Here is a 57,671-nt window from a genome sequence, read left to right on the forward strand (position 1 = left end):
GGCCGTGGGCGTTGTGACAGGAACAGCGATCTCGCTGCAGCTCGCACTAATTTGGCCCCATTTTATGAAGCTGGCGGGGAATGTCATTGCACTTCCGTTATTTTTGGAGGTGTTCGCGTTCTTCTTTGAAGCGATCTTCCTCGGAATCTATCTGTATACGTGGGACCGATTCAAAAATCCCTATATTCATTGGCTGCTAACGATTCCGATCGTCATAGGAGCAGGCATGTCTGCTGTTTTTATCACGACAGTGAACGGCTTCATGAACCAGCCCGCAGGCTTTGCGATGGAAGCTGGACAATTTACGGCAGTCGATCCGATCCAAGCGATGCTGAATACAGCAACGTTCTCCAAGGTGTTCCACGTACTCAGCTCGGCCTATTTAACAGGAGCTGCTCTATTAGCTGGAATTGCGGCCTTTACGATGCTGCGAAAGGGAGTATCCCCGTACCATAAAAAAGCCTTGAACCTCATGATGGCCGTGGTGCTGCTGTTCGGTATGCTGAACACTTTGGCTGGGGACCTGTCCGCCAAGTTTTTGGCAGAGCACCAGCCAGAGAAGCTTGCAGCAGCCGAGTGGCATTTTGAGACGGAGAGTGGGGCAGATTTGATTTTGCTAGGCTGGCTGAATGCAGAGCGTGAAATATTTGGGGCCATCCACCTGCCGAAGGTACTGAGCTTTCTGGCCTTTGGAGACTTTAATGCCGAGGTAACGGGTCTGGAGGAATTCCCGGTAAATGAGTGGCCGCCGCTGCTTGTACATTATCTGTTTGATCTTATGGCTGGTATCGGGTTCGCGTTGTTGGCTATTTCGCTCCTGTACTTCCTATTTGTGATCTGGAAAAAGCGCAATGCCCTGAACAAGTGGCTGCTTCGCTTGATTGCACTGGGAGCACCGCTCGCATTTATGGGTGTGGAGCTAGGCTGGTTCTATGCAGAGCTGGGACGTCAGCCATGGATTATTCGTGGATATATGCGTGTGGAGGAAGCAGCTACTTCATCACCGAGTGTAAGAGTGTTGTTCTTCCTCTTCCTGCTTCTGTATATTCTGCTGGGTGCGATGTGTGTCGTTGTACTTCGGCGTTTGTTCAGAAATAACCCAGCTGAAGCGGAGATCGAAAATTGGGCGTTAGCGAAGCCCAAGGAATCTGAGGGGAAAGGTGAATCCATATGATGAGCTACGAATTAATAGGTATCACGGTACTATGGCTATTCTTGTACGGCTATCTAATTGTAGCTTCCATTGATTTTGGTGCAGGCTTCTTCGCCTTTTATGCTCGATTAACGAAGCAGGATCACCTGATCAATCGTCTGATCTCTCGTTATCTATCCCCTGTATGGGAGATTACCAATGTGTTTTTTGTCTTCTTCTATATTGGCATCGTCGGCTTCTTTCCTGATACAGCCTATTATTATGGCTCTGCGCTGCTGGTGCCGGGCAGTATTGCGGTTATTCTGCTTGCCATCCGGGGTTCGTTTTATGCCTTTGAGAACTACGGCTCGAAGAAGAATATAGTCTATCTGTTTTTATACGGCGCATCAGGCCTGCTGATCCCGGCTTCGCTGTCCGTAGCGCTAACACTGTCGGAAGGGGGCTTTATCGTCAAGCAAGGCGAGGTGGTAGCTCTGGATTATTGGGTTCTGCTTACCAGCCCATTGTCATGGAGCATCGTTGGCTTGGCGATCGTCTCGGTGCTGTTCATCAGCGCATCATTCTTGGCCTTTTACGCTTCCCGTGCTGAGGATCATGCTGCTCTGCAGTTGATCCGGACCTATGCACTCTTTTGGAGTACACCAACGATTGTCATAGCCCTAACAGCTTTTATATATATCGGACAGCACAATGCACGACATTTCCAGAACATGATGGATCTATGGTGGCTGCTCGCTCTTTCTGTCGCCTTCTTCATGATCGCCATGTGGCTCTTGTACAATGGACGCCGCTATGGACTAGCTTTTATATGTGTCATGCTGCAATTTTTCTGTGCCTTCTTTGCATACGGGATTGGGCAGTATCCTTACATTCTCGATCCGTACATTACCATTCAGAGCGGTGCAACTTCACCTGCAATGGGTATTGCACTTGTTATTGTGTTTATTGGCGGGCTATGCCTCCTCATTCCGTCTCTCATTCTGGTATTCAGACTGTTCTTGTTTGATGCGGATTATGTGAAAGGAAGAAAGTAAGTGGATGTAGTGATAACGATAAGGTCATTTCTTGGCAAATATCTGTGTAAAGGAGGAAGGCTTGGGTGAACAGGAAAGCCGGTCTCTTGTCTCAGGAGCTATCGAAGCAAAGGAAGCATCTCATTCTCCTTGCGATCATTTCACTCATGCTTGGCATAGCCATTATTGCTCAATCTGCGCTACTTGCCGAAGCAGTCCAGAAGATTTTTGTGGAAGGTGCTTCATTATCCTCCGTTATGATCTTACTTGGTATATTGCTGGCTGTTATGACGTTGCGTGTACTGTTGTCATACGGCAACGGCAAAGTAGGCCTCTATATGGCTGGTCATGCGAAGACAAATATGCGGGCAAAGGTGCTGCAGCGTCTCACGCATGCCACCATGACTTCAACGCTTCGTGGTCAGACAGGAGGCAGGGTCAGCCTTGCACTCGATGCAGTGGATGAGGGGGATAGTTATTTCAGCCAGTACATGCCTCGTATGCTGGAGGCTGCCATCATTCCGATTCTGATTTTGGTGGTTGTCTTTACGCAGCATGCGAATTCCGGCTTCATTATGCTATTCACGGCTCCTTTTATACCGCTGTTCATGATTCTGGTGGGGTTGAAGACGAGAAATAAATCAGAGGAAAAGTTCGCGCAGCTGGCCGAATTCTCCGGCACATTCCTGGATTCCCTTCAAGGGCTGGTAACGTTGAAATTATACGGTCGCGCTCATCGTCAGACGGCGGAGATTGAGCGCAGTAGCCTGAATTATCGTGACGCGACAATGGGTATCTTGCGAATCGCATTTACGAACACATTCATGCTCGAATCCATTGTTATGCTAAGTATAGGTATTGTCGCGCTTGAGCTTGCCATACAGCTACTCGTGTTCAAAGCGCTTAACTTCCACACAGCCTTCTTCATCCTGTTGCTGGTTCCCGAATTCTACAGCCTGCTGAAGAATACAGGAACTGCTTTCCACAGTGGGCGGACCAGCATGGGGGCGATTCGTAAAGTAGAGGAGCTGCTTGTGGAGACAAGCAATGAACGTGCAGCAGTAGATTCTAAGGAGGAAACAGGCAGCAGGGCAGAGGGGAGCAACCACGCAGAGCAACCGACACAGGCCAATAAGCAGATTAGAAAGTTAGATGAAGCACTGCTGGCCACGTCACCCTCCATCGAATTGGACCATGTTCAATTTGACTATGGTACGGGTTCATTCCAGCTTGTAACAGGCTCCGTGTCGTTGGCTCCAGGAGAGCATATTGCTATTGTTGGAAAGAGTGGCTCAGGCAAAACAACTCTACTTCATCTCATTGCAGGATTGCTGAAGCCGACAGCAGGGGCAATTCTGGTCAATGGAAGTCCCTTGCAGCAATACGACGAGTCAGATTGGTATAAGGGTATAAGCTACATCACCCAGCATCCGTATATTTTCGCCGGCACGCTGGCTGATAATATTGCGATCGGTGCTGGTCCGAACGTGTCCAGGGAAGAGATCAAGGCAGCGGCTATAGCGGCTGGCCTTGCTTCTGTTGTTGATAATTTGCAGCAGGGATACGATACCTATGTCGGTGAAGGGGGCAGAGGGCTGTCAGGTGGTGAGAAGCAGCGGCTGGCCCTGGCACGGGCTTTTTTGAAGCGGCCTAGTATCATCTTGTTTGATGAACCTACAGTAGGACTAGACCTCTACACGGAACGTATCTTGCAGCAGTCTATAGCTACATTGTCTCAATCAGCGACGACCATTACGGTTGCGCATCGACTATACACCATTCAACATGCGGATCAGATTCTGTTCATGGATAATGGCAAGATCGTGGATTCTGGTCGTCATGAGGAGCTTTTGGAGCGATTGTCTCCATATGCCGAGCTGGTGAGTGCACAACGAGGAGGGGATGGACATGAATGATCTAGCTATGTTAGCCAAAGCAATGGTTCAGGAACGCAAGGACATCCTCTTGTCCATCCTGGGTGGATTTGTAGCAGGCATCGCAGGTGTGGCGCTGTTCTCGGCAAGTGGTTATTTGATCTCCCAGACGGTGTTCGCGCCGCCGCTCTACACGTTGATTGTACTGACATCGGTAATCAAATTGCTCGGTTTGCTTCGGGCTGCGACCCGTTACGGTGAACGCCTGTATTCCCATCGTGCGACCTTTTCCATACTTAGCCGCTTGCGTACATCTTTTTTTGCGAGGCTGATTCCACTAACTCCCCGTCTATTGAATACAAAACGGAGTGGGGATCTGCTTGCCCGAATTGTGGGGGATGTGGAAAGCTTACAGCATTATTTCCTGCGTGTGGCATATCCGCCCATCATTGTAGTCGTCGTCTTTTTGTCTACCGTACTGTTTACATTAGCATTTTCAGTATGGATTGCCGGTGTGCTCGTATTAGGGATGCTGGCTACTGCTGTGATCGTTCCAGGCATTGTCTTGCTGGGACAGAGAAGCATACAGGAGCGTGTTCGCCAGCAACGTGCCGCATTATCAACTGAGGTGACCGAGATGCTATATGGATTCCGTGATCTGAAGGTACACGGTCAGCTTACAGAGCGTGAGCATAAGCTCCAGCATGCATCCGCTACATTAGGTACGGAGCAGGAACGAGCAGCGGGTCATTTGCTAATGGGACAGTCCCTGCACGCTTTGGTCACGTTTTTTGTCTCATGGAGTGTGCTCGCACTAGGTGCTTATCTCATTCAGGAGGGAGAGCTGGCAGGCGTATTTCTTGCCATGCTTGTCATGACCTCGCTCACCGTATTTGAGGAAGCGGCGGCTATGGCGACATTGCCCGTCTACAAGCAGGATAGCGAGCATGCAGCCAGAAGACTGTCAGAGACGGTGCAGACCGAACAATTTCAGATATCCCAGTCAAGCGGCACCCTATCTGCCCATCAAGCAATCTCTATCGAACTATCACATGTTACATTTCAGCATGAGGGGGAGTGGCGACCAGCACTTAGAGATGTATCCTTTCATATCACACCAGGCTCGAAGACAGCGATCGTTGGGCCAAGCGGGTCAGGTAAATCCACTATTATGGAGCTTCTACTCAAGCTTCACATGCCCACAGAAGGCAAGATTCGGTTGAATAATACAGCAATTCAGGAACTGGATGAAGCGGGCATATGGCAGAGGTCTAATGTTGTTCTGCAGAAGAGCCATTTCTTCCGTGGAACGATTCGGGATAACCTGTTACTGGATCATGGGGAGTATACGGATGAAGAATTACTGGATACGCTAAATAAAGTGCAATTACCGAATAGAGCGCTGACGGATCTAGTGTATGAGAAAGGAGAGAACCTATCGGATGGTGAGATGCAGCGACTGGCTTTGGCACGTGCACTGCTGCGCAAAGGAAGACTATGGCTTCTGGATGAGCCTACGTCCTCGCTAGATTATGTAACCGAGGCACGAGTGTTGAAGCATCTGTATGAGAAGGCTGCGGATGACACGATAATTCTGATCTGTCACCGACTGATTGGACTGGAGGACATGGATCAGATTATTGTGCTGGACCAGGGAAGGGTAATAGAATCCGGTTCGTATGCAGAGCTGATGCACAGACAAGGATATTTCTATGAAATGAAGCAAATTGAGAGGGATATCATTGGTGAAGCTGGAGGGAGAGATTGAACATTTCACCGATAAGAAACCTCATCCAGTCACAATGGGTGGCAAATTCAATGCGAGGTGTATGTACCTACAAGGATACTAATCCTCAAGAAGGCTCAAAAAGAACCTGAATCGTTACGATTCAGGTTCTTTGATATTGCATATAAACGAGCATAATGTTATGATCAATCCACGCATATTACATGTCATATAGTCAAAGTTAACGCATCTTATATTTTTAATTTACCATGCCGCTGGATGGTTGTCAAATGTTTTTTTCTCACATCAAGGGTTAGGAGAGATTTGAATGGATGCAATGGTTCTTGGATTCAAGGAAATGGACACAGCACAGCTATCGCTCGTCGGGGGAAAAGGGCTGCACTTGGGTGAATTGTCAAAAATTCAAGGAATACAAGTGCCAGAAGGCTTTTGCGTTACAACGCTGGGCTATAAATTGGCGATCGAGCGCAACCCAACACTTCAGGCATTACTGGAGCAATTGGCACTGCTAACGGTTGCGGAGCAAGAGCGCATTAGCGACATCAGCCGGAAGATCCGTCATACCATCATGGAAGCAGAAATTCCTTCTGATGTGGTAGAGGCTGTTGCCCACCACCTCTCCCAGCTTGGAGATCAACACGCTTATGCAGTGCGATCTAGCGCGACGGCTGAGGACTTGCCGCATGCTTCTTTTGCTGGCCAACATGACACGTATTTGAATGTTATCGGAAAAAAGGCTATTTTGCAGCATATCAGCCAATGCTGGGCTTCTCTATTTACCGATCGTGCTGTGATCTACCGTATGCAAAACGGCTTTAACCATGACCAAGTGTATTTATCCGTGGTTGTGCAGAGAATGGTTCTCCCTCAAGCTTCAGGCATCATGTTCACAGCAGATCCGATGACCTCGAACCGCAAGCTGCTATCCATTGATGCGAGCTTCGGGCTTGGGGAAGCCTTGGTCTCTGGATTCGTATCTGCCGATGGCTATAAGGTGCAGAATGAGAGGATCATCGATAAGCGGATCGCGAGCAAGAAGCTCGCCATCTATGCACGACCAGAAGGCGGGACACAGACCCGTGAGCTCGATTCTGTACAGCAGCAGGCACAGACACTTACGGATGAAGAGATTGTACAGCTAGCACGCATAGGCAGACAGATCGAAGCTTATTTTGGCAGCCCTCAGGATATTGAATGGTGCCTAGCAGATAACAGCTTTTACATTGTGCAGAGCCGGCCAATCACTACATTATATCCGATCCCTGAGGTGGATGATCAAGACAAGCACGTATACGTGTCAGTTGGACATCAGCAAATGATGACCGATGCCATGACACCATTGGGATTGTCCTTTTTTCTGTTAATTACTCCTGCACCTATGCGCACAGCGGGTGGGCGGTTATTTGTTGACATTGCGTCTAGGCTGAATACGTCTGCCGGTAGAGAGGCGCTATTAAGTGCTCTGGGTTCCGATCCACTTATAAAAGGGGCACTTACGACCCTCATAGAGCGAGATTTTATACCTTTGTTATCCAGTGATCCAACAACACCGACGAATCAGGTCGCTGATTCAAACCAATCCATACCAAGCGAAAAACATACAGAGGTGCATGCCCCCTTTGAGAACAATCCATCAATCGTTACGGAGCTGATTCAGCGTAGTCAAACTTCAATTGAAGAGCTACAGCAACACATTCAGGGGAAATCGGGAGTGGATGTGTGTGATTTCATTCTGGAGGATATCCAGCAATTAAAGAAGATCTTATTTGACCCTCAAAGTACAGCAGTATTCATGGCTGCCATCCATGCTACATCATGGATCAATGAGAAGATGAACGAGTGGTTAGGTGAAAAAAATGCTGCAGATCCGCTCTCGCAATCTGTACCCAACAACATTACTTCGGAAATGGGTCTGGCACTATTGGATGTCGCGGATGTGATTCGCCCTTATCCAGAGGTGATTGAATATTTGCAGCATACAAAAGAAGATAACTTTCTGGATGAGCTGATTAAGCTTGACGGGGGAAGGGAAAGCCAGATCGCGATCTATGATTATCTCAGCAAATACGGAATGCGATGTGCCGGTGAGATTGATATTACGAGAACTCGCTGGAGTGAGAAGCCACTTACACTTGTTCCCTTGATTTTGAATAACATCAAGAATTTCGAGCCTAATGCTGGCAAGAGAAGGTTCGAGCAAGGCCGTCAGGAAGCTTTGGAAAAAGAACAAGAGTTACTCGATCGATTGCTGCAATTACCGGATGGTGAACAGAAAGCCAAAGAAACCAAGCGAATGATCGACCTCATTCGGAATTTTATTGGCTACCGGGAATATCCAAAATACGGCATCGTAAGTCGCTACTTCGTATATAAGCAAGCCTTACTGAAGGAGGCCGAACGACTCGTTCAAGCTGGAGTGTTCCATGAAGCAGCAGATATCTATTATCTTAGCTTCGATGAGCTTCATGAAGTCGTGCGCACCCATGAACTCAACTACCAGCTCATTAATCAACGTAAAAGCGACTATAAATTATTCGAAAAGCTGACCCCGCCTCGTGTGCTCACATCCGATGGCGAGATCGTTGTAGGGAAGTATGAGCGAGCGCATCTCCCGGCCGATGCTATAGCAGGACTAGCCGTATCCTCCGGCGTTATCGAGGGTCGCGCACGCGTAATCCTGCACATGGAGGATGCTGTTCTGGAGGATGGGGATATATTAGTCACCTTTTTTACGGACCCTGGCTGGACACCATTATTTGTATCCATAAAGGGCCTAGTCACCGAGGTGGGTGGACTGATGACCCATGGAGCAGTGATCGCACGAGAATATGGCTTGCCAGCTGTCGTCGGAGTAGAGAATGCTACCAAGCTGATCAAGGATGGGCAACGAATTCGCGTGCATGGAACAGAAGGGTACATCGAGCTCCTGTAGCTCTATTCATAATAAATTGTATCACATGGAAACTCCAATTCCTTCATTCGATATTCCTTTCCTTTGGTGTTAATGACATATAGTCTCGAAATGCTTTTCCGAAGTAGCTGGGGCTTTCAAAGCCGCATTTTTGACCTAACTCGTGAATAGGTAATTCCGTAGTACGAAGCAAAGCGAGCGCGGCCTCAACCCTCCTGTCTTTGACGTAGGCAAGGGGGGAGGTCTGCTCGGATTTTTGAAATAATCTGCACAAATAGTGCTTATTGATACCGCAATAAGCTACCAATACTCACCTATTACAGGCGAATCTTCGTTTCTTTGAAGTACTGCTCCTTCCTGCTGTGTAACCAGCTCCCAGATCCTGCTGGCCTTAGCACCACGAATGTTCAGCCAGATGATTTCTCAAGGCTTAAGCATGTACTGAAAAATAACATGACCACAGTCGGGTCTATCTTCACTTGAGAAGCTATAATTCTCATCAACGATTCGCTGCCATCCTATGGAATCGAGTGTCAATATTGATTGATCCTCATTTCGAAATACATAGGAAGAGGGCGTCATCAGAAGGTCAACTCCGTTATACCGGCTTGCTGGTCAGCCCCTGGTGCAACGACTAAAGGATAAAGGCCATGAATGGTAGTTTCCGGTTCAGTAACAGGAAGAAACCCGTTACGCCGTAAAACAGTAGGATGTCTTCCTCGTTCTTCAACAATCACTCCCGATTGTCGAACCTGTTACTGAAACAGGTCAAATAAAATATCAGCTATGTAAGTCTCCAAAAATGCAGCTACAATAATCATTGGTAATATTAATACTCCATAAATTTTTATTGTGCCTAAAATTTCCTTAACAAGAGGAACCTGATCTTTACCTTTCTTGAATACACTTCTAACTTTTACTCTAATGACTCGATTTAATTCAAATAGAGCTGCTGCAAATAAACAAAATGTAAAAATTTCAACAAAATAATGAGGGATGGTAGATGCAATTATCTCAATGCCTTTTATAAAGTCCAACTGCAAAACAACACCAAAAAGGATACCAGGGATAAGAGCAGTTGATATTACATTTATGAGATAAAGAAACTGTATAGGAATTAAAGCCAATACAAACATTTGCAAAGGTACCAAGAATCCATTATTCACAATGTACGCCCATACTTTTTTAATCCCAATAGATTCTTTCAATTGATCCGAAGAACTATCCCCGAAGGATTCCATTATTCCTTTTAAATCAGGATTGACAAAGTAAGTTATCGCTGTTCCCAATACAGTCACTATCATTGCTGTGACAAAGAAAACTACAGCCCTTCTAAAAGCAGTTTTATTTACTATATTAAAAATTATCATCACCTCACGTAATCACATAGTTATTCAACCCAATATGCCAGTACACCATGACATCAGCGCCTTGTACCACTCGCTTTTTAACAATTGGAGCAAGTTTCTACCTCTAGGATGTCTAGCAAATGTCGTGGGTTTTCATTCTATTTAATTCCCTACTTCTCTTCTTATTGAGTGATTTTCTTCCTGCACTCCACTCTGCAATAAGGAAAAGCAATCCTAAGCATAAATAAAGGATAAAACCAAATATGCTCTCAAAACGTTCCAGAACAAACATCCATGTACAGAGAATAATATAAATTACTGGTACAATTGCTCCCCAATAAACCTTGTTCCTGGTTGAAAGTAAGTATTGAACTGCTAGAATTCCGACTATGATTAATAGTCTATAAACGTCATTCATAGATCTTATTTCTTCCTCTCTAGTTTATATTTTTCAATAATTAGTTTTGCGTCATCTATGCTTATACGGTCATCAATGGTTAAATTTTTGATTAGTTTGATGAAGTCTTCGTTATCTTCTGCTTCATTGACTTTTATTTTCTCGATCAATCTATCTAGCTTTATTCTTACTGTAGGGTATGAAACTTCATAAATTCTCGCAATTTCTTTTAATGATCCTGAATTGAGAATGAATTTTCTGATGAATTCTAGGTCTTCGCTTTCTAAGGATAAAACCCAATTAGGAACATTTTTTATATCCATAGTCTCCCTCCTTTTTATACTTATAATAAAGATAATATTAAATAATATCAAATAAAAAATAAATAATATTAAAATTATAATTTATTTTATCATTAATAAAATAAATATAATTTAAGTGTTAACTGGATATATTATAGTGATATCGACAGATATCCATTGTGCAAGGAAGCCTCTCTAGTTGGCTACACATCTAAAAGTTACGCTCCCTTAAAATCATTAGTTAGTTTTACAAAGACGGTACGATTAAAGCAGAGACTGATTCCATACTCCCGCTAAGCCAGGCTGATAAAGCTTTGGGGAATAGCGAAGCAAGATATGGAAGCGGAAGAATTTTGCTGTACATAAACTCAATCTAACAACAACATTTATGAAATTGAAGCATGGATATTAAAACACGGAAAGCAACATGAGTGCATAGGGGTCAGTCCAGATGTTACTGTGTTTCTTTTGACACGACACTAGGAAAAAAAGTCTCTTGATATTAATTAGCTAAAGATTCAGTAAACAAGCTTTAAGTCAAAGGATTTCGCTTGTACAAGCTATACTTATGCTTATGATGTGGGGTTTTAGGATCTTATTAACATCCAGTAAAGTCATGATTCACGTTTAGATCCGATCTTTACGGGTAAGGAAATCAGAAAAGGAATGATGGCAGATGAATAATAAGCAGGACGATGAGACCAGGGAGATCGCTCCGCCAAGCAGGAAGCGCCGAGGCTATCATTTTCACCGAAGGAAATCCTCACAATCGAAAAAAAGATTGAAAATTCGGAGTCGCTATGAGTCAGCACATTTGATTAGCGAGATCACGACAGCTCTGTTGTTTCTTGCAGGAAGCTTCTGTCTGTTCTATCCAGAGGTAAAGCTAATTGGCACCTACTTGTTCATTTTGGGAAGTATTCAAATGCTGGTCCGGTCGCTTATCCGTATGTCTTATATGTTTAAAATGAAAAAGTGGGGTTACCTGGATGAAAAGAATGAAGAAATACAAAATTCGGTTAAGTGAGGAATTGGCCGAACGCTGCTCGTCAGCCTTTTTCTTCCTGGTGCTTCCCTAGCCTTACTCCCTATGGCAGCAGCATCAGCTCGAAGGCACCATCATTTACGACCATTGCTGGTCATTTGACCACCAAGGGAATCAGAACGAACGGACTACCAAACTCGTTGCCTGTTCATACCGTAAGATATTCTTTTGGCTGTGATTAATGGCGCTAATGGTTTTTACGCGAATCGCCATCCAAGACAGTCAGCCACCTGGACTTATAATAATGCCTATATTAATTCGAGGCAACTTTGATATGCTCGAACGAGTGAGTCCAACGGACACGACTAGTTATTCCTGGCTATCGAGAGGTGCTGCACCCAGAACAGCGGACGGCAGCTTACCTGATGTTACGTTCATGCGGCCCGCGGCTTCATGTAATCTTAACCATTATCATTTGGGGTATCTGGCCAATCAATAGGCTCATTGCTCAGAAAAAACCGTTGATCTTCCTGAGAAGATCAGCGGTTTTTTTATCTAAGTGCCCAAAGTCCAATACTGCCCGAATCTCTTCCTGTAAATGTGGCAGATGGATGAGGGGGGAGTTATCGCTCTTACCCCGGGAGGTCTCACAGACGTGAAGTAGGAAAAAAATCCGAAAGACGAGTAAAGCTTGCTGTGAGAAGTCAGCAGACGCCATAGTACCGAACGTTTTTTTTGGGAAGGGTTGAACAAGCGTAAGTCTCAAGTACGGACTGAAAGGAGAGCCGATGCGATGGAAGCAGAATACCGAAAGGGCAACCAACAAAGAAATAGCGTGGAACGTGAAGGGAGCTACAAGGCAATTCCGATGCAGCGTAAGGAGATTCCCAAGCCAGTCTGAAGGAGTTCGATCAGGAGATGGAATGCCGAAGCGTGACGTTCATCCACTATGGAGGATGAATTGAAGCATAGTTTACTTCTAACGTCTCGGAATCATACCAGGAAGAATCGACCTAACGGTTCTAAGTCCGATCAATATCTTGGTTATGTTCATAATGGAAGAAAAAACCTTGGATAACTCTAGGGTTTTCAATCCAGAATGTTACAGAAAGGTGGTGAACGGATATGAAGAAGAATAGAATTAGGGTATTGCCTTCGCTCTTTATATTGATCATGCTCATCGGATGCCAGAGCTCGAAATCCATAGAACAGAATGTGATGCGGATAAACTCCGCCAAGGGAGATAATGCGAAGAAAGTCATCTTCCTAATGGTGGACTCTTTGATGTATCAGGCCATCGATCAAGGAATTAGCAAGCAGGAGCTTCCCACATTAAAATTCCTGATCGAGCACGGGCAATATTATAAAAACCTGGTCAGTTCTTTTCCCACAATGTCCGTTACGATCGACAGCTCATTGCTTACCGGTGCGTATCCGGATATTCACCGCGTGCCGGGTCTAACTTGGTATTCTCCGGAAAATCAGAAAATGATCATTTACGGAACCGGACCGATAGAGGTACTAAAGCATGGAGTTAATCCGGTACTGACGGATGCGCTAATCCATTTGAACGGGATTCATTTGAACAAGGATTTACCCACGATCTATGAGGACTTAGCCCGGCATGGTTTAAAGTCTGGATCGATCAACGGCCTGATCTACAGGGGGGCGTCCGCTCATAAGCTGTCGATACCTGCATGGATTCAAGGTCCTACCTCTTTACCGAAAGAGATTCATGTGAAAGGGCCGGATTTCCTGTCCCTGGGTTCATTATCTAATCCGTTTCAGGGTATTAAAAACTTGCCGGATGGGCTAACGAATCGGATGGGCATCAATAATAATTTCGCTATTAAAACCGTAGAATATTTGATTCGATCCAATACATTGCCGGATTTTTTGTTTGTCTATTTACCGGATTTAGACCGGGAGTTACATAAGAAAGGCCCTACGGCACTTCGTGGGGTCAAAGAGCTGGATCAGCAGCTTCAATCTGTATTACAAACATTCGGTTCTCCGGAAAAAGCTTTGCATGATGCCGTTTTTATCATTGCAGGCGACAGCGGAATGACCCAAATTCTTCCTGCTGGACAAAATCCGGTAATTGATTTGCCCTCTTTGCTCGGAGATGCCAGAATTTTACGTCCAGGTGAAGCTGTATCGAAGGAGACAGAAATCATTCTCGCCATCAATGAAACGATGGCCTATGTATATTCATTGAAAGAGGATCGTTCTTTGAGAGATATAGCGAACTTATTAAAAAACGATCCGCGCATCGATTTTATTTCTTGGAAAGAGAAGGAATGGATTTACGCTATTCAGGGATCAACAGCCAAACAGATCAAATTTAAAGCAGGTGGCAACCTAACCGATCCATACAACCAATCATGGACAGTCGAACAGGACGAAAAGGTACTGGATTTAAGCGTAAACATGGCCGCACATTCATTGAATTACGATCAGTATCCAGATGTTCTGAAACGGTTGTCAGGCGCGCTTCGTTCACATCAAGGAGAATTTTTGGTGGTCACGGCAAAACCGGGATATGAATTGGCGAGCAGCAGCTCACCAACGCACAAGGGCGGAGGTGGTCACGGTTCCATTCGTAAAATGGAGTCGCTTGTTCCCTTGATTATCAGCGGAACAGATCAAAAGCCTGAATCTTTGCGAATGGTCGATTTAAAAGCTTATTTGCTTAACCTTTTAACGAAAAAGGCCGCTAGAAGGCAGTAAGCGGAGAGAAGCTGCTGCAAAAGCTATCTTAGTAGCCGCAGTGATGAATAAATTTCCTGATCAGTTGGTTCAAGGCATCCGCAGCTTTAGTAGGGATCTGGTGTCTGGTGTTTGGAATAAAAACCAGTTCACTCTTGGGCAATCGTTCTTTCAGCAATTTTGCGTAAGGGTAGAATATCGTATCCTTCTCCCCGTAAACCAACAACACGGGGTGGAGGATGTTTCCCAATCGAGCTGTACAGTTATAGTGTAGACTGTATTGATAATATTGTTCGGCGTTTTTGGCGTTTGCGTTTTTAGCATCGTCTAACAATGACCGAAACAATGACAGCTTGAATCTCGCTTGACCCCAGGCAGTAGAGAGCGCAATTGCACTAATCGCGCCTATGCGAGACAAGAAACGACCGCGCGCGATTTTGTTTCTTAACTTTTTATCGTTCACTTCTGACATGCCGCCAATGACAATGCCGCCGAGTGCTCGTTCAGGATAGGTTAACAGAAAATCCAGCACTACCGCTCCGCCTGTTGAGTATCCGCACAAAAATGCTTTTTCAATCTGCAAATGATCCATCAGCTGCCTGATATCCTCGACGATTAACGGATAAGTAATTTCTTTGCTGGAAGCTTCACTTTGTCCATGGCCCCGAATATCGAAAGTGATAATCCGAAAATTCATCGACAAGGTCATCTGATACTGAAAATTGAAGCTTGTCAAAACGGGAGGATGAATGAATATGATTGCTGTTCCTTTTCCGCAATCCTTATATTGCATTTGATATCCATTTATAAGAGCGTGGGCCATTTGATCTCACCTTCCTCATTTGTAGCGTTTATGCCTTGATCATGAGACCACCGGTATGATTTTATACCGGTGGCTGTATTGCGCTTATAGATGATGTGCTTAGAACATTTTTCGAATAGGCGACGACAACATTCGACGCCAGCCAATGTTGCTTAATCTCCCGCGCCGTGTAATCCCGAGGGTGGTAAATCCAACTCCCAAAGCCAATAACGACATTAAAACCCCTCGATTATTTACTTTTCCCCGTAGGAATCTCATCCATTGCATGTCATTTCACCGCCTTATGAATGGGTTATTATTATCGCGATTAACGATCATTATTTTGCCTATGGTCCGATCTCTTCATTCATGGAAATCATGCTTCTTCTTTGTTCCGGCCCCAAGGCCCTGCAAGGTGGAATAGAAGGTGCCGAAGTCCGTGGGGCTCATAGTACTTGAAGAACAACACCTAAGGAAAAAGTTCAACAACTCCAAGAAAACTAGTTGACCCGACCATCGTGGATATCGGCTGATCTAACAAGCCATCGCCAGCAACTACAACCGTTGTTCGAGCAATGAACGGATTAGCGAGTTCCTCGGATTGGCGCTCAGAAAGAACGGAAAGGGCGTATAAGTACGCGTAACCCGTCAATCCCTGGCCAAGGTAAAGAAGAAGCTGAAAGTGTTAACATGGATATTACCAAGGGCAAAAATCTCGGCCAAAGCGAGGAAGTCGTTGTCGAATTTGTTGCGAATGCTTACGTAGGTGTCGTGGAATGGTGGCTCAAGAATGGGATGCCTTATCCGCCTCAGGAGATGGCTGAGAAGGTAGGAAGCCTGCTGGAAAGAAATCTCTAATCGTGAAGAAATGGCTGGTTGAAATTAGGGAAGAGGGCGCACCGAGTAATAAGGTGTGCCCTTTCATATGCGCAGTAATTTATTGATACTCTTTAGTCCACTTTTATTATTGCTCCGAAGTCTGGTTAATGCTCTATAGCACCTGGTGCATCTTCAAAGCTTTTCGCTGATAAAAATTGTTATAGATTAAGGCCCAAATTACCAGCAAGGTCCCGAAGAATTCACTCATGCTGACTGCATATCCTTGCATGCTTATTAGAATGAAGGTCGTTACCGGTACCAGGCTCATGAACAGAATGCCATTGATGGGAGAAAGTAATTTGACCCCAACATTCCAGCTCAGTAGAGCAATGAGCCCTGGAAAGATCACCATGAAAGACATCTGAAGCTTTATGGAGAGCAAAGTGTCCCAATCAGGTACAGGCAGTATATTGAATAAAGAGGCTGAAGTGACGACCGCAAAGGAAGCCATCGTTCCGAGCAGACAAGTCAATGTAGAGTATCTTAGAACAGACCAGTCTCGAAACCTACTTCCTCCCAGTGAATAGAGAACCCATCCCACAGCACCAATAAAGATGAAGAGTACTGGAAGAAGATGTTCTGTAGCCATTCTGAAGAAAGAGAGACTTCCATTCGTAATGACAAGCATAGACCCTGCAAGAGCGATCCATATACTGGTCAAGGTATGCTTGGCTGGTTTTATTTTCGTTCTATACCACAGGATAACAACCGTGATCATTGGCATGAGTGCCTCCATGATGGAGGCAATGATTGTACCTGAAGCCCCGAGCAGATCTTGCCCTGAGAATATCATGAAGTTATACACGGTAAATCCCATGACTCCAAAAAAGGCGATCTGGAGTCCTTTTCCTTCGAAACGAAAGGCAGATTTCCCCTCCTTGAAGTACAGCAGCATTACCAGTAGAACACTAACAAATACATAGCGAAAAAATGAAAAGTACAGCGGATCGATATATTGTAATGCATCATGCGCTACCGGAAACATCGCCCCCCAAGACATACTGGCAATCAGGCACAATAACGTACCTATACTCACATTTCTTTTGTTCATGTCCACATCTCCAAGTTCATTTTCATTCAGTCATGTATCAGAATCATAAGGGATACGACTCGGAGTGTAAAATGATTGAAAATGTCACTTATCATCATTTAAAATGATATCTATGGCATTATCTCACACTAGTAAAAGTTCTAATAAAGATTATAAGAATGAAGGAGCAGGCATGGAATTAAATGACTTGAGAATCTTCAAGACGGTAGCCGAACTAGGCAGTGTCAGCCATGCTGCACTTGCATTAGGCTATGTTCAGTCCAATGTGACCGTAAGAATCAAGCAGCTGGAAAGCAAGCTGGGGACGGAATTGTTCTTCAGGCACAAGCGAGGAATGATTCTTAATTCCGAGGGCAAACGCTTGCTGATCTATGCGGAGGAGATCTTAGCCAAGCTAGATGAAGCCAGACGTGCCTTTCAGAGCTCCAATCTGCCTTCAGGTATTCTCAATATCGGGATTGTCGAGACCATGATCAGTCTGCCTAGCATTTTATCCTCCTATGTCGGAAAGCACCCCGATGTGGATCTTTCGTTGAAGGTAGGCGTGAGCGAGCAGCTGCTTCAAGACGTGACGAACTTCCAGTTGGATGGAGCCTTTATTACAGGACCGATCAATCATCCGATGATTGAGGCGCAGCAGGTATTCCGTGAGGAGCTCATCCTTGTCACTAAGCACCCAAAGTTCTCCACTCAGGATATTAGCAGAACACCTTTGTTACTGTTCAATAAAGGCTGTAGCTACCGTGAAAGGTTAGAAAGCTGGTTGAAGGCTGAAGGGATTATCCCGAGAAAGATTATGCCATTTGGTACCTTCGAAACGATCATTGGCAGTGTCTCGGCGGGTATTGGTATGACCATTGTGCCAAAATCATCTGTTGAGCAGTTACTTATGGAAGGGAAGCTACATGGCTATTGCATCCCTAGTCCTTATCATGAAGTCTCCACGGTATTCATCCATCGAAAGGATTCGTATATTACCCACACACTCCAATCCTTTATCCGAGAACTGAGTAGTAGTATTAATACTGTAGGGTAGTCTGCAGCAATCAGCTTTTTTTTCGATAAGCTCTTGGTGATTGACCAAGTACACTTGTGAACTGGCGAGTAAAATAATTGCTGTCATTAAATCCGCTCTTAAAGGCTATGTCTGAGATCGGAAGAGAAGTGGTCTCCAGTAATCTACGTGCATGCTCCAAGCGTAGCTGCTGGAGATAGGCGAAGGGTGTTGTGTGATAGTACGACTGAAAAAGTCGATTTAAGTGTCTCACGGATACATTCGATTGGGCCGCAATTTCCTCACGGGATAAAGGCATCGTATAATGATCCTCCATATAGGAGATTGCCTTTGCCAAATGTAGGAGACTGCCACGGGTTCCTTGCTGCTCCTGATCCTCATATAGCCTTGACAATTGGATAGCCAGCTCTATGAACCGTGAACGCAAAATGGATTTATAGCCATCCAGTTGGTGGTCGTATTCCTCAATCATAAAGTCAAGGGTGGAGGATATGTAATCGAAGCTTGAGATTGGCAAGCTCATTTTACTCAAGGAATGGTCAATATTGCGATAATACGGCTCTATAACAAAAAGGGCCTGATACCCCCTTATGGTTCTTAATTCAGGACCTGCCAGCTCCAGTAGATCAGGCTTATACATGATGTTACAGATTCGAAATTCATATGGATTTTTGTAACCGTGAGAGGTAGTTCCGTTAATCACAAAAATGTCGCCCTTCTTGATGAACATTTCTTCCGTATTGACGATGTGGGTGGCATGGCCATGTAAAACGATAACAAGCTCGGAAAAATCAACATGCTGGTGAACAAACATGTCCTTCTCATGCTCCCCGTACTGTATATAGAAGTTAAAATCCTCTTCTGCTGTGAACCAATTCAGATGAATATTTCTCATGGGAATATCCTTTCACAATGAAGTTGGTGATGAAAGGCTGTCCTTATCATGCTACTTTATGACTCTACAATCAAGGCTGAAGGACAACTGACTATCTATAATGGGATTGATATCATAACAACGTGTGAAGGAGAGCTTGTCTATGAATTATCGTAATCCCGTCATTCGTGGTTTTCATCCTGATCCCAGCATTTGCAGAGTTGGCCATGACTATTATCTCGTGACGAGTTCGTTTGAGTACTTCCCAGGCGTCCCGTTATTTCATAGCACTGATCTGGTGAACTGGCATCAGATTGGTCATGTACTGACGAGAAGGGAACAGCTGAATCTTAGTAACGCCGGCAGTTCAGGCGGAATCTATGCGCCAACCATTCGTTACCATAATGGGACGTTCTACATGACAACCACCAATGTGTCGGACTGTGGTAACTTCTATGTACACACCGAGGACCCCTTTGGAAAATGGTCAGACCCTATTCTCGTAGACCAGCCAGGCATTGATCCGGATCTGTTTTTTGACGAGGATGGACAGGTCTACTTTACTACCTCTCATGATGCTATGGGTCAGGGCGCATACCAAAGCCGAATCGACATAAGAACAGGAGAACGGCTATCAGACATAACACGCATATGGAAGGGTACTGGCGGTCAATATCCTGAGGCCCCACATCTCTATCGCATTGGACATTGGTACTATTTGATAATCTCAGAAGGCGGAACAGAGTACGGTCATATGGTAACGATCGCTAGAAGCAAGAGGCCAGATGGTCCGTTTGAAAGCTGTCCCTACAACCCGATTCTATCGCATCGGAGCCTTCTCAAGCCCATTCACGCCACAGGTCATGCCGATCTGGTTCAGACTCCCGAGGGTAGCTGGTGGGCCGTATTTCTGGGAATAAGGCCGAACGGTTATCCTCCGCGCCATCATCTTGGTCGTGAGACCTTCCTCGCACCTGTCCGTTGGACGGATGATGGTTGGCCATTGATCGGTAACAACGGAACGATAGATGACATCATGTCCGCTGAGGATCTCACGCTGGTAGCACCTATTACTGCTCCCGTGAGGGATGACTTCAATAACGAGAGCCTTGCTGCTAGCTGGACATTCCTCCGTTCACCGCAGCCTGATAATTGGTCACTCAGCGCGAAGAGAGGCTGTCTTACCTTATATGGTTCTCCAATTACATTGAATGAAGCGGACTCACCAGCATTCGTAGGTAGAAGACAGCAGGATTTTCATTGCCGAGCCTCGACGCACTTATCCTTTAAGCCACAGCAAGACGGTGAAGAAGCAGGCATTACCGTGTATATGAACGAACGTTTTCATTATGACATGGCTTTAGTTCGATTGGCTGGCGACAACAAACTGATCTTTCGTAGACGATTGGGTACCTTGTGGAAGGTCGAGAGTGAGATTCCTTGGTCATCTGATCACATCCTTCTAGTCATTCAAGCAGATAAAACACACTATCAATTTGGATTTTCCGAGAGCGAAGACAAGGAACCGTTCTGGTTCGGAAAAGGTGAATCCGGACTACTTGCCACGGAAGTAGCAGGTGGTTTCACAGGAGTCTTCATAGCAATGTATGCAACTGGTAATGGAGCACGATCTATTACACCAGCTCATTTTGATTGGTTCGACTATGAGTCCTGCGACGACAACTCAGCTCCTTGAATGCGTTTGCAATGGAAGTTACACCATTGATCTCATAGGCACCGTTGCTGGCAATATGTTTTTGTCCTATTCATTTATATGAGAACGAGCCATGTACTGTCTCGGTGACATTCCAGTGAAGCTCTTGAATACTCTGCCAAAATAAGTCAGGTTGGAAAATCCGACCTGGCTGGCCACATCCTGCACGGAGTAGCGCTGAAGCTGGAGGAGTCGGCAGGCTTCGTAGACTCGCAGCATGTGAATATACTTAATTAGCGTTGTACCCGTTGTCTTCTTGAACAGTGAACAGAAGTAATTGGGCGTAACACAGCACATCCGAGCAGCTTGCTCTATTGTAATGGGTTCGTGGAAATGACTGCCTAAATGCACGAGCAACGGATGTATTCCGGTATCCAATCGGATGTGCTGGTTGCGCTTTCGTTGCTTGGTCTGTTGAAATGCCAAGCCGAGTAGACTAAGTAGCTCACCCTTGAACCGCAATTCGTAGCCTGGACTCTGTTCATGGTGTAGCATAATCAGACGCTCAAGTGATTCGCGAACCATATCGGACATGGGCAAGTCCCTATCATAGAACAATGGCAGTGAGACCTCTCCACCTAGCAGCGGTTGGATATATTGTACCTCCGTATAATCTTGTATCCCTTTCAGCAGGACCTCATTATACACAATGGCATATAGTTCACTTCCGTGTTCCACCGGATGAGCGGAATGCATTTGTCTACGGTTGACCCAGGCAGCTTCTCCTGCATGCAATTGTCTAGAGTCGGAACCAATCTGTAGCTGAAAGCTCCCCTTCGTAATATAAATCCATTCCAAATGATCATGCCAATGAGGCGGTATCAGATAACGGTCGGGAAAATGAATATGAAACACATTAACCGGAAAGGTGAATTCCGGTATTTCCGTATGCTCTTGTCTCCAGGAATATAAATTCTCGTCATGCATATCCATGAACATGCTCATCTCCATTACAAACGTAATATCGTATGAATAATACGTAGTTTTCGTAGATTCTGTTCTGGCTTTGTCCGCTATAATGGGGCTGTAATCCAATTATATGCTGAGATGGAGGTCTACTGCTATGTTTCGCTCGGAAAATGGAAGACTGATACGAGAATATGATCATGAGCGGGTATGGATCGAGGCATGGGGGGAGAATGCTGTTCGTGTTCGTGCCTCCTACAACGACATTCAGAATGATGAGTGGGCGCTGCTGCCAGCTACTTCAACCCACGCGCAGGTGATAATTGAAGAGGACAGAGCAACGATAGTGAACGGCAAAATCAAAGCTGAGATTAGCAAGCAAGGACAAATCTCCTTTTATAACCAGGATGGAAAGCTGCTACTTCATGAAACGGAAGATACCTATCAATTGAAATACGGTGGCCGAGAGCTCAAGCCTTACCCGGGTAGCAGTGATTATTCCGTCAAGCTACGATTGGAGTCCGATCCATCCGAGAAGCTGTTCGGCATGGGACAATATCAGCATTCCTTTCTTAATTTGAAGGGCTGCTCACTGGAATTGACTCACCGTAACAGTCAGATCAGCGTGCCCTTTGTGCTATCAAGCGCTGGCTACGGTTTTCTGTGGCACAACCCAGCCATTGGACAAGTCCATTTTAGTCTGAACGTCACGGAGTGGAGCGCCCCCTCCACCAAGCAGCTCGATTACTGGATCACAGCGGGTGATTCTCCTGCAGAGATTGAAGAAAGTTATGCTACCGCCACAGGCAAGGTACCGATGATGCCGGACTATGGTCTTGGCTTCTGGCAGTGCAAGCTTCGCTACCGTACTCAGGAGGAGCTACTTACAGTAGCAAGAGAATATAAGCGTAGACAATTGCCAATTGATGTAATTGTTATCGACTTCTTTCACTGGACCAATCAAGGGGATTGGAGGTTCGATCCAATCTATTGGCCTGACCCTGAAGGGATGGTCAAGGAGCTGGGGGAGATGGGCATCGAGCTGATGATCTCAGTATGGCCTACGGTCCAGACGGAGAGTGAGAACTATCGGGAGATGCTGGAAAAGGGTTACCTGCTACGCTCCGATCGCGGCGTGCGTACCCAATTTCAATTTCTCGGTCAAAATGCTATTTTTGATGCCACAAATCCCGAAGCACGTAGGTTCTTATGGGGGCTGATTAAGAAGAATTATTACGACAAAGGCATTCGGGTGTTTTGGCTGGACGAGGCGGAGCCGGAGCTAAGCGTCTATGATCATGATATTTACCGCTATCATATGGGCTCCAGTAAGCAGATCGGCAACATTTATCCAGTAAAGTATAGCCAAACGTTCTACGAAGGAATGGAAGCAGAAGGACAAGCGAATATTGTCAATCTGGTGCGCTGTGCCTGGGCGGGAAGTCAACGCTACGGTGCACTTGTCTGGTCAGGAGACATACACTCCAGCTTCAAGGTGTTGGAGATCCAAGTGAAGGCGGGCTTGAACATGGCAATTGCGGGGATTCCTTGGTGGACGACAGACATCGGTGGTTTTCATGGCGGAGATCCGGAGAACCCATCATTCCGGGAATGTATAATTCGCTGGTTTCAGTACGGTGCATTATGTCCTGTCTTTCGGCTTCATGGTGATCGTCAGCCATTTGTTCCACCCACTGGGACAGCAGGGGGCGGCATTTGTGGTAGTGGCTCGGATAATGAAGTATGGAGCTATGGGGATAAGGCATATGAGATTTTCCGGGAATTCATGTATTTGCGCGAGCGCCTGAAGCCTTATATTGCCGAATTGATGCTGGAGGCCCATGAAAAGGGAACTCCACCCATGCGCCCGCTATTCTATGATTTTGATAACGATCCGGCGGCATGGGAGGTGGAGGATCAGTATATGTTCGGCCCGGATTTACTGGTTGCTCCTGTAGTCCGAGAGGGTCAGCGAAGCCGCCAAGTCTATCTGCCTGCAGGAGTCTCGTGGAAGAATGCCTATAGCGGTGACATGCTGGAAGGGGGCTGTACCATCAAGGTAGAAGCGCCATTAGAGCATATTCCATTGTTCTTGAGGAACGGAGCCGAACTTCCTATTGTAGTCGAGAAATAATGGCGGTGGAAAGAGCGCTGCGCGAATGAATTATCCCCCTTCAATGATGGAGCCTCCGGAACTGCTTGGGGGTTAATTGTTCGTGCTTCTTGAAGACCGTGCAGAAATAGTTAGCATCCTCAAAGCCGGACATAAAAGCAATTTCTTTAATGGACCAGAGCGGTTGTTGCAGGAGCAGCTCCTTACTCTTCTTGATTCGAACCGATTGAATATATTGAAAGATTCTAATGTTCATAGTCTTCTTAAAGACCGTACACAAATGCTGCGGGGTAATTCCCGTGATCTCGGCCATGTCATCCAGAGTTAGTGGATTGCTAAAGTTCTCATCAATAAATGTGAGCAGCGGCTTCAGTCTGAGATTCGGATGGGAAATGCTGTTATGCGGATGGGTCGAAGCGTATTGAACAATGTCCGTGAGCAGGGAATAGACAAGGCTGGACCACTGGAGACCTCTTAAAGCATGATCCGATTGTTCAACCCCCATAATACTTTGTATCTTCGCCCAGAAAATGTCTGGTCTGGAGATGTGCAATACACCAGAGGTATTCATCCCTGCCGTTTTCCTCAAAAAAGGCTCCACCTGCTGGCCCTCGAATACGACCCAGTTCACAGTCCAGGTTGGACTAATTGCATAATACTCGTGAGGAAGCCCCTTCAGCAGCAGCATGGCAGACCCCTCTTTAACTCGATAGGCTTTCCCGGCAACGATCAACTCCCCTTCACCCTCCACACATTGAATCCATTGGTGCAGGTAACCCTTCGGACGAATGACATGCTCTTGAGGCCAATTGCATGCCGCATCCACTAGATAGTAGGGGAGCTCTTTGTCCGCATCTGTAATCACTGGCAGAAGCCTCTTATACATAGAATCACCTTAATATTTTAAAGTTATTTTTAATATTGTCAGATTGTACGGGTCTGGATTGGATCCTACAATATAAATATAACAAAGCTTGACATGCGACTACAATCAAAAGGATGGTGAAGGATGATGAGCCGACATGAAACGAAGCTGATGCAGGATTGGGAGTTCACATTGCAGCAACCCGATGACCATAATTTCGAACCCGTCACGCTTCCTCATGACTGGGCTATTACAGCCCCGATCTCAAGAACGATGAGTCAAGCCAAGGAGCAGGGGTTCAGGGACAGATGGGGGATTGGCTGGTATCGAAGAAAGCTTGTATTGGATCAAATGAAGAAGGACCATGTGTACAAGCTACAGTTCGATGGTGTGTATGAGAATAGTACGATATGGGTGAACGGCCAGGAAGCCGGCACTCAAAAATACGGATACTCAAGATTTGTGCTGGATATTACGGATTTGATTCATGAGGGGGACAACCTGATTCTGGTAAAGGTGGATAACACCTCATTACCAGCCGACAGGTGGTATTCGGGAGCAGGTATATACAGAACGGTTACGCTGATGGAACTGAATTATAACCACCTACAGCCAGAAGAAATTCACGTAACTACGGAAATTGATGGTGTAACAGGAATCGTGACCATCAAGACAGGGACTTCCTCCTTGGTGAAAGCATGCCTTTTCGATGACGATCTGAGCGTGACTGCTGAAGCCGATACCGGACACATTCAACTGGAGATTCCAAATGTGAAGCTGTGGAGCCCAGAAAAGCCTTATTTATATCGACTGGAGCTGTCGTTGGTGGAGGGCGGAGAGGTCATTGACAGCTATGCACTGAACGTGGGCATCAGGACAATTGAGATGATCCCCGGAAAAGGGATGTATATTAATGGAACCATGACCAAGGTGAAGGGACTCTGCATTCATCAGGATGCAGGCTGTCTCGGAACAGCTGTCACCCCGGAGATCTGGAGGGATAGACTCGTCCAGTTCAAAGAAATCGGGTGCAATGCCATCCGTACGGCGCATCATATTCCAGCGGCTGAAATTCTGGATCTGTGTGACGAGCTGGGACTTCTAGTCTACGAGGAGCCCTTTGACAAATGGACTGGTGGAGCGTACGGAAGATATTTTGAGACGGAGTGGCAGCGTGATGTGGAATGCATGGTAAGAAGGGATCGCAATCATCCCTGTATCTTCATGTGGGGCGTCGGCAACGAGGTTGAGAACCAGGGGCAGGAGTCGATGTTGAAGATTCTGAGCATGCTGAAGGAGCATCTGCTAACTATGGATAACACGAGACCGATATCGTATGCTATGAACCCGCATTTCAAATATGAAAGCCATGTGGACGTGTCACAGGTGACAGATATTCAGCAATTTGTGGATGAAGTGGACGATACCGAAATTTATGACCTGCAAGATCGGGTGGAGCGCATCCGCAGGATTGCAGAGATTGTAGATGTCATTAGCTGCAACTATCAGGAGCAATGGTATCCTGAGATTCATAAGGCCATTCCAGACAAATTGATCCTGGGGACAGAGACGTATCAATTCTTCAGGGGACATCCAGATCACCTCCAGAATTATAGCGAAAAGGTGCCATGGCTTGATGTGGAGGAAAATGATTATGTCATCGGGGGCATGCTGTGGACGGGGATTGATTATTTAGGTGAATCCATGGGATACCCGGCCAAGGGGTGGGCGGGGTCCTTGTTCTGGACAAATAATGAACGCAAGCCCATGTCCTATCTATATCAAAGCTATTGGTCAGATCAGCCTATCGTATATATGGCTGTTATGGATTATTCACTGCAGGACGAAGGAGTCAAGGAGCATTGGGATGCGCCAAGATATGCGAGTCACTGGGATTTTCCACAGTTCAATAAATCGGTAATCCCTTACATGATTGCAACCAATTGTGAAAAGGTAACGATTGAGCTGAATGACAAAGTATTTTACGTAAATTCACCTTCTTCCTATCCCAATCGAATGATCACAGGCTATCTTCCCTATCTACCAGGCAAAGTTACGGTGCGAGGCTTAATAGATGGACAAGAGGTTAGTACGTACACCTTACAGACAGCTGCTATTGCGGCTAAGCTCCGTTTTGACAAGGAGGAAGTTTTTCTGGATGCAGCCGCTGGTTATTTGAAGCTATTCACCGTTCGAGCTAAAGATGGAGCTGACATACCTGTCTTCCGAGAGAGTGCAAAAGTTGTATTCAAGGTTAGCGGGCCGGCAGAAATTGTCGCTGTAGATAACGGAGATCTCAGCTCAAGCGAATCCTACGACAGCCATTGGATGCATATGTATCACGGTTGTGTCAGTACGGTGATTCGGCTGACTGGAGAGCGAGGACGCGCTGTCTTATCAGCCTATTCCGAAGGCATGTATCCTGCTCAGCTTGTGATCAATATTGTATAGGCAGGAAGATTGCTGATCTTGTACGGATCTTGTACAGATATTACTGGGAAGAACCTGTAGGTTCAGTTACGCTCTGCATGTGAGTACCTTCTCCATAATGGGTAATAACATATCATTGAAACATTAGAGAGTGCTGAACCGTTAATGTAGTGTGATGTGTTATATCCAGAGCCACAGGAGAAGATACGAAAGGAGCGATCAGATTGAATAACAGATATCCCTTGAGAACAATTATACTGATGTTCGTCATGGTCTTCATGCTAACCGCATGTAAGGGAGGGTCAGTTCCTACGGAAACTACCGATACTACCGACACCCCAGGAGCAGCAGGTCCAGAAACCGAAGTAACCTCACCACCTTCCTCTGGGCAGGAGGCATCCGAAGTAGCAACCCGCCCGCATACTGAAAGCTTTGAGCTGTTGACAGCTGAAGGCAACCAATCCCTGGAAGCAGTCCTGCAGAAGGGGGAGGGGTTCTCCTTGTATGTCTTCGAGAAATTTGCATTTGATCCGGCTGCGGGGCGCTTATCCTTGGGCAGTAATCCAGATTATTATGTCGACATTGAGCCACTGCCAGCAGATTATGATATCGCTCAGCTTGAAGCTGCAGGAAGGGAAGAGTTAAGCCAGGCTGGTGAGGTGTCCGATTATAGCGGCGAGTTGATGGAGCACCCACTTGGCTACGCAGAACTCTATCTTCAAGCTTCCGGGGAGAAAGGGATTAGCGATTATATGGTGTGGACATCAGAAGCAGGGGATGCTTTTCTGTTCCGCCATCATAATCCGAAGGGGGAGGAGGCCTCCGATTTTGCCGGGCCTGTGCTGGTCTCTCTCTCAACCGTACAGAGGGATATGTAGCCTAAAAGCAGGTTATGTTGAAAATCATATAAAACCAAGATAATATGGGGGCAGGTGAATTAGCATTTGGTGAGTTGAAGCAAAGCAGGAGGGGTCATGGAATTAAGAGTGCTTCGATATTTTTTGACAGTAGCCCGCGTGGAGAACATTACACATGCAGCAACGATCCTGCATGTGACACAGCCTACGCTAAGTAGACAGTTGGCTGATCTGGAAAAAGACTTAGGAACTCAATTGTTTATACGCGGCAAAAGCAAAATAACACTAACGGAGTCAGGGATGCTTTTGCGTCAGCGGGCAGAGGAGATTCTTACCCTTGCAGATAAAACCGAGAAAGAGTTCAAGGATCAGAACAACCTGGTTGGAGGAACCATTTCGATTGGTAGTGTTGAATCATTAACATCCAATGTGATTCTACAATCGCTAAAAGACTTCAATGCAGAATATCCTCAGGTTAGCTATCACATTTTTAGCGGGACTGGTGATGACATCAAGGAAAGGATCGATAAGGGTTTACTTGACATTGGAATCTTGCTGGAACCGATTCATATCGAAAAGTATGATTTTATCAGGCTACCGCAAAAAGAGCGATGGGGCATTCTTACAAGAACCTCGTCGCCACTTGCAAGTAAAGACTATGTGGCTGCAAAAGATCTGACAGGAGTACCGTTGCTCATTTCGAGTCGAGTCGTTGTACAAAATGAGATTGCCAGTTGGTTCGCCGATGAGTATTCACAGCTTCACTTTGTAGCTACCTATAACCTAATATCCAATGTGGTCAATCTAGTAGAGCAGGGATTAGGAACTGCAATCTGTATTGAGGGGGCTGTGGCGATGAAGCATTCGGACAGTCTTTGCTTCATCCCATTTTATCCAGAGCTTCAATTTCCAACGGTGATTGTCTGGAAGAAGCATAAAATATTCAGTCCATCTGCAGTGCGTTTTTTGCAACATATTAAACATGCCTTTCAGGCATGATAAAGCATTAAATATAGGTATTGGCTATAGCTATTTATCTGATGATATTTTAAAGGTGCAGTGAATGTTACCTTTTTATATCACTCACAGATAAGTAGCTTTTTTATTTTGGGAGGAGTTAATTAAGGAGGTGGAAATGCTTATAAGCAGAATTTTATAAGCGCTTCCGTGTACGTTCATAGTAGTAATAGAGACACTTAGAGGGGGCACCTTGGTATGAGCAAAAAGTATGAGAACTTAGCTAAAGATATTGTAGAGCGTGTTGGTGGTCATGAAAATGTATCTACACTAACCCACTGTATGACTCGACTTAGATTTGCATTGAACGATATTAATAAAGCGAAGCGTGAGTCGATTAAGTCTTTAGATGGTGTCATTGATGCCATAGAAAGTGGCGGACAGTTTCAGGTCGTTATTGGAACACATGTTGAAGACGTTTACAACGAGGTCGTCAAGCATTTGGAACCTAAGTGGGCTTCAAATAGCGAAGCAGGTAATGGGAGAAAAGCAAGTATTGTAGGCAAATTTATTGATTTCGTATCTGGAACCTTTAGTCCAATTGTTCCTGCCATTGCTGGTGCCGGGATGATTAAAGCACTTTTAGCTCTGTTGATTTTGCTTAAATGGATCTCACGAGACTCACAGACCTTTTATGTCATTAATTTTATGTCAGACGCCATATTTTACTTCTTACCATTTTTGTTAGCCTACTCTGCTGCAAACAAACTAAAGTGTAGCCCTGTATTGGCAATTGTCCTGGCGGGAATCTTCTTGCATCCCAGTTTGATTCAATTAAAGACAGAGGGCAATGATGTCAACGTATTTGGTATCCCACTGACGCTTGTTACTTATAGTTCATCTGTGGTTCCAATCCTTCTAACGGTATGGGCGCAATCGTATATTGAGCCTTTCTTCAAGCGAATAATACATGATTCCATAAAAATTATTTTTGTGCCGATGTTAACTATCTTGGTTGTTGGAACGATTGGCCTTACCGTACTTGGTCCGTTAGGATCATTTGTCGGAACGTATTTAGCAATGGGCTTTGATTTCTTAGGTTCGCATGGTTCTTGGCTGGTTATATTCATCATCGCGACATTCTGGCCAATCCTTGTCATGTTTGGACTACATCATAACATTGTGCCTCTTTCATTAACGCAAATCACCACCTTAGGTTATGAAAATATTATAGGTCCGGGTGCTCTGGTATCTAATATAACGCAAGGTGTGGCTGCTTTGGTGGTAGGTTCGAGAACTAAAGATCCATCCATGAAGCAAATCTCGACAACTAGTGGTATTACCGGATTAATGGGTATTACAGAGGCAGCTCTTTATGGAGTAAACTTGCCGAAGAAATATCCGCTAATCGCAGCAATGATTGGTGCTGCTTGTGGCGGACTATATGCAGGTCTAACAGGGGTATCTCGCTATGCAACCGGAGCATCCGGTATACCTGCCATTCCGCTGTATTTAGGTGCTAACTTGGCTAATTTCTATAATATCTTAATTGCATTGCTTATTGCAGCACTTGTAACCGCAGTTCTTACGTACTTGCTTAGCTTTAGATTTGAAAAATCAGCAAACGTGAGCACGGAAGAAGTAAAAGTAGCGGTAGAGACTGTTCCAATTACAGCAGCAGCATTAACTATAGCAAGTCCATTGAGTGGAAGCACCATTGCACTTAAAGATATACAAGATGTGGCCTTTGCTTCTGGAGCCATGGGTAAAGGAATAGCAATAGAGCCTAGCGAAGGAAAGGTTATTTCACCCTTTGATGGCACAATCGTATCTCTCTTTCCCAAAAAGCATGCCATGGGGCTCCGGTCAGATACAGGTGCTGAGGTTCTTATTCATGTAGGTCTGAACACGGTTAAGCTCAATGGTAAGTATTTTGAATCGCATGTTGTCGAGGGGCAAAGAATTACGAAGGGACAATTGTTGCTTACCTTTGATTTGGAGAAAATCCAAGCAGAGGGCTACGTGACACAAACTCCAATTATTATTACTAACTCAGATCGCTACAAAGAGCTCACGGAGACCACACAAACAGTGGTATCTTTCGAGGATTCATTATTCGAACTAAAAGTAAATTAGAGATAGGAGCTTATGAGATATGGTTCTACGAAAAGACTTCCTCTGGGGAGGAGCAACTGCTGCGAATCAATGTGAGGGTGGTTATTTGGAAGGGAACAAAGGGCTATCCAATGTCGATGTTATCCCATGGGGAGAAGACCGGGTTCCTATTATGCGAGGTAAAAAAGAAGCACTTGAGTGCGACAGCTCACACTATTATCCGAGCCATGAAGCCATTGATTTCTACCACCGGTATAAAGGGGATATTGCGTTGTTCGCAGAAATGGGCTTCAAAACACTACGTTTATCCATAGCCTGGACAAGGATCTTTCCCAATGGGGATGATGAAATACCTAATGAAGCTGGACTGGAATTTTACGACAATGTATTTGATGAATGCTTGAAATATGGCATTGAGCCCTTGGTAACCATTACACACTTTGATGTACCCATGCATCTGGTCAGAACGATTGGTTCCTGGAGAAGCCGCACAATGGTAGAGCATTACGCGCGGCTTTGTGAGACCCTTTTTAGTAGATATAAAGACAAAGTGAAATATTGGCTCACGATTAACGAGATCAATATGATCCTGCATCTTCCCTTTGGCAGCGCAGGTCTAGTATTCAAGGAAGGTGAAAATGAAGAAGCGATCAAATATCAAGCCGCACATCACCAATTACTTGCGAGTGCAAAGGCTACCGAAATTGCACGCAAAATCAATCCTGAAATCCAAATTGGCTGCATGCTAGCTGGGGCGAGCACGTATTCTTATACTCCAGCTCCCGAAGACGTATGGAAAGCCATGACACGAGACAGGGAGCATTATTTCTTCGTTGATGTTCAATCCCGTGGGGAATATCCTAATTATGCTAAAAAGATGTTTGAGCGAATGGGGATTGACCTGCAATTTGAGCAGGGGGATGAAGAGCTATTAAAGAATAATACGGTTGATTTTGTCTCATTTAGCTATTATGGTTCACGATTGACCAGTGCAGATCCCGAAGTAAATACAGAGACTGCGGCTAATTTGTTTCCGACTTTAAAAAATAAATACTTGAAAACAAGCGAGTGGGGATGGCAAATCGACTCATTGGGTCTCAGAATTACGCTAAATGCACTCTATGATCGCTATCAAAAACCGCTGTTCATTGTAGAAAATGGACTTGGAGCCCACGATACCATTAACGAAATGGGCCACATTGAGGATGATTACAGAATTGAGTACATCCGTGAACATATTCAAGCTTTCAAAGCAGCAGTGGAGGAAGACGGTGTAGAGCTTCTCGGATATACGACATGGGGATGCATTGATTTGGTAAGCTCCAGTAGTGGACAAATGAGTAAGCGCTATGGCTTTATCTATGTTGATAAAGATGACAGCGGTAATGGCACATTGGAACGCAAAAAGAAGAAATCATTTGACTGGTATAAAAAAGTGATTGAAAGCAATGGAGAAGAATTGTTCTTGTCATAGTGCAAGTATGACTTCCTGAGAAGGGGGGATGAACGATGAGCACAATAAATCGTTTATGGACCAAGCCATTTGTTCTAATGACTGCTGCAAATCTGGCACTGTTTACCGCATTTTATATGCTCTATCCCACGATGCCAGCATTTATTAAGGAATTGAGTGGCGACGAGTCTCAGGTTGGCATGGTAGTGGGCGCTTTTGCGCTCTCTGCTGTGTTCTTCAGACCGCTTGTAGGTGGGCTGCTAGATCGTTATGGTAGACGTTTGTTTATTACGCTGGGGCTCATAGTGTTCGCTGTAACCATGTATATGTATAACTGGGTTGGAGGCATTCTGATGCTTATAGCACTCAGAATCCTTCATGGGCTCAGTTGGGCGTTTTCTACTACCGCAATGATTACTTCTGTGACAGATACAGTAGCTCCAGCAAGAAGAGGCGAGGGGTTAGGCTGGTTCAGCACGTCAATGACGCTAGCTATGGCAGTAGGTCCGCTATTCGGGATCTGGGTTATCCAAATGCACTCTTACAGCATATTGTTTCTGTTAGGTCTGATCCTTTCTTCGATTGCGTTGATCTTGACCATGAGTGCAAAGATCCCCTTCAACCCACAACCGAGCAAAGGCAAACTACAATTGTACGAAAAGTCAGTGTTACCTATCGCGGTAGCCGTCTTCTTTCTCTTCATCGCTTATGGTGGTGTTACCACTTTTATTCCTTTATTCGCTGATTCACTTCAGGTCAATTCCGGAGTATTCTTTCTAACGTTCGCTGCAGCGCTGGCATTGAGCCGCCCCATTACCGGGAAGCTTTCGGATCGATACGGGGAGCTATTCATACTTGCTCCTTCACTAGTAGTTACGATCAGTTCTTTAATTATGTTATTTGCTTCCAAAGGAACGGTGGGTATTGTGATATCAGCGGTCCTATATGGTATTGGCTTTGGATCGGCTCAGCCGGCATTCCAATCAGCAACCTTACTGGTTGCACGTGCCGACCGTAAGGGAGTCGCCAATGCTACAATTACAACTGCTAACGATCTCGGGATCGGTCTCGGCTCGATTATATTGGGCATGATTTCTCACTATGCCAGTTATCAGGCTTTATTTGTAGTCTGTGCATTGTCCGTCGGGCTATCCTTGATTCTTTATCTAGTATTTGTGAAGCCTATTTTAAGAACTAAGAAATATGCGGAAAAATGATTGTCAGATTAAGCGGGTTACGATATGGAGCAGCTCCTTAGGAACATTCAAAAATTCCTGTCCAAGATTTGTCCGGTTTGTTCGGCGATTACACGAGGGGGTACAGGCATGCCATTCTTGAACCACCATTCTACAGCTCCAACGACAGCAGCTCCAAAAAATTGAAGAATAATCTCTTCATTCAAGCCTTGATTGACTCCCTCGGAGGTATCGACCTCAACGCCATATTCCTGAACGACCAGATCAAGGAAGCGACTGCGGAAGTAGGCTGCGCTCTTTGTATTGAGCATGATCGAAAAGAATAGGTGATTGTTAGCAAAGTAATCAAACCAGACGTAATTTCCTTCTTTAAAGGTCATGTCAGCAGCAGAGTGGCATAGTTCACGGAGATTACTAATATGTTCTTCCACAATCTTATCGAGTAAATCATATTTATCCATATAGTGAAGATAGATGGTTCCTCGGTTCAGATTGGCTCTGTCAGATATATCTCTTATTGTTATTTCTTCAAAGTTTTTCTCAACCATAAGCTCAAGAATGGCCTTCTTGATCGCCTCTTGAGACTTAATAATTCGTCTGTCTATTTTTGTCATTGATAAGTCAGCTCCTCCGTTAGATAATCGGCAATTCCTTAGAATATGTTCATTAATCCACACATTGAGCGGATTTGATTATTGAAAGAATAGGGTTTCTGTTTAGAATTATAAACATAAGTTGATTAAACAATCAATGTTCATATTTGAGAGCTTAAGAAATGCAACATTAGATAAAAAGGAGACTATATCATGCCAGTAATATCCATTGAAGCCCCTACATTAACAAAAGAGCAAAAGAGAATGTTGGTAAAGGAAATGACCACATCAGCTGCAAATATCATGAGCCTGCCAGAGCAAGCCTTTTTTGTTTTCATAAAGGAAAATGATAGAGATAACATTGGTGTTGCAGGAATGCTATTAGCTGATCGTGATGAGCAAAATTCGCCAGTTAGTGAACGGCCTCAACACACAAACGAATTGGAGAGAAGCTGAAATGAAAACACTTGTCCTTGTATTTCACCCTAATTTGGCAGCATCCCGTGTGAATCGACGTTTGACCGAAGAACTGGAGCAGCAAGGGACGGTTACAGTGCACCGGGTCTATGAAGCTTACCCCGATGAGAACATTGATGTAGCGGCTGAGCAAAAATTACTTGAGCAGCATGACCGTGTCGTTCTTCAGTTTCCGTTCTATTGGTACAGCACACCTTCATTATTGAAGAAATGGGAGGACGCAGTCCTCACTTACGGCTGGGCGTATGGAAGTACAGGGAATAAGCTGCACGGCAAAGATTTGTTAATTGCAGTCTCCGTAGGCGCTGCCAAAGAAAACTATTCACCAGATGGAAATTTTAAACACACGATTCATGAACTGCTGAGACCTCTTCAGACCACGAGTAATATGATCGGCATGCGTTATCTGACTCCATACATTTTGTACGGTGTCATGCAGCACCTGTCGGATGAAGCCCTTGAGCAAAGTGCCAAAGACTATGCTACCTATATACAGAACACTGAGGTTGTACAGCTATCCGTCAGATAACAATCAGTTACCGATATATAGTAGTTTGCTCAGATTGCATGAGCGGACAACCATCAATTGCAACTCATATGAAAGTAAAGGTGGAACCCCTATGATGAAAGCCAATATTATGTATGCCGCTGGGGATGTGCGTGTAGAAGAAATAGCTGTCCCGCAATTACAGCTTCCTACGGATGCCATCTTGAAGGTGGTTGCTGCGTGTATTTGCGGCAGTGATCTCCATCCATATCACAACATGCATGCCCATGAGCATGGTGAAGGTGAAGCTATGGGCCATGAGGTGATTGGAAGAATCGAAGAAATGGGTGAACAGGTCTCCGGCTTCAAGAAAGGCGATCTAGTCATCGTCCCCTTTGCAGTAGGAGACAACACTTGCCCATTCTGCGAGGAAGGCTTAATGACTTCTTGTGTGCACGGGAGCTTCATGACAGGCTGTCAGGCGGAGTATGTTCGAGTGCCTCAGGCACAAGGAAGCATGTTCAAGCTACCTGATCATATTGATGAGAATTCTCCGTTGTTGCCGTCGCTGCTAACTTTGTCTGATGTGTATGGTACAGGCTATCATGCTGCTGTCATGGGCGGAGTCAATGAAAGTACAACAGTAACTGTGATCGGTGATGGAGCTGTCGGTCTGCTTGCCGTTCTCTCTGCGAAGAAGCTTGGCGCGAAGAAAATCATTCTCATGGGTCGCCATAAGAAGCGGACAGATCTTGGTATTGAATTCGGAGCCACGGATGTCATATCTGAACGTGGAGAAGAAGGCATCGCGAAAGTCAAGGAACTGACGAATGGTGAAGGAACGCATGTCGTACTGGAATGTGTTGGGCTGATGTCTGCCTATGAAATGAGTCTTGGAGCCGTTCGTGCTGGTGGAGTTATCAGTCGTGTAGGAGTACCTCAATACGAGGATGCTCCGGTTGGTTTTACAAGTCTGTTCGGACGTAATATTACCCTTAGAGGTGGTCCAGCGCCGACTCGTGCGTACATGGAAGTATTGTTGCCAGATATTCTGGATGGAAGCCTTGAGCCTGGTCGCGTCTTTGACGTAACCGTTGATCTTGACGGCGTTCCTGAGGGATACCGTGCGATGGATAATCGCGAGGCTCTCAAAGTATTGATCAGACCTTAAGTGGCAGAGGCCACTTGATTAGTGGGGCCTGCGTATGCAGGCTCTTTTTATTGACGGGAAGTGAACACCATCGGATCGTATACTGCTACTCATGTGTCTTATTGCTCAAGGAATTGCTATCTGAAATACCTACAGCACTAAGCCTTGCTAGAAGGAATGCATCCGGGTGTAAGTCTGTAAGTAATGACCATAGCGAAACGGGGGATTAGATTGTCATTGATTGACCAACAAATATTGACCGGAGAACGTGCCCTATTCAAAAGTAAGGATTTAACCATAACGAATTCTGTATTCACTGACGGTGAGTCCCCATTGAAGGAAAGTAGTAACATCATTATTGAGCATAGTATTTTCAAGTGGAAGTATCCACTCTGGTACTGTAATCACGTTACACTAATGAACAGTACACTGCTGGAGATGGCACGATCGGGTATATGGTATACACATCATATTTCGATCAGTGATAGTGTCCTTGAGGCGCCGAAGAGCTTTCGGCGTGCAAGCCATATTCGACTAACCCATGTAGATTTGCCCAATGCGCAGGAGACCCTTTGGCAATGTAAAGATATCTATCTAAACCATGTGACTGCCCGTGGGGATTACTTTGGTATGAACAGCGAGAACATCTTCATTGATGATTTTACGCTAGTTGGAAATTATGCGTTTGATGGGGCCAAGAATATGGAGATTCGAAACGCAAGACTCATTTCCAAAGACGCCTTCTGGAACTGTGAGAATGTCACCGTGTATGATTCCGTGATTATAGGAGAATATCTCGGCTGGAACTCCAGAAATATCAAGTTTGTCAATTGCAGAATTGAGAGTAACCAGGGCATGTGCTACATGGACCAGTTAACGATTGAGAACGGAACGATTATCAACACAGACCTGGCATTTGAATATTCAGCCATTCAGGTAGAAGCTACAACAGAACTCTTAAGTGTGAAGAATCCATTAGCCGGAAGCATTAAGGCGAAGAATATACGAGAGCTCATTCTTGATGATCCCGAGATTATAGCAGACTCGACACAATATGACCTAACGGATCGGGTGAAAGCTACATGATGTTTGATTTTGATAAAATGACGGAGCGATCCGGAACCAACTCATATAAATGGGATATTGCATCCGGTGAATTACCCATGTGGGTAGCAGACATGGATTTTGAGACTTCATCTGCCGTAATCACGGCTATGCAAAAAAGACTAGATCATCACATCTTCGGCTATACTTCTGTACCAGATGGCTATTATGAGGCTGTAGCGCAATGGTGGGCCAATAGACATCAATTCAAGGTGCAAAAAGATTGGATTATGTTCTGTACGGGGGTTGTACCCGCGATCTCCTCCATTGTACGCAAAATGACGAAGATGAACGAAAAAATACTGGTAATGGCTCCTGTATATAATATTTTCTATAATTCCATCCTAAATAACCAACGTGAGCCGATCGTAAGCAATCTACTCTACCAGAATGGTGAGTATGCCATTGACTGGGAGGATCTTGAAGTGAAGTTGTCTGACCCTGATACAACACTAATGATCTTCTGTAATCCTCACAATCCGATCGGGAAGGTATGGGACCGAGCAATCTTAGAACGGATCGGGCAGTTATGCATCAAGCACCATGTTCTGATTGTTTCGGATGAGATTCATTGCGACTTAACACATCCTGGCTTCAAGTATGTGCCTTTTGCTGCGGTCTCTGAAGAGATCGCGAACCATTCTATTACCTGCGTCGCTCCAACCAAGACCTTTAATCTGGCTGGAATTCAGACTTCAAGCATCATTATACCGAATCCTGAAATATGGGCTCTGGTTCGGCGGGGAATCAATACGGACGAGGTTGCAGAGCCTAACGTATTTGCCGTGGAAGCGGCCATAGCGGCCTTTACAAAAGGAGAACCTTGGCTTGAAGCGTTATTAAGTTATCTGATGAGGAACAAGCAGCTGCTTGAACAGTTTATCCAACACGAAATACCGGAACTTCAGGTTATCTCCTCGGAAGCTACGTATTTGGCTTGGATTGATTGTAGCTCCATTACACAGGACACCGAGGATCTATGCGAGTTTATTCGAAAAAAAACCGGCTTATATGTGTCAAAGGGTGGTATATTTGGTGGCAATGGTGATCATTTTATACGCTTAAATTATGCTTGTCCTGCCGCAAGGCTGGAAGAAGGGCTGCAGAGGTTGAAGAGAGGAATCCACGCATACCAGGTCAATAAACAGAGGCTAATACGTCCATAAATATGGTCACGGTGAGATACTATGGAACAGTAATTTCTATCTGAATGAACTACATTGATAATACTGAATTGTCTCGAATATAAGGAGTGAAGTTCTGTTGTTAGCCATGATTCTTGCTGTGGGAATCGGAGCTAGTCTTGCGGTTCAAACGGCGATCAATGCCCAGTTGCGAACATATGTCATATCGCCATTTTTAGCCTCCATGATTTCCTTTGCTATAGCCGCCATCTTTCTTAGCGCCGCCACGTTACTTACTGGCTCCTCATTGAGTGTGCCCCTAGAGATCTTCACTAGAGAACCCGGCTGGATTTGGCTTGGGGGCTTGTGTGGCGTCATTGGCCTGACTACGAACATTCTTTTGTTTCCTAAGCTGGGAAGTGTCCAAACGGCGGTTATACCCATTTTGGGGATGACGCTGATGAGTATGCTGATTGATCACTATGGATGGTTCCATTCCATTTCGCAGCCTTTTGGATCCACTCGTACCATGGGCATCACATTGGTTTTGTTAGGCGTTTTTCTGGCAATAGCTGCACAGGATGTGCTACGTACACGCCGTTTCTCCAAAGCAACGAATAGCACGAATCAGGTAAGTCAATGGATATGGCGCATGGTGGGCATCGGTGCGGGTATGCTGATGTCTGTCCAAATCGCCGTTAATGGTCAGTTGGGAAGAGTGCTGGATTCACCGTTTCATGCAGCATTTGTATCATTCTTCGTTGGTAGTATTACATTGATTCTCGTAGTGGCTCTTAGAGATCGTTCTTATACGAATGTAAAGGAACCCATTAGACAATTCGCTCCTTGGTGGGTGTGGATTGGCGGAATACTAGGAGGAACCTACGTACTGATTAACGTATTTCTGGTCAATCAACTTGGTACAGGTCAGACCGTGATTCTTGCTTTATTAGGGCAAATCATCGGCAGCCTATTCGTGGAGCAATTCGGTCTGCTGCGATCTGTAAAAAATCGAATACAGCCCATACAGATTGTTGGAATCCTTGTTATGCTGGCTGGTGTAGTGCTGATAAGGATGTTTTAAGTCAGGCTGGGGCTTTCCGTTACAACTCCTGCCAGTACAAATGCAATTGACCCCTTTGCCAGTTCTATGTTGATCTGAACGGAGATGTAGACCTATGTGTGCACTTTGCATACATAGGTCTTTTTTGGGATGCGCATCTACATTTCAGCGCTAAATATGCCTAAGACATCTCAGCACTAGCCTATACACATCTCGAGCCTATTACATAGGCTATATGGAGTCAGCCCAATTGTTCACGAGCAGACATGGATGGTTACTTAATCTAAGGAGTTGAGTAGATCGGTGAGTTCACAAAAGAGGCTAACGGGGCGAGTTATTTTCAAGGGGGACCCTGGGTACGAAAGGGCGCGTAAGAACTGGGACCCACATACAGACAGATTCCCCAAAGTATTTGTGTTCGCTCAGCAGACAAAGGATGTAGCGAACGCCATAAGCTGGGCACGTCATAACAAGGTTCCGATTCGTCCAAGAAGCGGGAGACACGCATTAGAGACTAACCTGTCACAGGTTAATGGTGGGATCGTCATTGACGTTAGCGAAATGAAGAAAATAAAGCTAAACAAAAAAAGCGGAACGGTTGTTGTGGAGACGGGTAATCGGGTGGGAAGAATCGTAGATGCGCTTGCGAAGCAAGGGTTCATGGCCCCATTCGGTGACAGCCCAACGGTCGGCATCGGCGGAATTACGCCTGGCGGAGGCATCGGCCCGCTACAAAGAACCATCGGTCTGATCAGCGATAACCTGCTGGAGCTTGAAATGGTTGATGCCAAAGGACGGGTTATTCGTGCGAACAAAAAACAAAATTCTGATCTTCTGTGGGCCACACGAGGCGGCGGAGGCGGTAACTTCGGTGTATATACCAAATATAAGTTCAAGGTGCGACGCGCTCCAGCTAAGGCGACTGTATTCCGCATTACCTGGCCATGGGCACAATTCGAGAAGGTCGTGAAGAAATGGCAGGTTTGGGCACCGAATGCCAGTACCAAGCTAGGGAGTGAACTAAGCGTTGGTCCCAAAAAAGGTGGAAACGTCAGCATGCTGGGGCTGTATCTCGGATCAAAAAGTGAGGCTCTTCGGCAGTTGGCACCCATTCTTAGTGTAGGGACACCAACTCAGAAAACTATTGAGTACCTTCCATACACGCAAGTCACAAAGTTTATGCTGGCTCCGGACCCTGTGCTTACACAAAGGTTCAGCAATCAGTTCTCCAGCGGCTTTGGTCGACGTCCATTCCCTGAAAAAGCCTTCAAAGCCATGCGTGAATTCCTGGAAAAGGCGGAGGGAGGTACACCAGCGGGCTTCTACTTCTTGAATTGGGGTGGGGCTGTCAGTCGGGTTGCACCACAAGCCACGGCATTCTACTGGAGAAAGGCTGATTACTATGTTGAATGGAACAGCTCGTGGGTGAAGCCATCCCATGCAGCCAGAAATATCGCTTTGACCCGAAGCACGAGAAAGAAACTGGAGCCTTATATAGTAGGCTCGTATATCAACGTACCAGACCAAGGCATTACATGCTCCGGACCGGTCTATTACGGAAAGAACTATGCCAGACTGAGAAAAGTTAAAGCGAAGTACGATCCGCAAAATGTATTCAACAACCCGCAAAGCATTTCGCCAGCCCAATAAAGCTTGATGTTGTGGATGGGGAATCCTCCAGCCATCCACAACATCATTAAGACAGCATGTTCAACAGGTCTAACCCTTTTGAATCATTATTTACCAAAGACAAGCGTTGTATTGGATGAGCCGGCGTATTTGGTCACGAACTCACGAGCATAGCTGGCATCACGCACTTCATAGCTGTAGTTACTACTAGGTCTCCAGTTGGTTTTTGGGGATTTTGGAGCAGTTAGAGCAGGTGTGCTGCCTGTATCGGTGAATTCACCTTTACCCTTGTCATCGAGTATGCCGCCTTTTTCTGCACCCGCTCCGAAATAGTTGTTCTCCGAGTAAATGCGAGCTTTTTCACCGATCGTAATCGATTGATTAAAGTTGTTGGCATAGTTGTTTTTGATATGGTAGTACCCATATCTGAAGAGACCAGGACCACGAACGTACAGATTCTCAAAATAATTGTTAGCTATGGTCACATGAGGCACACCATCGTAGCTGCTGTTGCCATCATTGGGGTGTCCCATAATAATTCCGTATTTGTGGTTAGCAAATTTGGAATTGCTAACGGTAATATAGTCTGCTCTATCGCCAATATACAGGAGCTTGTCCAGATCTCCGCCGCCAGAGCTGTAATTGTGGCCCGAGAATGTCACATGATCAATCCAGTAGTTCGAGCCAGAGGTAATGTACATCTGAATATCATCGTTTGCGTTGATGCTGGCAGAATGCTCGAATTTCAGGTTCTGAAAGATAACATTGCTGGAGGTGGAGGTGGAGCGGAAATGAATATTCGTAAGCGTATGATTGTCATATGAGCCGACAATTGTCTTATTTGCACCAAAATTAACTTTCTGCAATGAGGACGACGAGATGTTGCGTTCGATGACCAGAATTTTAGGAGTCGTGTCCGCAATGTGCGTTCGCAGGTCATTCAGATTATTGATGTAGATGATTTGACCGTTTTTGCCGCCTGTGACTGCAGATTTGGAGACACCATTTTCATTTTTGGCATTCCCCGCAAACCCGGTGAGCCCCGTCGTGCCCGTGTTCGGAAAGTTGGCTGCACCATAAGTAGGCGTGATAGAAGAGAACGTTAAGATCAGAAGCGCAGCAGCAACCATCCATTTTGTAAACCCTTTCATAAAAATTCACCATCCTTTTTTTGATTATCCTTATTTTTACATAATGATTGTATCCTTCAAATATTGTAGTGTCAACACAAATTATGTAACTAAACCAATATTTATGATATTTAGTGTAGATAATTGTCTATATTTAGAAAACAGAAATAAACATATATATGTTTTGATGTAAGCGTATTATTATCAAAGAAGGAGGGATGGAGCGAATGAATAATGCGATTAGTGAGCGTGATTTTTGTTGCATACGAGATGGGTTAACCATTCGTGGAAAAGAATACTTGCCACAGGGAGATCATCTTCCGGCTGTCATCGTCAGTCATGGATTCGGTGGGAATTCCATGAATCTAGTGGACTATTGTATGGCACTTGCATCATGGGGCTATGCCGCGTTTTGCTTTGACTTCTGTGGGGGCTCTGCCAATGGGGAGGGGAGAAGTGACGGAGAAACGACGGACATGACAATCCTGACCGAATGCGAGGATCTCAAAGCTGTTATGCATGATATTGTAAAGCTGCCTTTTGTAGATGCCAAGCGATTGACTCTCATGGGCTTCAGCCAGGGTGGATTCGTCTCGGCTCTCGTAGCTGCACAATGCCCGGACGAAGTAGAGTCGCTAATCCTCATCTATCCTGCACTCTGTATTCCGGATCATGCACGCAGCGGCACCCTCGCCAACTCCTCATATCATGTCCACGATGTTCCAGAGCTTATTGATTGTGGGCAGATGCTAATCAGTAAGAAGTTCCACGATGCCGTGGTAGAGATGGATCCGTTCGACGAAATTAGGCCCTATCATGGACCCGTGCTGCTGCTTCATGGCACAGCGGATGAAATCGTACATTACAATTACTCCATTAAGGCGAAGGAATGCTATGAACCAGGGCAGTGTCACCTGCAGCTGATAAAAGATGCTGGACATCAATTTACGGAAAAGCAGACCTCTAGCGCAATCGTATCCATCCAACAATTTTTACTTGGCAAAAAAGAAGTGTTAACGATCGACATACAGATTACAGGCAGAGAGCTTCGGAGGGAAGAAGGTACTTATAGACAGATTGCAATATTCTTCACAGGCAGCTGTGAAGGTCCATACTTTACAGGTCACATTTTACCCGGAGCTGAGGATGTACAGGAGTACTTTGGGAATGGAGTTGTCAAGCTTCGAGCTGAATATATACTGGAGGGCACGGACTATACGGGTGAGAAGTGCCGATTACATATTGTGAACCAACGGATAAATGAGGAATGGAAGCCGAAGGTGAATACAGACAGCAAGGCACTCGCATTTCTAAATTATTCTGATTTGACAGCAGTCCTTGAGGGATATTCAGGGGGATTAACGGTACGTATTTTTTCAGTGCTGTAAGTGTGTAGCTGTGTAGATAGTCCGCCTCATTTCAACGCAAACGTCCAATGAGGCGGATTAATTTTAGGCTGAATATTGCTTAGCATTGTGTGTGGCCGAGCTGTGAGTGGATTGTCTGAGCAATATCGTTACCAGACCTAATATCACAGAAAGAATGCCCACCCATACAACATATTTCACACCCAGGCCTGATATAAATAAGCCGCCAAGCGCGGCCCCTACGGTGGTTCCAATGTTGCACGCGGATATAAACAAACCAATAGACTCAGGGAAATTGTCGCATATCTTGAATCTTTCATCCCAAAAAAAAACAGGCTAACATGGAGGGAGTTGGTAATTATTGTAGAAGTATTTATCTTACGGAGTGCAAGTCAATTTAAAAACCGCGGGAGGTATGAGCGTGGCTTCAATTATCCTGCCATTCTATGAGCCGACATTTTACACATACAATATCTATGGAAGTGTCACTTCTATGCTCTCGAACAACGATCATTACTTGCCCTGGTTGTACAATAATTTCATTCAGATTCGCTATGTGGAGGACTGGGATTCCTACTTTTTCGATAACCATCATACCTTGCTGGATAATATTCCATGGATTAATCATCATATCATCCCCCGTGATATTCTGAATCGAAAATGGGAGAGCCTTACGGATTTTATCATAGAATCTCTTCATTCTAATTATTATCTTTACTTCTACGTAGACCGCTCCTACATATCTGTATCTAAGCAATATCAGCAAGTAAGTCATTGGCACGAAATATTGGTGTATGGCTATGATGAACAGAAACGAACCTTTCTGATGGCGGACAATTTGGCCGATGGTAAATATATAAAGACGGAGTGTCCAATCGAAGAGATCGAGCAAGGGTACTACAGTATAGTTAGCGATAACGAATTTTTCAAGAATGTCCATCTTCTCAGCATTCGTGAAGAACGGGATTATTCGCTGCAGATTGATCAGATCGCTGAGTCGATTCGCCGCTACTTGAATTCATCGATCACAGTGGATCTAAGCTTCAAGGAGAAGACGCTGTTCGGCATGAAGGCGGTGGAACATTCGATTGAGAAAATAAAGGACAAGCTTCATTCAACATCATTTGTTCAATTCGATCGTAGAGCCTTTCACCTGTTCTGGGAGCACAAAATAATAATGCTGCAACGCTTGCGGTATTTGATGGAACTGTCGATTCTGAAGCCAGACGATGACGTGATCGAACGCTATACCCTGATTGTGCAGCAGCATGAGTCACTAAGAAATCTGGTTTTGAAATTTAATTTTAAAAACGATAAAATGCTGTTCAGCCGGATCGAACAAAAGCTGCATACGTACCTTCAGCTTGAGCGCACACTGCTCCATCGCGTGATGAAGGAACTGGATGATTATGCTGTATCCGCACAGCAGAGAGCCTATTGATTCGATAATCATGCTCAACTTGCTGAATATCAACACCAAAAAGGACTACAGGAACTAATATAAACAAAAGGAATAAAAAATCAAAAGGAATAAAAAAAGCCGCTCTGTTGATATTAGCGGCTTTTTACACATTAGTCCATACAATATGGAAAAAATCTCGGGGCATATATAATGAATTAGATACATTAATCCATATGAACGATTTCAACTTAACAAGAGATCTATTGTTGATTTAGCAAGCATGTGTGTGTTATTCACCTTGCTTGTCGCTTACCTGCGAAGTCAGGGCACATCACGTAGGATGCTTGTCCCTACTTGAAGGAGAGAGAGCGTATGCGTACCGATGACCTTGTTTTTTTCGCTGCTCCATCCATTGAGAGATAAGTATTCCGCTCACTACCAGTATAGCTCCTACATATCCCTGCAAGGTCAATCGTTCTCCCACGAAAATAAAGGCAACGACAGCAGCGAATATAGGCTCCAAAGCATACATTAATCCCAATTGCACAGGTGCGATATATTTTAGAGATATCGACTGGGCAATGAAGCAAAAAGCGCTGCAGACCAGGCTGAGAGCCAAAATAGCCAACCAACCATTGAATGTGGCAGGAAGGACCGGGGACTCGAAAAAGAAAGAGAGAATCAGTGCAAAAACGGCTGTGAAGCCCAAGGACAACACGCCCACCGCAATTGAATCGCATTTTTTCACCGCTGCACCAGTGACCAGAATATACAGCGCATTACAAATTCCCCCTGCAATACATAGTATATCGCCCGGGTGCATGCTTAGCTCGCTATTCAAGGTCAGCATACCGATCCCGGCGATAGCCAGCAGAGCACCGATCAGATGACTTTCCTCCATCCTTTTACGGAAAAGGATTACATTTAACAAAGGAACAAAAATAACTGTGAGCCCGACTAGAAAGCCGGCATTTGAGGTGCTGGTGGTCTTCAGACCAAACAGGATAAAAGCGCATACCCCAAGTAAAATACCTCCGAGCAGCGCTCCGTAACCAATAGTTGTTTTGTCGATAACACGCAGGCGCTTGTAAAAAATAGCAGCTGTTACAATAAAGGCAATTCCGAACCGAAGCGCAAGCAAGTTAAATTCTTCGATGGACTCCAACCCTAATTTCATGAACAGGTAGGAAAATCCCCATCCAAGAGTAACGAGCAAAACAAGCAAATTGGCCTTATGTCTATTCAATTTGACACGCATCCTTTAGACAGTGTAGTGAGTGTGAAAATGCCAGCGTGAAAGTTACACTGCCGAATTTCCTAGATCATTATACTCCCATTTTTGAACCATGCAAATTAAAATTTCGTTCAGCCAAAATGGAGAAAAAAGATGGGGGATTTGCTTCTAAATTTGACTTTGAAAAGGATAGTTTTGGGAGGATTTTTGGATCACGACTCGTATTGTATTACCTAAGGAGAACTCTCCAGACAGCTATTCAATGTGGGGAGATTAAGGAATAAACAGGGAGGTACAGAGCATGGTTCATGACACAACGAATCGAGATCAATGGCTGGAGTGGATGCTGCAGATTGGTAAGCCGGTACTGGAAGCACTAGCTGAACGAAAATTAAAAGAACGAATGCCCATCCAGAGCAAGCAAGCAGGTAGAGAAGAGTATACTTACTTAGAAGCCTTAGGGAGATTGCTTGTAGGGATGGCTCCTTGGTTGGAGCTGAGTGGCTTATCAGGTAAAGAAGAAGAGCAACGCAGTATGATGGTGCATTTAGCGAGAGAGGCTATTGATGCTGCTACGGACCCTTTGTCACCGGATTTTATGAATTTTGCAAAAGGCTATCAGCCTATTGTTGATACCGCTTTCTTGTCCCATGCCATGATCCGGGCCCCGAAGGAGCTGCTCAACGGTCTTGATGTAAGAGTAAAACAAAATGTAGCCAACTGCTTAAAGGCGACTCGCTCAAGGAAGCCTCCGTACAACAACTGGTTACTGTTCGCAGCCATGACCGAGACGGCGCTGCACCAGCTTGGCGAGGATTGGGATCCGATGCGGATTGATTATGCCTTGAAGAAGCATCAGGAGTGGTATTTAGGTGACGGTGTCTACGGAGATGGGCCAGAATTTCATTGGGACTACTATAACGGATTCGTCATTCAGCCTATGCTAGTCGATATTTTGCAGACCATGGGATCACAATTGCCAGATTCGGAACATTTGGTTGCAGACGTTATTCACAGGGCAGCTCGTCATGCGTCGCAACAGGAACGGCTGATTTCTCCCGAAGGAACCTTCCCTCCAATCGGACGCTCACTTGCGTACCGATTTGGTGTATTTCAGTTGCTATCACAGGCGGTGCTTCAAGGCTGGCTTCCCACGGAGATCGCTCCTAACCAAGTCAGCTGTGCGCTGACTGCCGTTATCCGTCGTATGATCGAGGAGCCTGGAACCTTTGACACGGACGGCTGGCTGCGCATAGGATTCTGTGGCGATCAGGAGGGGATTGGCGAAGGATACATTTCTACGGGCAGTCTGTATCTATGCACTTCCGTGTTTCTGCCCCTTGGACTACCACCTGAGCATCCATTCTGGCATGGAGAAGCAGACTGGACCTCCAAGAGGGCTTGGGCAGGTAGACCGTTCCCCATAGACAAGCACTTAAACGAAAGCTGACATCTTTATTAAGCTCTGTACTACGTTCGACATGTCGGATGTTGGGTTGGCATAAACGTCTTGTATTGATAGTTATTATGAGAAAGGTGAGGAATTATCATGGAAAATACGATGTGCCAAGAAACGGTCGCTCAATGGGAAAGGTTCGAACTTCGGTTACCAGGACCCATCGAAGACAATCCCTACGTCGATGTCGAATGGAGTGTCATTTTTCGCCATGAAGAAAAGGAAATCACGTCTGCTGGCTTTTATGCGGGAGATGGTCTGTATATCACCAGGTTCATGCCTGAAGTCAGCGGAAAGTGGACATACGTAACGCATAGCAACACGCCTGAGCTGAATGGGGTACACGGAAGCTTCACTTGTGTCACTGCAGCACACATGGTTCACGGTCCAGTCAGGGTGAAGGATGAGAATCATTTTGCCTATGCGGATGGCACCCCATACTTCCCGTTCGGTACGACAGCGTACGCTTGGATTCATCAGGCGGAAGCCATGCGTACGCTAACGCTGCAGACACTTGCGGAGGGACCTTTTAATAAAATTCGAATGTGTTTATTTCCCAAAAATTACTCATTTAATGTCCATGAACCGGAGTCATTTCCTTTTATGGGCTCGCCAGCCATGGGCTTTGATAAAGCACGGTTTAACCCGGTATTCTGGGAGCATGTCGAGCGCTGCATCGAATCGTTGCTTGAGCTTCATATCGAAGCGGATGTAATCTTGTTTCATCCGTATGATAAAGGTCGATGGGGCTTCGACCGCATGTCTGCGGAGGAGGACGAACGATATCTCCGTTATGCCATCGCACGACTTGGGGCTTATCGGAACATCTGGTGGTCCATGGCGAATGAATATGATTTCATGAGGGACAAATCAATGCCGGACTGGGAGCGTCTGGTAAGCGTTGCATCAGAGGCGGATACTCACCATCATCTATTGTCCATTCATAACGGGACAGCGATGTATATTCCTGAAAGCGTTATAATGTATGATCATACTCGCTCTGAGATTACCCACTGCAGCATTCAACACTGGGACGTCACGTTGGTCACGGCATGGCGAGAGCGCTATCAGAAGCCAGTTATTGTTGATGAGTGTGGTTATGAAGGGAATTTGCAGCAACGGTGGGGCAACCTGAGTGCCGAGGAAATGACGCATCGTGTCTGGGAAAGCTTCACCCGCGGTGGATATGCGAGTCACGGCGAGACATACCTACACCCCGATGACGAAATCTGGTGGTCCAAAGGGGGGAGGTTATATGGACGAAGTCAGGAGCAGATACGCTTTCTACGCAGCATTGCCGAGGAAATGCCTCCTGATACGCAGCCGATCCCGCTTCGTGACGTGCCTGCACTCGGAGTGAAGGGTTCATATTACTTGCATTACTACGGCCAACATCAGCCAGGCTACCGTGAGCTTGAGCTCCCGGAGGACGTAGATTTTTCGGCTGAATGGATCGACACGCAAGGCTTAAGTATCACCAAGTTACCTTTGAGCTATCGCGGAAAATGCCGCATCCCTTTGCCTAGTAAGCCTTATTATGCGCTTCGTATTCGTGCTGAGGAACATGCCTCATCAAAGTGAACTAGCATATGGATCGTACATTGTGAGCTGTGATCCAGCCCCCGTCTCCCAATGAAGCATGTCCACCATCCAATATAAAGCGCACCATATACATTGCCATGGGAACCATTCTAAATAAGGGCTTGGATTTCTATCGGCTTAGCTTTGAGGCATTTGGGGATCTGCTGTACTTAGCCCTACAATGACAATAGGCTGACAGACCGTGTCCACCCCAGAGGGAGCACTTTCGGCTGTGCAATGATGCGAATCGCAGCATGGGTGCGAAGAGGGGTTGATTTCTGCTTATGAACGCTAATATTGGGCCAAATCCGTCCTATTTTGTGAATTGACATTATTTTGCACGGAGCTTAACATATGAATCAGCGATGAAATTCCAAAAAAAGGAATGATTGGATCGTGATTTGGTATGGCTGAAGCTGCTTATGAATATCAGGAGCGTATTCGCAGACTGGCTGTCAAAATCGTGAAGCATTATCGGGGCAAAGGTCCTGAGCTGGTGAAGGTGAAGCTGGATAGTGAGTCACAGATTACGATAGAGATTAAGGGGATGCTATCGAGTCTATCTGAAATATTACTGAGGGAGGGCGCGGAAGATCTCGTCACAGAATATTGGAAGGTACTGAGACCTTACCTGGAGCGCGGATTTATGGATGAGGTAATGGCGACGATCGGAAGTGCATTCTCGTATTCCTGGCAGCTTCCTGATCTAGAGCAGGAGAGCAGTACAGTCATTATTCAGCTTCATAAGACGGTTTGATTAAAGAGAAAGGGTGGCAAAGCCCTTCGCTTTTTAATAAGCCATTACAGAGTTGCGGCGGAGAAGCTGCATCCTTTGTATTGGCTTTTTTTATTGTAATTTTGTCTTATTGCGGCTTATGCAGACAGTAGATTAGCAATTGATTTCTAGCTGAAACCTACGTTTATCGCATGTTATGTGTATAAATTCACAAGGAGGTCAATTTCATGGAAGAAAAGGTTCGCACAATATGTCCTTATTGCGGGAGTGGCTGTCAAATGTATCTACGTGTCCAGGATGGACAGATTGTCGGAGCAGAAGCGGCGGATGGCCGCACGAATGAAGGGAACCTGTGTCTGAAGGGGCATTATGGCTGGGATTTCCTCCATGACCCGCAGCTGCTAACCTCGCGTCTACGTCACCCTATGATACGCAAGGAAGGGAAGCTGACCGAGGTGGGGTGGGAGGAAGCTATTCAGTATACTGCGGCCAGACTGCTAGAGATTAAGGACAAATATGGCGCGGACTCTATCATGGGGACAGGCTCCGCAAGAGGGCCTGGCAATGAAGCGAACTATGTAATGCAGAAATTCATGAGAGCGGTCATTGGCACGAACAATATTGATCATTGTGCGCGGGTATGTCACGGTCCGTCTGTTGCAGGTCTGACTTATTCTCTGGGGGATGGCGCGATGTCCAATTCGATTCCGGAGATTGAAGATGCGGATATGCTGCTGATCTTCGGCTATAATGCCCCGGCCACTCATCCCATCGTAGCCCGTCGGATCGTGAAGGCGAAGCAAAAAGGAGCCATGCTCGTAGTAGGTGACCCGCGTAAGACCGAGTCCGCGCGCATTGCCGATCTCTGGCTTCCACTCAAGGGCGGCACGAACATGGCACTGGTTAATGCTTTTGGACATGTGCTTATTGAGGAGAAGCTGTATGATGCAGATTTTGTAGCTCGTTATGTGGATGGGTTCGGTGCATATCGCTCTGCTGTAGAGAAGTATACACCAGAATATGCAGAGACGATTACCGGGGTACGTGCAGCAGATATTCGTCAGGCGATGCGCAGCTATGCGAGGACGGACAAGGCGATGATTCTATATGGCATGGGCGTATGCCAGTTCGCGCAGGCGGTAGACGTGGTCAAAGGCCTGGCCTCACTTGCGCTGCTCACGGGACATTTTGGTAGACCCTCTGTGGGCATTGGGCCTGTACGGGGTCAAAATAACGTACAAGGCTCTTGCGATATGGGCGCATTGCCGAATGTATATCCGGGCTACCAGGCAGTCACAGATGAGCAGGTACGACGTAAATTCGAGGAGGCCTGGGGAGTCGACTTGCCGGATAGACCAGGGTATCGGCTGACCGAGGTACCGCATCTCATTCTGAAGGAGCAGAAGCTCAAGGCCTATTACATTTTTGGCGAGGATCCTGTACAGAGCGATCCGAATGCTGCCGAACTGCGGGAAGCATTGGATCAGCTCGAACTGGTCATTGTGCAGGATATTTTTATGAACAAGACGGCCCTGCATGCGGATGTAATCCTGCCAGCGACCTCGTGGGGTGAGCATGATGGGGTCTATTCCTCAGCCGACCGAGGCTTCCAGCGTATCCGCAAGGCAATTAAGCCCCCTGCCTCGGTCAAGCCAGATTGGCAGATTATTAGCGAGCTGGCCACGGCGATGGGATACCCGATGAGCTACGGCAGCACCGAGGAGATCTGGGATGAAATGAGAGGGTTATGCCCAAGCTTTGCCGGGGCAAGCTACGCCAAGCTCGATGGACTTGCAGGCGTGCAGTGGCCTTGCCCGTCAGAGGAGCATCCAGGCACTCCTTATCTTTATAAAGGTCATAAGTTCACTACTCCGAACGGCAAAGGTCAGCTATTCGCATGTGAGTGGAGACCACCGCTCGAGCAACCGGATCAGGAATATCCGCTTGTGCTGTCGACGGTGCGCGAGGTAGGACATTATTCGGTTCGGACGATGACGGGCAATTGCCGCGCGCTTAGTCTGCTGTCCGATGAGCCTGGTCGAGTGCAGATGAGCCCCGAGGATGCCACTTCACTGGGCATTGAGGATGGTCAGCTGGTACGTATCGTCTCACGTCGGGGACAGGTCGTATCCAGGGCCCTGGTAACAGATCGTGTAGCCAAAGGAGCGTCGTACATGACGTATCATTTCTGGATTGGGGCATGCAACGAGCTGACCGTAGATGAGCTGGACCCGGTATCGAAGACACCAGAGTTCAAATACTGCGCGATTCGGATTGAGGCGATCGCGGATCAGCCTCAGGCCGAGGAGCAGGTACGCCGTCAATATCAGCTACTCCGTGAGCAGATGCTGGTAGGGGAGCGCAGGGGATGAGTGCTGTGGGGCCCAATGCGCTGGTCATTGCCGAAGCGGATAGATGCATTGGCTGCAAGGCTTGTGAGCTGGCCTGCTTTGCAGTACATCACCGCCATAACGGGGTACAGGCTGCAGTAGGAACGGTCACCATACCTGTTCTTCCTCGGCTGTATGTCATTCGTGATGACAGCTTCACCATGCCAGTCCAGTGTCGTCATTGTGAGAATGCACCTTGTGCCGAGGTATGCCCGGTGCAAGCCATCCGTCAGACAGAAGGGATCATCGACATTTCAACTGATGCATGTATTGGCTGTAAAGCCTGCTCACTCGCTTGTCCATTCGGTGCGATCAGTCTGTACAAGGCATACAGTGCAGGTGCGGAGGTCAGGCAGGAAAGACTGCGACAGCAAGAGGTGTATGAGCGACAGGGAAAGCGAAATGGGGACAATAGCAATGGCATCAAGTCTAAAATGGTCGCCTATAAATGTGATCTGTGCCGGGAAGCTGATCTGAGCAGCTTCGAAGGGCATGAAGGGGAGGAGGAACTGAATGCACCTCCGAATGCGGTTCGCGATCGTGTGCCTGCTTGTGTGACTGTCTGCCCGGTGAACGCTCTGAAGCTGATCAAGCCAGCGGCATTGCCTTCGCACAAAGCAGCACCCGTACCTGTCTATGGTCGTGCGAATCCGATGCTCTAAAGCTCGTAAGGTATACAGGATTAACAATTATAAAAGCTTGAGCAAGCCCATAAATTCCATCTAAAAAGAACCAAAAAAGGAATGACTGCCATGTCAAATAGTGAGCTTTTCGTTCAAATTGATGCAGAGCTGTGTACAGGCTGCCGGCAGTGCGCAACCGTATGTCCGGTAAACGCCATTGCGGGGGAGCCTGGTCAACCACAGACGATTGATACAGACAGTTGTGTGCTCTGCGGTCAATGTGTGCAGATTTGTACCTCCTATGCAGCTGAAGGCAACGAGGAAGGCAAGTACCTCGCTGCTCTGAGAGAACGGCGTGGACAACTGCCATCTGTACGTGAGCCGCTCTTCGCAGCCTACTCGACCGGACAGGTACTGAAGGTGAAGCAGGCACTCAGAAGCGGGCAGCTGCAGACGGTCGTCCAGTGCGCTCCGGCAATACGTGTATCGCTTGCAGAAGAATTCGGCCTGCCCTTCGGTACGCTTACTCCTGGTAAGATGGCAGCCGCACTGCGACGCCTGGGGTTTGACCGCATCTATGATACCAATTTTGGTGCAGATGTGACCATTATGGAGGAAGGAACGGAGCTGATCGGACGTGTGATGGCAGGGGAGCGGCTGCCGATGTTCACAACCTGCTGCCCTGCCTGGGTCAAGCATGCAGAAACGGCGGCTCCTGATCTTCTGGAGCACTTGTCCAGCTGCAAGTCTCCGATGCAGATGGTAGGCGCATTAATCAAGACCTTCGGAGCGCAGCTGGATGAAGTTGACCCGTCGCACATTTATAGTGTCGCGGTCATGCCATGCACATGTAAGGCGTTCGAATGCAGCCGTGAGGAAATGGAGGTCGACGGACATCGTGAGGTGGACGTGGTCATTACGACCCGAGAGCTGGCTCAGCTGATCAAGGATGCTGGTATTGACTTCGAGCAATTGCCAGATGAGCCTTTTGATGCGCCACTTGGTCTGTACTCCGGTGCCGGTTCCATATTCGGTGTCACCGGGGGCGTGATGGAGGCCGCGATCCGCACCGGGTATGAGCTCATGACTGGGGAGAAGCTGATGGAGCTCCAATTGGATTTTGTACGTGGTGAGGAGGGGATTCGCACAGCGGAGGTTCAGGTAGGTGAGCTATGCCTGCGAGTAGCAGTAGTAGCCGGTCTTCAGTACGTCCAGCCTGTGCTGGATCAGATACGGGAGGGAACCTGCCCATATCATTTCGTTGAGGTAATGGCTTGTCCGGCAGGCTGTATCAGCGGAGGCGGTCAGCCGAAGCTGCTACTGGAGACACAGCGCAAGCAGGCATATCTGGCCAGGAAGACCGCGGTCTATCGTCATGATGCCCATCAACAGGTTCGCAAGTCACATGAGAATCCCGCCATTATTGAATTATATGCGCAATTTTTAGGGGAGCCGCTGGGACATGTATCTCATCATTTGCTGCATACTGTGTTCCGATCAAGAAAGCCATCGTCCTGTCCTCCCCTACAGGCAGGAAGGAGAGCTGAATCAAGATGAATAGCTTTGTCATTGCTGATCCCGAACGCTGTATTGGCTGTCGCACATGCGAGGTGGCTTGTGCCACGGCCCATGCGGGGGAGAATATGCTGCTGTGTTCGGAGGAGCAGGTCCCCTTTTACCCCAGATTGAGAGTGATGGAGACGAATGAGATTACTGCACCTGTACAGTGTCGTCACTGCGAGGATGCTCCATGTGCCAATGTCTGCCCTAATGGTTCCATCGTGAACCGGGGCCACAGCATTTACATCAATGAGAGCACTTGTATTGGTTGTAAAACCTGTATGCTGGTCTGCCCGTACGGAGCGATTACGATGATTCCCGCTTATAAGAGCGGCAGAAAGGAATATCAGGCAGGCCTGCGCATGAGCAACGGTGGAGGCTGGAGACCCAAGGAGCGGATGGTTGCAAGTAAATGTGATCTGTGTGTGGACAGCGGACAGGGGCCAGAGTGTGTGCGGATCTGCCCTACACAGGCGCTGCAGCTGGTTCAGCCCAAGGAGCTGGAGCTGGAGATTGCCTCCAAAAGATTGAACACGGCACGCACATTGCGGCAGTTCGGTGGTCTGATTCGGTAGGGGTGTGAATTTTTGCTAAAAGGCAGGTGAAGCACATGCTCAATTCCTTGAAGGATTCCTTTGGTCGTGTACACACTTATGTACGTATCGCTGTGACAGAGCATTGCAACTTGTCCTGCCGCTATTGTAGGCCAGCGCTCAAGGACATGCTTGGTCGTGAACAACCGCTGAATACATCAACGGATGTACTTACGGATGATGACATTGTGTCTGTGGTGTCGGCTATGGCGGAGATGGGAGTCAAGAAGGTTCGGCTTACCGGCGGCGAGCCGCTGCTGCGACCAGGATTGGCTGCACTAGCTGCCAGACTACGCGCTATTGACGGCATTCAGCGGCTTGGGGTGACGACGAATGGCATGCTGCTGGCTGCGCAAGCTTACTCGCTGCGGGAAGCTGGGGTGACGGACATGAATATTAGTCTGGATTCTCTGCGACCCGCGACATTTGCGGCGATTACTGGAGCTGATGTCTTTGACCGCGTATGGAGAGGGCTGGAGGCCAGCTTGGCCGCCGGCTTTGAGCGAGTGAAGCTGAACGTCGTGTATATGCGTGGAACGAATGACGATGAGGTGGAAGATTTTTTGCGGCTGACTCTAAAGAGACCGGTTGCCGTCCGCTTCATCGAATATATGCCCATCGGACGCAACACGAAAGGCTGGGCCGACAGCTATAAGCCACTGACAGGTGTATTGGAGCTCTGTAAGAGAGTTGGCTGGAGGTATGAGGCCGTTGCTGAGGTCGGAAACCAGGCGAGCAGCAAGGCTGAAGGCTGTCTGGAGACGTTGGGCGGACCCGCGCGTTACTACCGAATCGACGGGGCGACTGGTTGCTTTGGCCTGATCTCGCCGATCAGCGAGCATTTCTGTGCTGTCTGTAATCGCTTGCGATTGACGGCGGACGGCTGTATAAAGTCCTGTCTCTACTGGAATGAAGAATCTGACATCAAGCCGTATCTTGGAAATCACTTCGAGCTGAAGCTAGCCCTACAAAGGGCGCTGGGCCTCAAGCCGCTTCGCCATGGCATGGGAGCCTCAGCAATGTCCTGCAGGACCTCAGATCATTCCGCACATTCCATGTACTCTGGCTGTCCATCACATTCTACCTGCTCCACCTGCACAGCAGATGCAGTGAAGCTAGGGCAATCAGCACAAACGGAACAGTACCTGTCGGTGCTACCAAGACTGCAGGATGAGTCACAGCATGGGAGGCAAAAAGGGACAGCTCGGCAAATGTCGCAGATTGGAGGATGAAGATAGGAGGATGATGTAAGGATGAAGCAGACTAAGCATCTAGACGCTGTGGAGCATTCGGCTCCCTCGTGTAAGCACAGGCAGGCCTTTCGACAGGAGCAGGATGCGCTAGGCTCTTTGCCTATTCCCGCTGAGGCCTATTATGGCGTCCATACCATGCGGGCGAAGATGAATTTTGCAGTCAGCTCGCGTCCAGTGAACCTAAGACTCATACGAGCCGTGGTTCTTGTGAAGAAGGCAGCTGCCCGTGTGAATGGCAGAAGTGGCGAATTGCCTGTCGATAAGGCAAGAGCTATTGAGCTGGCTTGCAATGACATATTGGCTGGTGAACTGGAGGAGCAATTTGTTGTGGATGCTTATCAAGGGGGCGCGGGGACAAGCACGAACATGAATGTGAACGAAGTGGTAGCGAACCGCGCGTTGGAGCACATGGACGAGCAAAAGGGCGACTACCACATCGTTCATGCCATCGATGATGTGAATCGCTACCAATCTACGAATGACGTCTATCCGACTGGCCTTCGTATAGCCTTGATTCCGCTGGTAAGGGAGCTGGCGGAGGCGATGGCGTGCTTGCAAGCCATCTTCCAGCTCAAGGAGCAGGAGTATGCAGAGGTACTTCGATTGGGCCGCACTCAATTGATGGATGCCTTGCCCATTCTGGCAGGGCAGACCTTCGGGGCTTATGCGAAGGCAGTTGCCAGGGACCGCTGGCGGCTCTATAAGGTGGAGGAGCGGCTGAGAGAAATTCATATCGGAGGTACAGCGGTAGGTACGGGTATGAATGCTCCGCTTGCTTATGCATATGCCATGACAGACGAACTGCGCGAGCTGACAGGGCTTGGCCTGTGCAGATGCGATTATCCGATGGATCCGACGCAAAATATGGACATCTTCGTAGAAGTATCGGGTCTGCTAAAGGCTGCGGCCGTGAATCTTCTTAAAATCTCTAATGACTGCCGACTGCTGTCGTCTGGACCAGCTGGTGGAATAGGTGAATATGTCCTTCCTCCAGTACAGGCAGGCTCCTCACTCATGCCGGGCAAGGTAAATCCGGTGATGGCTGAAATGCT

General features: G+C 46.5%; 45 protein-coding genes and 1 pseudogene (2 of these 46 cut by a window edge). 35 read left to right on the forward strand and 11 right to left on the reverse strand.

Annotated features, from left to right (window positions below):
* The 5 genes from K331_RS0116755 to ppsA all read left to right on the forward strand — a co-directional run.
* Positions 1 to 1,174, forward strand: the 3' portion of a protein-coding gene (locus K331_RS0116755; RefSeq protein WP_028591190.1) for a cytochrome ubiquinol oxidase subunit I. Its footprint begins 191 nt before the window's first position; only the last 1,174 of its 1,365 coding nucleotides appear in the window; its start codon lies beyond the left edge, outside the window; the stop codon is at positions 1,172 to 1,174.
* Complete coding sequence (locus K331_RS0116760; RefSeq protein WP_036635137.1) at positions 1,171 to 2,187, forward strand: cytochrome d ubiquinol oxidase subunit II; 1,017 nt, start codon at positions 1,171 to 1,173, stop codon at positions 2,185 to 2,187. Before K331_RS0116755 ends, K331_RS0116760 begins: the two co-directional genes overlap by 4 nt.
* 65 nt (positions 2,188 to 2,252) lie before the next feature.
* On the forward strand, positions 2,253 to 4,082 hold the full coding sequence (gene cydD / locus K331_RS0116765; protein WP_028591192.1) for a thiol reductant ABC exporter subunit CydD: 1,830 nt from the start codon (positions 2,253 to 2,255) through the stop codon (positions 4,080 to 4,082).
* Complete coding sequence (gene cydC, locus K331_RS0116770) at positions 4,075 to 5,808, forward strand: thiol reductant ABC exporter subunit CydC (protein ID WP_028591193.1); 1,734 nt, start codon at positions 4,075 to 4,077, stop codon at positions 5,806 to 5,808. Before cydD ends, cydC begins: the two co-directional genes overlap by 8 nt.
* A 286-nt stretch (positions 5,809 to 6,094) precedes the next feature.
* Positions 6,095 to 8,719: a phosphoenolpyruvate synthase gene (ppsA, locus tag K331_RS0116775; RefSeq protein WP_028591194.1), complete on the forward strand. Its 2,625-nt coding sequence runs from the start codon at positions 6,095 to 6,097 to the stop codon at positions 8,717 to 8,719.
* A gap of 43 nt (positions 8,720 to 8,762) precedes the next feature.
* Here ppsA and K331_RS32715 read toward each other — a convergent pair whose 3' ends face one another.
* The 3 genes from K331_RS32715 to K331_RS0116790 form a co-directional block, all read right to left on the reverse strand.
* Positions 8,763 to 9,005 (reverse strand): helix-turn-helix transcriptional regulator, encoded by a 243-nt coding sequence (locus K331_RS32715; protein ID WP_226383618.1) that lies wholly within the window; start codon positions 9,003 to 9,005, stop codon positions 8,763 to 8,765.
* A gap of 448 nt (positions 9,006 to 9,453) precedes the next feature.
* On the reverse strand, positions 9,454 to 10,068 hold the full coding sequence (locus K331_RS0116780; RefSeq protein ID WP_084165493.1) for a stage II sporulation protein M: 615 nt from the start codon (positions 10,066 to 10,068) through the stop codon (positions 9,454 to 9,456).
* A 402-nt stretch (positions 10,069 to 10,470) separates the two neighbouring features.
* Entirely contained in the window at positions 10,471 to 10,767 is a 297-nt protein-coding gene (locus K331_RS0116790; protein WP_028591197.1) for a DUF2089 family protein, read from the reverse strand.
* 655 nt (positions 10,768 to 11,422) lie between these two features.
* Between K331_RS0116790 and K331_RS29765 the strand changes: the two genes are divergently transcribed.
* The gene (locus K331_RS29765) at positions 11,423 to 11,773 is read left to right on the forward strand and encodes a YrhK family protein (RefSeq protein WP_051289879.1); all 351 of its coding nucleotides are present in this window, start codon (positions 11,423 to 11,425) and stop codon (positions 11,771 to 11,773) included.
* A 1,083-nt stretch (positions 11,774 to 12,856) separates the two neighbouring features.
* Positions 12,857 to 14,461: an alkaline phosphatase family protein gene (locus tag K331_RS0116805; protein ID WP_051289880.1), complete on the forward strand. Its 1,605-nt coding sequence runs from the start codon at positions 12,857 to 12,859 to the stop codon at positions 14,459 to 14,461.
* Positions 14,462 to 14,489: 28 nt separating this feature from the next.
* On the opposite strand, the gene K331_RS0116810 is transcribed toward K331_RS0116805, so the two are convergent.
* Positions 14,490 to 15,263 carry an alpha/beta fold hydrolase gene (locus tag K331_RS0116810; RefSeq protein WP_028591199.1) on the reverse strand — a complete coding sequence of 258 codons (774 nt, stop codon included), beginning with the start codon at positions 15,261 to 15,263 and terminating at the stop codon, positions 14,490 to 14,492.
* Positions 15,264 to 15,929: 666 nt separating this feature from the next.
* On the opposite strand from K331_RS0116810, the pseudogene K331_RS31565 reads away from it, so the two are divergent.
* Positions 15,930 to 16,100 (forward strand): annotated as a pseudogene (locus K331_RS31565) (TetR-like C-terminal domain-containing protein); the annotation flags it as partial.
* A 133-nt stretch (positions 16,101 to 16,233) separates the two neighbouring features.
* Here K331_RS31565 and K331_RS29770 read toward each other — a convergent pair.
* Positions 16,234 to 17,172 carry a DMT family transporter gene (locus tag K331_RS29770; RefSeq protein ID WP_051289881.1) on the reverse strand — a complete coding sequence of 313 codons (939 nt, stop codon included), beginning with the start codon at positions 17,170 to 17,172 and terminating at the stop codon, positions 16,234 to 16,236.
* Between the two features lie 172 nt (positions 17,173 to 17,344).
* Between K331_RS29770 and K331_RS0116825 the strand changes: the two genes are divergently transcribed.
* Positions 17,345 to 18,208: a LysR family transcriptional regulator gene (locus K331_RS0116825; protein ID WP_028591200.1), complete on the forward strand. Its 864-nt coding sequence runs from the start codon at positions 17,345 to 17,347 to the stop codon at positions 18,206 to 18,208.
* 10 nt (positions 18,209 to 18,218) lie between these two features.
* Here the strand turns inward: K331_RS0116825 and K331_RS0116830 are convergent, their stop codons facing one another.
* Positions 18,219 to 19,082 (reverse strand): AraC family transcriptional regulator, encoded by an 864-nt coding sequence (locus K331_RS0116830; protein ID WP_028591201.1) that lies wholly within the window; start codon positions 19,080 to 19,082, stop codon positions 18,219 to 18,221.
* A gap of 142 nt (positions 19,083 to 19,224) precedes the next feature.
* On the opposite strand from K331_RS0116830, the gene K331_RS0116835 reads away from it, so the two are divergent.
* Complete coding sequence (locus K331_RS0116835; protein WP_028591202.1) at positions 19,225 to 20,757, forward strand: glycoside hydrolase family 43 protein; 1,533 nt, start codon at positions 19,225 to 19,227, stop codon at positions 20,755 to 20,757.
* Positions 20,758 to 20,823: 66 nt separating this feature from the next.
* On the opposite strand, the gene K331_RS0116840 is transcribed toward K331_RS0116835, so the two are convergent.
* Entirely contained in the window at positions 20,824 to 21,708 is an 885-nt protein-coding gene (locus K331_RS0116840; RefSeq protein WP_166653123.1) for a helix-turn-helix transcriptional regulator, read from the reverse strand.
* A gap of 130 nt (positions 21,709 to 21,838) precedes the next feature.
* Between K331_RS0116840 and K331_RS0116845 the strand changes: the two genes are divergently transcribed.
* A complete protein-coding gene (locus tag K331_RS0116845) occupies positions 21,839 to 23,815 on the forward strand; it encodes a glycoside hydrolase family 31 protein (protein WP_084165495.1) in 1,977 nt (658 codons plus the stop codon).
* A gap of 40 nt (positions 23,816 to 23,855) precedes the next feature.
* Here K331_RS0116845 and K331_RS0116850 read toward each other — a convergent pair whose 3' ends face one another.
* Positions 23,856 to 24,680: an AraC family transcriptional regulator gene (locus K331_RS0116850; RefSeq protein ID WP_028591205.1), complete on the reverse strand. Its 825-nt coding sequence runs from the start codon at positions 24,678 to 24,680 to the stop codon at positions 23,856 to 23,858.
* Positions 24,681 to 24,803: 123 nt separating this feature from the next.
* Between K331_RS0116850 and K331_RS0116855 the strand changes: the two genes are divergently transcribed.
* From K331_RS0116855 to K331_RS0116880, 6 genes are all read left to right on the forward strand, one after another.
* Positions 24,804 to 27,110, forward strand: a complete 2,307-nt coding sequence (locus K331_RS0116855; RefSeq protein ID WP_226383619.1) for a sugar-binding domain-containing protein — start codon at positions 24,804 to 24,806, stop codon at positions 27,108 to 27,110.
* A gap of 203 nt (positions 27,111 to 27,313) precedes the next feature.
* On the forward strand, positions 27,314 to 27,967 hold the full coding sequence (locus K331_RS0116860) for a hypothetical protein (RefSeq protein WP_028591207.1): 654 nt from the start codon (positions 27,314 to 27,316) through the stop codon (positions 27,965 to 27,967).
* A 96-nt stretch (positions 27,968 to 28,063) separates the two neighbouring features.
* On the forward strand, positions 28,064 to 28,945 hold the full coding sequence (locus tag K331_RS0116865; RefSeq protein WP_028591208.1) for a LysR family transcriptional regulator: 882 nt from the start codon (positions 28,064 to 28,066) through the stop codon (positions 28,943 to 28,945).
* A 216-nt stretch (positions 28,946 to 29,161) separates the two neighbouring features.
* Positions 29,162 to 31,039 carry a beta-glucoside-specific PTS transporter subunit IIABC gene (locus K331_RS0116870; protein ID WP_028591209.1) on the forward strand — a complete coding sequence of 626 codons (1,878 nt, stop codon included), beginning with the start codon at positions 29,162 to 29,164 and terminating at the stop codon, positions 31,037 to 31,039.
* A 19-nt stretch (positions 31,040 to 31,058) separates the two neighbouring features.
* Positions 31,059 to 32,492: a 6-phospho-beta-glucosidase gene (locus tag K331_RS0116875; RefSeq protein WP_028591210.1), complete on the forward strand. Its 1,434-nt coding sequence runs from the start codon at positions 31,059 to 31,061 to the stop codon at positions 32,490 to 32,492.
* 44 nt (positions 32,493 to 32,536) lie between these two features.
* The gene (locus K331_RS0116880) at positions 32,537 to 33,688 is read left to right on the forward strand and encodes an MFS transporter (protein WP_028591211.1); all 1,152 of its coding nucleotides are present in this window, start codon (positions 32,537 to 32,539) and stop codon (positions 33,686 to 33,688) included.
* Positions 33,689 to 33,735: 47 nt separating this feature from the next.
* On the opposite strand, the gene K331_RS0116885 is transcribed toward K331_RS0116880, so the two are convergent.
* On the reverse strand, positions 33,736 to 34,281 hold the full coding sequence (locus K331_RS0116885) for a TetR/AcrR family transcriptional regulator (protein ID WP_028591212.1): 546 nt from the start codon (positions 34,279 to 34,281) through the stop codon (positions 33,736 to 33,738).
* Between the two features lie 192 nt (positions 34,282 to 34,473).
* Between K331_RS0116885 and dmpI the strand changes: the two genes are divergently transcribed.
* The 7 genes from dmpI (at position 34,474) to K331_RS0116920 (ending at position 41,315) form a co-directional block, all read left to right on the forward strand.
* Positions 34,474 to 34,716: a 4-oxalocrotonate tautomerase DmpI gene (gene dmpI, locus K331_RS0116890; protein ID WP_028591213.1), complete on the forward strand. Its 243-nt coding sequence runs from the start codon at positions 34,474 to 34,476 to the stop codon at positions 34,714 to 34,716.
* Between the two features lies 1 nt (position 34,717).
* The gene (locus K331_RS0116895; RefSeq protein ID WP_028591214.1) at positions 34,718 to 35,266 is read left to right on the forward strand and encodes an NAD(P)H-dependent oxidoreductase; all 549 of its coding nucleotides are present in this window, start codon (positions 34,718 to 34,720) and stop codon (positions 35,264 to 35,266) included.
* Positions 35,267 to 35,357: 91 nt separating this feature from the next.
* Positions 35,358 to 36,395, forward strand: coding sequence for a zinc-binding dehydrogenase (locus tag K331_RS0116900; protein WP_226383620.1), 1,038 nt, complete (start codon positions 35,358 to 35,360; stop codon positions 36,393 to 36,395).
* A gap of 216 nt (positions 36,396 to 36,611) precedes the next feature.
* Entirely contained in the window at positions 36,612 to 37,460 is an 849-nt protein-coding gene (locus K331_RS0116905) for a DUF3737 family protein (protein WP_226383621.1), read from the forward strand.
* Positions 37,457 to 38,644, forward strand: a complete 1,188-nt coding sequence (locus K331_RS0116910) for a MalY/PatB family protein (RefSeq protein ID WP_028591217.1) — start codon at positions 37,457 to 37,459, stop codon at positions 38,642 to 38,644. Before K331_RS0116905 ends, K331_RS0116910 begins: the two co-directional genes overlap by 4 nt.
* A gap of 97 nt (positions 38,645 to 38,741) precedes the next feature.
* Entirely contained in the window at positions 38,742 to 39,686 is a 945-nt protein-coding gene (locus K331_RS0116915) for a DMT family transporter (RefSeq protein WP_028591218.1), read from the forward strand.
* A gap of 282 nt (positions 39,687 to 39,968) precedes the next feature.
* Positions 39,969 to 41,315 (forward strand): FAD-binding oxidoreductase, encoded by a 1,347-nt coding sequence (locus K331_RS0116920; protein WP_028591219.1) that lies wholly within the window; start codon positions 39,969 to 39,971, stop codon positions 41,313 to 41,315.
* Between the two features lie 86 nt (positions 41,316 to 41,401).
* Here the strand turns inward: K331_RS0116920 and K331_RS0116925 are convergent, their stop codons facing one another.
* Positions 41,402 to 42,445 (reverse strand): pectate lyase family protein, encoded by a 1,044-nt coding sequence (locus K331_RS0116925; RefSeq protein ID WP_028591220.1) that lies wholly within the window; start codon positions 42,443 to 42,445, stop codon positions 41,402 to 41,404.
* A gap of 206 nt (positions 42,446 to 42,651) precedes the next feature.
* On the opposite strand from K331_RS0116925, the gene K331_RS0116930 reads away from it, so the two are divergent.
* Positions 42,652 to 43,812, forward strand: coding sequence for an alpha/beta fold hydrolase (locus tag K331_RS0116930; protein WP_028591221.1), 1,161 nt, complete (start codon positions 42,652 to 42,654; stop codon positions 43,810 to 43,812).
* Positions 43,813 to 44,212: 400 nt separating this feature from the next.
* On the forward strand, positions 44,213 to 45,232 hold the full coding sequence (locus K331_RS29775; protein WP_051289882.1) for a hypothetical protein: 1,020 nt from the start codon (positions 44,213 to 44,215) through the stop codon (positions 45,230 to 45,232).
* A gap of 292 nt (positions 45,233 to 45,524) precedes the next feature.
* On the opposite strand, the gene K331_RS0116940 is transcribed toward K331_RS29775, so the two are convergent.
* Positions 45,525 to 46,439, reverse strand: coding sequence for a DMT family transporter (locus K331_RS0116940; protein ID WP_028591222.1), 915 nt, complete (start codon positions 46,437 to 46,439; stop codon positions 45,525 to 45,527).
* A gap of 289 nt (positions 46,440 to 46,728) precedes the next feature.
* Between K331_RS0116940 and K331_RS0116945 the strand changes: the two genes are divergently transcribed.
* The 9 genes from K331_RS0116945 to K331_RS0116985 all read left to right on the forward strand — a co-directional run.
* The gene (locus K331_RS0116945; RefSeq protein WP_028591223.1) at positions 46,729 to 47,877 is read left to right on the forward strand and encodes a DUF2264 domain-containing protein; all 1,149 of its coding nucleotides are present in this window, start codon (positions 46,729 to 46,731) and stop codon (positions 47,875 to 47,877) included.
* Positions 47,878 to 47,976: 99 nt separating this feature from the next.
* Positions 47,977 to 49,464, forward strand: coding sequence for a DUF5060 domain-containing protein (locus tag K331_RS0116950; protein ID WP_028591224.1), 1,488 nt, complete (start codon positions 47,977 to 47,979; stop codon positions 49,462 to 49,464).
* A gap of 406 nt (positions 49,465 to 49,870) precedes the next feature.
* Positions 49,871 to 50,221, forward strand: a complete 351-nt coding sequence (locus tag K331_RS0116955; protein WP_028591225.1) for a Na-translocating system protein MpsC family protein — start codon at positions 49,871 to 49,873, stop codon at positions 50,219 to 50,221.
* A 206-nt stretch (positions 50,222 to 50,427) separates the two neighbouring features.
* On the forward strand, positions 50,428 to 52,572 hold the full coding sequence (gene fdhF, locus K331_RS0116960) for a formate dehydrogenase subunit alpha (protein ID WP_028591226.1): 2,145 nt from the start codon (positions 50,428 to 50,430) through the stop codon (positions 52,570 to 52,572).
* A complete protein-coding gene (locus tag K331_RS29780; protein ID WP_036635139.1) occupies positions 52,569 to 53,252 on the forward strand; it encodes a 4Fe-4S dicluster domain-containing protein in 684 nt (227 codons plus the stop codon). The genes fdhF and K331_RS29780 overlap by 4 nt, the downstream gene beginning before the upstream one ends.
* Before the next feature lie 90 nt (positions 53,253 to 53,342).
* Positions 53,343 to 54,770 carry a [FeFe] hydrogenase, group A gene (locus K331_RS0116970; protein WP_036635140.1) on the forward strand — a complete coding sequence of 476 codons (1,428 nt, stop codon included), beginning with the start codon at positions 53,343 to 53,345 and terminating at the stop codon, positions 54,768 to 54,770.
* Complete coding sequence (locus K331_RS0116975) at positions 54,767 to 55,348, forward strand: 4Fe-4S dicluster domain-containing protein (RefSeq protein WP_028591228.1); 582 nt, start codon at positions 54,767 to 54,769, stop codon at positions 55,346 to 55,348. The genes K331_RS0116970 and K331_RS0116975 overlap by 4 nt, the downstream gene beginning before the upstream one ends.
* A gap of 35 nt (positions 55,349 to 55,383) precedes the next feature.
* Complete coding sequence (gene moaA, locus K331_RS29785; RefSeq protein ID WP_051289884.1) at positions 55,384 to 56,598, forward strand: GTP 3',8-cyclase MoaA; 1,215 nt, start codon at positions 55,384 to 55,386, stop codon at positions 56,596 to 56,598.
* A gap of 21 nt (positions 56,599 to 56,619) precedes the next feature.
* A protein-coding gene (locus K331_RS0116985) for an aspartate ammonia-lyase (RefSeq protein WP_156897676.1) crosses the window boundary here: on the forward strand, positions 56,620 to 57,671 show its 5' portion. Its footprint extends 454 nt past the window's final position; 1,052 of the gene's 1,506 nt are visible here — the first part of the coding sequence; the start codon lies at positions 56,620 to 56,622; the stop codon falls past the right edge of the window.

It is taken from the genome of Paenibacillus massiliensis subsp. panacisoli DSM 21345, assembly GCF_000426545.1.
Lineage (GTDB): Bacteria > Bacillota > Bacilli > Paenibacillales > Paenibacillaceae > Paenibacillus > Paenibacillus panacisoli.

Coding starts and splice junctions, on each gene's coding strand:
- K331_RS29780 (WP_036635139.1), top strand. CDS start 52,569: ATGAGTGCTGTGGGGCCCAATGCGCTGGTCATTGCCGAAGCGGATAGA.
- K331_RS0116825 (WP_028591200.1), top strand. CDS start 17,345: ATGGAATTAAATGACTTGAGAATCTTCAAGACGGTAGCCGAACTAGGC.
- K331_RS0116900 (WP_226383620.1), top strand. CDS start 35,358: ATGATGAAAGCCAATATTATGTATGCCGCTGGGGATGTGCGTGTAGAA.
- moaA (WP_051289884.1), top strand. CDS start 55,384: ATGCTCAATTCCTTGAAGGATTCCTTTGGTCGTGTACACACTTATGTA.
- K331_RS0116910 (WP_028591217.1), top strand. CDS start 37,457: ATGATGTTTGATTTTGATAAAATGACGGAGCGATCCGGAACCAACTCA.
- K331_RS0116840 (WP_166653123.1), bottom strand. CDS start 21,708: ATGGATATGCATGACGAGAATTTATATTCCTGGAGACAAGAGCATACG.
- K331_RS0116870 (WP_028591209.1), top strand. CDS start 29,162: ATGAGCAAAAAGTATGAGAACTTAGCTAAAGATATTGTAGAGCGTGTT.
- fdhF (WP_028591226.1), top strand. CDS start 50,428: ATGGAAGAAAAGGTTCGCACAATATGTCCTTATTGCGGGAGTGGCTGT.
- ppsA (WP_028591194.1), top strand. CDS start 6,095: ATGGATGCAATGGTTCTTGGATTCAAGGAAATGGACACAGCACAGCTA.
- K331_RS0116790 (WP_028591197.1), bottom strand. CDS start 10,767: ATGGATATAAAAAATGTTCCTAATTGGGTTTTATCCTTAGAAAGCGAA.
- K331_RS0116925 (WP_028591220.1), bottom strand. CDS start 42,445: ATGAAAGGGTTTACAAAATGGATGGTTGCTGCTGCGCTTCTGATCTTA.
- dmpI (WP_028591213.1), top strand. CDS start 34,474: ATGCCAGTAATATCCATTGAAGCCCCTACATTAACAAAAGAGCAAAAG.
- K331_RS29765 (WP_051289879.1), top strand. CDS start 11,423: ATGAATAATAAGCAGGACGATGAGACCAGGGAGATCGCTCCGCCAAGC.
- K331_RS0116955 (WP_028591225.1), top strand. CDS start 49,871: ATGGCTGAAGCTGCTTATGAATATCAGGAGCGTATTCGCAGACTGGCT.
- K331_RS0116805 (WP_051289880.1), top strand. CDS start 12,857: ATGAAGAAGAATAGAATTAGGGTATTGCCTTCGCTCTTTATATTGATC.
- K331_RS0116780 (WP_084165493.1), bottom strand. CDS start 10,068: ATGATAATTTTTAATATAGTAAATAAAACTGCTTTTAGAAGGGCTGTA.
- K331_RS0116760 (WP_036635137.1), top strand. CDS start 1,171: ATGATGAGCTACGAATTAATAGGTATCACGGTACTATGGCTATTCTTG.
- K331_RS0116950 (WP_028591224.1), top strand. CDS start 47,977: ATGGAAAATACGATGTGCCAAGAAACGGTCGCTCAATGGGAAAGGTTC.
- K331_RS0116830 (WP_028591201.1), bottom strand. CDS start 19,082: ATGAGAAATATTCATCTGAATTGGTTCACAGCAGAAGAGGATTTTAAC.
- K331_RS0116930 (WP_028591221.1), top strand. CDS start 42,652: ATGAATAATGCGATTAGTGAGCGTGATTTTTGTTGCATACGAGATGGG.
- K331_RS29770 (WP_051289881.1), bottom strand. CDS start 17,172: ATGAACAAAAGAAATGTGAGTATAGGTACGTTATTGTGCCTGATTGCC.
- K331_RS0116850 (WP_028591205.1), bottom strand. CDS start 24,680: ATGTATAAGAGGCTTCTGCCAGTGATTACAGATGCGGACAAAGAGCTC.
- K331_RS0116875 (WP_028591210.1), top strand. CDS start 31,059: ATGGTTCTACGAAAAGACTTCCTCTGGGGAGGAGCAACTGCTGCGAAT.
- K331_RS0116970 (WP_036635140.1), top strand. CDS start 53,343: ATGTCAAATAGTGAGCTTTTCGTTCAAATTGATGCAGAGCTGTGTACA.
- K331_RS0116945 (WP_028591223.1), top strand. CDS start 46,729: ATGGTTCATGACACAACGAATCGAGATCAATGGCTGGAGTGGATGCTG.
- K331_RS0116975 (WP_028591228.1), top strand. CDS start 54,767: ATGAATAGCTTTGTCATTGCTGATCCCGAACGCTGTATTGGCTGTCGC.
- K331_RS0116845 (WP_084165495.1), top strand. CDS start 21,839: ATGTTTCGCTCGGAAAATGGAAGACTGATACGAGAATATGATCATGAG.
- K331_RS0116895 (WP_028591214.1), top strand. CDS start 34,718: ATGAAAACACTTGTCCTTGTATTTCACCCTAATTTGGCAGCATCCCGT.
- K331_RS0116835 (WP_028591202.1), top strand. CDS start 19,225: ATGAATTATCGTAATCCCGTCATTCGTGGTTTTCATCCTGATCCCAGC.
- K331_RS0116855 (WP_226383619.1), top strand. CDS start 24,804: ATGATGAGCCGACATGAAACGAAGCTGATGCAGGATTGGGAGTTCACA.
- K331_RS0116865 (WP_028591208.1), top strand. CDS start 28,064: ATGGAATTAAGAGTGCTTCGATATTTTTTGACAGTAGCCCGCGTGGAG.
- K331_RS0116885 (WP_028591212.1), bottom strand. CDS start 34,281: ATGACAAAAATAGACAGACGAATTATTAAGTCTCAAGAGGCGATCAAG.
- K331_RS0116810 (WP_028591199.1), bottom strand. CDS start 15,263: ATGGCCCACGCTCTTATAAATGGATATCAAATGCAATATAAGGATTGC.
- cydC (WP_028591193.1), top strand. CDS start 4,075: ATGAATGATCTAGCTATGTTAGCCAAAGCAATGGTTCAGGAACGCAAG.